Raw genomic sequence first — 42,165 nt, 5'->3', positions numbered from 1 at the left:
CTTTGTGGTTAATGAATAATCGACCTAGGAAATGCTTAGATTACCAAACACCTTTGGAAGTATTTTTACACGAACTCTTATTAATTGAGTAAATAAAAAATTGTCGCATTAATTATTGCAATTCAACATAGAAAAAAGAAGCATGAATAATTCGTAAATTATCCGTGCTTCTTAATATTTCTATTTTTGTGAACTAGAATTGAAATCCTATCAGATATCGAATTTATGGCAGTAAATTCGGTATCTTTTATTTTACTTTAGTTACTGAATACTTGTGTTGAATAGATAATGATGTTGTCTCCATTTTCGTACGTATCAAGTTGAATTGCATGATCTAAATACGAACCATCCATCATGTTTTCATAGTGTCCTGGACTCTTCTTCCAATTATCAAATAATTTTTGAGCAATTTCTTCAGGTGTTGCATTGCGTGAAATGTATGTTTGTTGTAGGTTCTCTCCGACAATCGTTCCACCTTGATCAAAGCCAGGTGCGGTGAAGAATGATAATCCATTCGGTCTTGTATGTGAGAAATGCTCTGTAATTTCTGTTGTTCTATTTACGGCTGCAGTTTGTAAATGATCACCATAATTCAATTGACTCTGACCATTATTTAAGCGTTCTTGATTAACTAAATTATGGAATTCTTGAGTAACTGCATCTAAATTGACATTATTGGAATCAGTTACTGTTGTATCAACGGGAGGTAATTCATCTAATGTAGTTTCAGCTACTTGATCATTTCCTGTTTGATCTGGCGATTGTGTTGTTTCTACTTCTCTCTCCTGAGCTATCGTTGTAGGGATATCACCTTCGGTTTTCGGAGTGTGTCCTGGAATGTTATTTGGATCGTTATAGAATCTTTCTAACCAATAATTGTCGTCATCGTCCCAATCATCGTCGTCCCAGTCATCGTCATCCCAATCATCGTCGTCCCAGTCATCGTCATCCCAATCATCGTCGTCCCAGTCATCGTCATCCCAATCATCGTCGTCACAGTCATCGTCATCCCAATCATCGTCGTCCCAGTAGTCATCAACCCAGTCATCGTCATCCCAATCATCGTCATCCCTGTCATCATCGTCCCAGTCGTCATCATCCCAGTCATCATCATCCCGGTCATCGTCATATGCACCAGCGACGTGAATACCTTGGTTATCTATGAGACCGATTAAGACATCTGAAGTATTGATATGATAATCCGAACTTAGACCATTTAAGTCTAATAATTCATTAACAGTCAATCCTGCAGCGGAAGCAATATTAGGAAGTGTGTCTCCCCATTGAACGACATAAGCAATTGAGCCTGCTTCTTCTTGACGAAGTAACTCCTCTTTTATTTCTTCAGGAGACTTTTCTTGCCAACGATTAATCAATGCATTTAAAGCAGCATTTTGTTCTTTTTGCACTATCGGATGGCTTAATACATTATTTGTTTGAGTTTTTTCTACATTTTCAGTTGCAGAATTAGCCAAAGCACTTTCTAAGATCTCAGTCGAATGACTAAAAGCTAATCCAATGGAAGCAACAACACCAATTGATAATAGAGCCTTTTTAACACTAAAACCTTTTCTTCTTAATAGATATTTCTTGTTTCGCATTTTCGTACCTTCTTTCTTATTTTTGACTTTGCTTTGCCAGTCGATACATAATACGAAAGCTATATCAATTTTAGGGACCTTTTTGGAGGATAATTAGATTAAATCAATAAATATTTGTGCTATGATTTAACCAACTACAGAAAAAGGTCCCTAAATTGTTAAAAAGTTACGTATTATATATTGAGCAGATAGGAGGCATTTCAAATCGAAAAACAAATTGAGCAACTAATTGAAGAACATTACGGCTTCATAATAAAAGTAGTTAGTGAGACTACCAATAGATATGTTAATGTTCAAAATGATGATGCTTTTTCAATTGCTTTGTTAGCTTTTAAGGAAGCCGTTGAAAAATATGACGAGTCAAAAGGATCCTTATTGAATTTTGTAAAAGTGGTTATTCGAAGTCGCGTGATTGATTATCTAAGGAAAGAAAAAAAGAATGAAGAGATGGCATCCTTAGATTCGATGGCAGAATCAGGCGTACAATTTCAAGACGAATCGAGACAAAGTGAAAATGTATTAGCGATTGAAATTGAAGAGTGGAAAAGTACGATTGAAGACTTTGATATTAGTTTGGAGCAGTTAATAGAAGAATCTCCAAAACATAAAGATAGTCGCGAAAGAGCTATTCATATCTCGGAGAAATCAAGTAAACATAAGCCGATAACAATTCCCTTATTTGAAAAGAAGCGTCTCCCTATAAAACTAACCGCAACATATAATAATGTCTCAGTGAAGGTTATAAAAGGAAACAAAGTGTTTATCACATCGACTATTATTATATTTAAAAATGGGTTAGCAAGCTTAATAGATTGGATAAAGAGGGGATAAGATGAGTAAATATGATGTAAAAGAAACGATTGTCATAGAAATCAAAGAAGATTACGTCATCGTCATGGACCCGAGTGGTGAAATTCATCGGTTGAAAAGAAAAGATTCTTTAGCCGTAGGTGATCAAATTTTTTACTTTGATTCTGATCGATATCAAGCGAAAGAAAAAGTTCGTCATGTGAATTTTAGGCCACTAATAAGTCTCGTAGCGGTTGCAGCAGTGTTGTTCTTATTCTTTAATCTTTCTCAAAATATTTTTGGTCCATCAGAACCTGCATATGCAGCCATTTCAATCGGAACTCAAGAAGGTGTTCAAGTTGAACTGAATGATGATTATGAAGTCGTTAGAGTCATCAATCGACTGGGTGAAATGGAGAATGAAAGTATAACTGAAGGAGAAAAACTAAGTGAAATTACGCCTTCACTGGTAAGTCTCATTGATGAATCAGATTCCTTAGATGTACTTATTGCTATCTCAGCCGCCAATGCGGATGATACGAATGCGATTGAGGATCTAGTAATAGATGAGTTAAGGAATGCAATGGCGAATAATAATATTGTCGTCATTAAAGGGTCAATGGAAGATTACGAAAATGCAACTCAACAAGAAGTCTTATTGGGTGATTATCAATTGGCTAATGCAAATATTTCATTGTGGACAGATGAAGAGAGTCGCGTATTATCAGCTAAAGAAAAACGTGACCGCTTATCAGGAAACGCGGAGTATTATAATTTTAACCAAAGTAGTGAACGTTTTAGAGAATTATTAGAAAGTATCTATAATCGCTCAGAAGTTCAAGAACTACAAAGCTTCTTCAAAGGATTAGTTACACCAAAACCAACAGATAATAGTGAATTTAATTCAGATGATGATTGGTTCGAATCGTTTTATGATGAAGATTCGTATAGTACTGATGACAATGTCAATAGTTCAGTGAATTCTTATATAGAAGGTGATGATGACTGGGATGACGATGACTGGGATGATGACGATTGGGACGACGATGATTGGGATGATGACGATTGGGATGATGATTTTGACGATGATGATGATTAATTTTTAAAAAAGGTACCTAAAAACAAATCGACATTCGTATTATTTAATAAGCCGAGCAAACGGTAAAAAAATAAGGGAGAGATAGAAAATGAAGATGAAAAAATTCCTTCTACTCAGTGCATCAATGCTTGCTCTAAGTGGCATTACGCCTGTAGTAAGTATTAATGCGCAAAATAATGATGTTGGTACTGTTGCGATTTCTCAAGAACAAACAAGTGAGTTACAAAATGCTTTTGATGAGGCAGTTTCACTTTATCAATCATACTATCCAAATGCCGAATTAACAGATATTGATATTCACATGCATCAAGAAACAGGGCAGTTTATTACAAGAGTTCTTGGTCGTGGTGAGACAGAAGCATATCAATTAATTAGATATAACGGGGAAAACTTTTTTGCAAGTAAATCTAGAGATGATGACGATGATAATTTAGCTATAAATGTTGATGAGCTGGCTTCCATCGAAGAAATCACTCAATCAGTCATGGATCACACTCAAAATAATAATATCGTTAATTGGAGTTTAGATAGTGATGATGATGATGATATCAGTGATGACGATAAACTAGAGTGGGAGATTACACTCATTGATGGTAATCGGGAAATCGAAGTCGAGATTGATGCCTTAACAGGGGATATTCTTGACCAAGATGATGATGATAGAAATGACATTAATGACGATGTAAATGATGACGATAACGACGATGATGATGATCGCCATTACTACCGTCAATTCTATAATGATTATAGTGGAAGCCGCCCAACAGTTTATGATAATAATTATTACTATGGACGTGATGATGATCGCTACGATGACGATGATAGGGATGACGACGACCGTTATGACGATGACTGGGACGACGATGATAGGGATGACGACGACCGTTATGATGATGACTGGGACGACGATGACTGGGACGACGATGACTGGGACGATGATGACTGGGACGATGACGACTGGGATGACGATGACTGGGACGATGATGACTGGGATGACGATGACTGGGACGACGATGACTGGGATGACGATGACTGGGACGACGATGACTGGGATGATGACGACTGGGATGACGACGATTGAGACGACTAACGAGACGCATCGTTTAAATTAAGACGATTCAAACTAAGTTGAATAATTATTTTTAACAAGAAAAAAACGTAATGAAAGTGGATTTGCTTCCCCTCTTCACTACGTTTTTATTTGTTTATCTTTTGAAGCTAGTCGCAGATCCAAGTTCCATTTTCAACGCGACACGATGCGCCAGTATTATCACCTAATACTTGAAACTGAGGTGTCGTAGGTTTAGTGATATTAATATTTGCTTCTTGTGCTGCTTGCTCTAAAGCTTGTTCAATCAGCTCTTGAGGTTGGGCACCACTAATGAGGTATTTTTTATCAATCACTAAAGCAGGGGCTCCTTGAATACCGTAAGCATTAACAAGCGCTAAGTCATTTAAGACTGCTTGTTTAGTTTCATCATTAGTTGCTTGTTTTTTCCATGAATCAAAGTCGATGGACGTTTCTTTTACTAAGTCATCAATGACATTTTGATCTGCTATATTTAAATTGCGTACAAACAAGCCTTCTTGAAGTTTATCAAAGACTTCCCAGTACATTGAATCGCCACCAATTAAACCTGCAGCTTTAGCTGCAATTAGACCAGGTTGCGAATGAGGGAAGTTGAAGTCAGTCTGTCTCATACCTTCGATATTAAAGCGGTGCTCATCATCGTTTTGATTTGCGGCATCCCAGTGATTTAAAACTTCGGGTTTAACTGCTTCATGACTGCCAAACATTTGCTCAAAGTGTTCTACTTCCCAACCTAGGGCAAATGAACGGTGTTGTATATCTAAATTCTGATATTTATCCATGACTTTTCGCATGCGATTTGCATCGGAAAGCAAAAAGAACAGATAACATCGTGAAAAAATTCGATTTCTAGCATAATAGCCTCCTTTATTCCGTAGTGTTAGTATAGCATCCACACCTATCATTACAATGGATATTTGATTGTGTAAGCGCTAAGCTAAATTATATTTTTTTTGCCAGACTAATTTACGTTCAGGGTGTTCAATATTTGATAAGTATAAGAGGTCACCTTCAATATTAACTGAACGTTTTTGTTTTGATCCTCGATATGCAGGGATAAGGCTTAATTATACAGAAGTAGTCATCACAGCTTTTTCTTCATCCAAACTAAAATGCCCTGAATATGCATGATACCCATGCATTCCCATTGCTTTCTCAACATCCGTTCTATAGTGAGCGACGGCATCTTTAGATAAAGCTTCTTTAGCCATTAATTGAACAGAGAATAAGCCAGTATGATCAAAGACTATAAAACCTTTAGCATCCTCACCTAAAGGGTAATAAATATGGTCATTTTGATCGACTGATTCGAATGATTTAAGTGACCAAGTGGTTCCGATTAATTGTTCTTCTAAGTTTTTCATATTTACCTCCAGATAATTGTAGTTGATAATTATAGAATACTATAGTTGTCTAAGATTGGCTGTATTCATGCTTGCGTACATTTTATTAAAAGTTTTATCGAATTAAAAAAGGGAATTATGTTATAGTAAATTAATTGACATATGAAGAAAAAAGAAGCAAAATATAATTAGTTTTTAACTATCCTGTAAGGAGGATTTAATTATGATAAATATTGGAATTGTGGGTTACGGTAACTTAGGGCGCGGTGTAGAGGCTAACTTAAAGAATGCACCAGACATGAACTTAGTGGGGATTTTCTCTCGTCGTAATCCAGATACTTTAGATACAGAAGCAACAGCATATCACATGGATGATATCTTAAACTTCAAAGATAAGATTGATGTTTTAATTTTATGCGGGGGGTCACGTTCGGATATTCCAGAACAAGGACCCGCTTTGGCAGAACATTTTAACACTGTAGATAGCTATGACAATCATAGTCAGATTCCAAACTATTTTGAAAGTATGGACAGTGTGGCAAAAGCACATAAATATGTGTCAATTATTGCGACGGGATGGGATCCAGGATTGTTTTCTTTAAATCGTTTAATTGGAGAGGCTATCTTACCTAAAGGAGATACATATACTTTCTGGGGTGAAGGCTTGAGCCAAGGGCACGGAGATGCGGTTAGACGTGTTGAAGGGGTTAAAGATGGCGTTCAATATACAATTCCAAATACAGAATTAATTGATCAAATCCATGCAGGAGAAACCGTCGAATATACATCTAAATCCGCTCATAATCGTGATGTTTATGTGGTGTTGGAAGGGGGTGCAGATGCAGAAAAAGTAAAAAATGACATTGTAACGATGCCAGATTACTTTGAAGGGTATCAAACCGAAGTCACTTTCATTACGGAGGAAGAATTACATGCAATTCATGCTGGTTTACCACACGGTGGACGAGTGATTCGCTCAGGAGAAACCTCCCCTGACATGCAGCAAGTCTATGAATTTGGTTTAAATTTAGGCAGTAACCCTGAGTTTACAGCTGCAGTCAATGTGGCATATGCACGTGCCGCTTATAAATTGCATCAAGAAGGGCTTTCTGGAGCTCAGACAGTTTTTGATATTGCACCAAAATATTTATCACCTAAGAGTGCTGCAGATTTACGAAAAGAATTATTATAATGAGAAACCCCCGAAAGAAATGCGGTGACATTCCTTTCGGGGGTTATTGTTATCCTAATTTGATACTAGCATCTTCAAGTGCTTTCTCTGCCACTTCCATGACGATTTTACTATGTGTGAGTTTCTCACGAACAGTATCCATATCATGTTCATTAATGATGCGGTTGAAGGCGATAAATTCCTCATACATACGATGCGGGTGTACTTTTAAATCAATGACTTCTTCCGTGAGTTTGCCAATAATTTTAGTATAACTTTCTAACGTGTTTGTTGGACCATTAATAATGAGCGAGCCATCGGTTCCTTGAATCGTACTTTTAATCGGTGCGCTCGTGTCTTTAGATCCAATACAGACAACTTTTGTTTGATCATATTCCATGACTAATATTCCGGATGTATCAATTTCTCGTTCGATATTGGCATAATATTCAACCCGGTTTGGTTTACCTAATAAGCCAACAACGAGGTGGATGTTATAAATATTAATATCCATTAGCGATCCGCCACCCATTTTTGGGTTAAAAGCCGGCAGAATAGTTCCTTCTTTGAAAGCGTCATAACGTGAAGAATACTGTGAATAATTACATTCAATGATTTTTAAATCACCAACATCATTTAAATCCTCTTTAAGTTGGGCAAAATTAGCAAAGTATTGATTGGTAATTGCTTCAATTAAAACTAAATCTTTCTCTAAAGCGATGGCTTCTAACTCTTCTAATTCTTTTAACGTTAAGGTGAAAGGCTTCTCGCAAATCACATGTTTGCCTGCTTCAAGAGCTTTTTTACTAAATTCATAGTGCAGATGGTTCGGTAAGGCAACGTAGACAGTATCTACATCAGTGCGCTTAAGAATCTCATCTTCATTAGTATAAACCCCATCAATATTATGAGTGACGATTAAATCTTTGTTTTTTTCTATGCTCCGCTCAGAAGATAATAGAGCAGTTAGATTAATTTCTGGAATGTCTTTTACCATTTCTAAGAATTCTTGAACGATTTTTCCAGCGCCAAAGATTGCTAAATTCATAAAACTTCCTCCATTCAATGGTTTAACTTAAGTGTTTTGTTCCTTCTTCAAGTAATTTAATTTGTAGTAAAGTTTGGTCGTCTTTAACAACTTTATCTTGCTTGTTAATAAGTGTTTGATAGACATCTTCATAGAAGCGACTATAGTCGCCCACTTCAGAGATGACTTTTTCTTGATGATAGTGATTGTCATCATCCATATATGTTAATGTGCCGTAATGTTGGGGTAAGTCAACGCCAAAGTCAGGTTCAGTTGGCATATAAAATTGTTTCAAATGCTCTTCCTGACGGTCTTTAGTCTCTTTAATAAATGAGCCTTTTTTACCATAAACAATAAAGCTAGGACGCGGTGTCAAACGGAAGTAACTAGATTTTACGGATACCTTTAATTTGCCGTAGTAAAGGTCTAAATCAAAGTAATCGTTCATTCGACCTTTACCTAATAACTGGCGCACGTCTGAATAAACTTCGTCAGGCTCTCCAAAGTATGAGATAACTTGATCTAAAGTATGGCAAGCATGTCCATACAAAAAGCTGTCAATTCGAGAATACGTACTATTCTCTGGTACTTCGGGTCGGAAGTAATCAAAATGCATCTCAAGTTCTAATAAATCGCCTAACTTATTTGATTCAATCACTTTTTGAACCGTTAAGAAATCTGAATCGTAACGTCTATTTTGATAACTTTGAACAAATAAATTCTTTTCATTAGCGAGCGTGAATAATTCTTGAGCTTGTTCAACTGTTTCAGTGAAAGGTTTCTCGACCAACATATTTTTCCCACGCAATAAACCTTCTTTAGCTAAGGGATAATGACTTGAACTTGGTGTTGTTACTACTACAAGTTGGATTTCTGGGTCATTATAAATATCGTCGATATTCGTTGTATACTGCACTCCTTCAATCGGAGTCCAGTCACTTTTTCCACTGCGAGAATAAATGGTTTTGATTTTTATTTTGTCAGATAATTGGGTTGAAAAAGGCAAATGGTAGCGATTAGTACTTTTACCATTGCCAATGTATGCAATTGTAAGCATGAAAATCCTCCCTTTATATTGTTATTACTAACTATATGCTAAAAATGAGAAAATTAATAGAGATAACTATTCGTAAGATATTATGAATCGAGAAAAAAATAAGGTACAATTTACATAATGAAAACTCTTTTATAAAAAATACATTTAAAAAAAAGGGGTAACGTATGATTAAATGGGGAATTATTGGCGCGGGAAATATTGCACATCGCTTTGCGACGAGTTTAGAACAAGTGAAGGGTGCACGTTTATATGCCGTAGCACGACGGACGATGGAGAAAGCAGAAGCTTTTAGAGCAGAACATCCATGTGATGTCAGTTATGATAATTATCAAACTTTATTAGATGATTCAGAAATTGATGCGGTCTACATTGCTTTACCACACCAATTTCACCTAGAATGGGTTAAGAAATCATTGCGAGCTGGAAAGGCTGTTCTGTGTGAAAAGCCGGCGACGCTGTCACTTCAAGAAATGGAAGAGATTACTGAGACGGTGAAAGAAACGAATGTATTCTTCATGGAAGCAATGAAAAGTCGCTTTGTCCCGGCTTATCGTGAGATTAAAGAGCGCATCGAAAAAGGAGGTATTGGTGAAGTGTTAAGTGTTTCAACGTCTCTGTGCCGTGTATTTACTGAAACGGATGCAAGTTATCACTTTGAGCCTGTTCAAGGGGGCTGTTTACTGGATATGGGAGTGTATAATATTTCATTGATTGAAGATTTCATGACATCACCGGTTCAAGTGAAAGCCGTAGATTATGAAGTGACAGATAATGGGGTTGAAGTCTATGTCGATGCGAAATTAGAATCGAATGGTGTGATTGGACGAGTGGAATCAGCTTTTGACCGTGAAACGGAGACAGTCGCAATTATTACGGGAACGATTGGAGAAATACGTATTCCAAACTTTCATCGACCAGCTTCATACACACTCACTTTAGCTGACAGCAATGAATCACAATTACATGAAGTGCCATATGATCATGATGATTTCTATAGTGAAATCGTTCATGTCGTTGAATGCATTCAAGAACACAAAACAGAAAGTCCGATCATGTCATTAAAGCATTCAGAGAATGTAGCTCAAATCATGGACCAAATTAAAGATGAGATTGTGTTATAATAGAAGGTTGTTATAAAAGATCTAAAGGAGGAATACAAATGAAAAATGGAACTAAACGTGCCGATATTCAAATCGGGACAAAAGTAAAGGTTGTTCAAAAACAAGATCAACGTTCAGGAAAATTGACTGAAGGAGTTGTCAAACGTCTCTTAACTAATTCACCTAATCACCATCACGGAATTAAAGTGATGTTAGAAAGTGGCATTGTAGGTCGAGTTAAAGAAATTATTGAATAATTTTTCAAAGGATGTATAATAGGTGACTTGAAAAAACTGAGAGGAGGAATGTAATGAATCTAACGTTTGATTTATATGAATTAAATACAATAACGATTCTTGTTCGAATTTTACTGGCTGTTCTCATTGGCGGATTAATTGGGATGGAACGTGGGATGAAGAATCACACGGCAGGGCTGCGAACTTATATTCTCGTCTGTCTTGGTTCTACCATGGTCATGATGACAAACCAATACGCTACTGAGAATATTGGGGGAGGAGACCCAACTCGTTTAGGTGCCCAAGTAATAAGTGGGATTGGCTTTTTAGGAGCTGGAACCATTCTTGTTACCAATCGAAATCGAGTGAAAGGCTTAACAACTGCTGCTGGTTTATGGGCGGCTGCCTGTATTGGTCTTGCGATAGGTATTGGCTTCTATGAAGGAGCGATTGCTGGTGGTATTGCCATTTTACTGATTATGACCTTACTTAGACCTTTAAAGAAAGTCATCCAAGGTAAGTCGAGTAAGATTGATTGTTATATTATTGCAGATTCTTTAGATAGCTTTAATCACTTTTTAGAATTTTGTGCGGATTTACGGGTGAATATCATTGATATGCAGATTGAGAGTGAGCATGTCATTGAGAGTGACTACGAAACGGACTCCAATGAAATTGTTTACTTTGTAGCTATCGATTTATATAACCGAATTCAGAAGCAAGACTTTATATTGCGTGTCAAAAACTTAAAAGGGATCAATTATTTTGAAGAATTAGAAGGAGAGTAGTCATACCCTCCTTTTTTTATTTCCAAATTTGTGCGTATTTCTTTTGATACTTGGAGTCATCGACAAAGGTGATAAGTTCAAGTGCTTGAGTTTTAATGACTTCGTCATGCGTTTCGTCATATAAATTGCGCATACCTTGTAAGAAGTCATTACGAATGAGTGTATAATTTTTTTCTTTGTCGCCATCATTGAAACGGTCTATCACGTGTGCTAAGAATAGATTCTTAGCCGCGTCGCTTCCAAGCCCGACTCGCCATAGAGTTTGAATAGTGTGGCGTGCAGTGACAAATTTTTCATCGAAAGTGACTTGCCATAAAGCATCAAAATCTTTTAAAATTCGGTCTTCAGGGTCGCTATAGGCAGCTAAGCGAGATAAATATTGGGCAGCTCGTGATCTTTGATGACCATCTTTATCTGATAATAATTCAATTAAATCATCCCAAACGTCATACGCCCAATCCACCGGTTGTTCTAAAGTCGAATTTAGTTCAATTAAAGCATTATAACGTTCTTCTTTGGTTCCATTTTTAGATAGTTCAAATAAGTCTTGGATTTTTTGATCCATAACGCACCACTTTCTATTGTTTTATTTCTAGCCATTGTTGATAGGCGATATTGAATACTTTTTCTAAAGTTGGTAAATCAATATCATCAAATTGTTTGAAACTAATGCTACTGCTACCAACCTTTACTTTCCCCAGTTGATCTTGATATTTCTTAGCCAAGTATGTCTTATCCTCAACTGCATTCACATACAGACTGAAGTAAGCTTTTTGCCGGGCTAAACCTACCATAAACCATGTTTCATCGGTCTTACCTTTTATTGGGATTTCTCCGTAACCGATGATTTGTTGTTGGGGCCCGCCCAAAAATTTACCTTCCCAAATATTGCGACTATCTCTGCCAAATTGTTTCGTTAACATTTGATCTAATCGAATGATAGTATCTTGATCCTTTTCGTCTAATTCATTTAAATATACATCAAACGTTGTGTCTGTTTTAACTGTCGCCATAATAAGACTTCCTTTTCTTAATCAATATATCATATTATTTATAAAAACACTGCGAAATTAACTTTAACTAAGTTGAATGATTTTGTTGATAGATTGTGTGGTATTAAAATATAGATATAAGAAAAGGAGAGGTTTAAATGGAATTCTATAATGTAAATGACGGAAATAATTTTCCTAAGATTGCTTTAGGGACAGTTGGCCTCAAAGGAGCAAAAGGCGTTCAGTCGATTAAGACAGCACTCAGAAATGGTTATGAGTTAATCGACACATCGACGAATTACAATAATGAAGGGGCTGTTGGGAAAGCCATTCGTGAATTAAATATTCCTAGAGAGCACATTCAAGTCTCATCTAAACTACCAGGAGCTAATCATGAATATGATAAAGCGATTGATGCGATACAAGAATCATTGTATCGGATAGGCATTGATTATTTTGATAAATATTTAATACATTGGCCACTACCAAAACGTGATAATTATGTTGAAGCTTGGCAGGCATTAGTTGATGCTCAGAAATTTGGTTTAATTAAGACCATAGGTGTGTCTAACTTCTTACCAGAACACTTAGACCGTATTATTGAAGCCACTGGTGTGACATCAGTAACGAACCAAATTGAACGCCATCCCTATTTCAATAATTTAGATTTACATCAAGCGAATAAAGATCGAGGGATACTTACGGAAGCATGGAGTCCACTTGGACGTGAGTTAAATGACTTATTAGAGAATAAAGTATTAGCTGAGATTGCTAGAGAACACGACAAATCAATCGCACAAGTAATTATTCGCTGGAATATTCAAACAGGTATCTTAGTCAATGTAAAATCAGGGCAACTGGAACATCAGATTGAGAATATTGATGTTTTTGACTTTGAATTAACCCAAGAAGAGATGGAATTAATTAATCAATTAGACAAAGGAAAAGAAGGTTTAGTTGAAGGGCAAGATCCTAGAGAATACGAAGAGTTTGACTAAGAAAAATAAAAAAATAAGAAGGCGAAAAAGATGAAGTTTTTACAAGGTCTGCATGCAGTTTTGGCTTTAATCATTGAAATTGTTGCTTTAATTAGTTTCGGCTATTTTGGTGCAAGCTTCTTCTCACAAAGGTGGTTACAAATACTTGGAGCTATCGTAACTGTAGGTGTCATCATTATTATTTGGGGAGCCTTTTTCGCACCGAAAGCAACGTACCCACGGCCAATTGCTTGGATGATCATCGGTAAATTCCTTATCTTAATGCTGCCAAGTTATATGTGGTTTCAAAAGGGGAATACTGTGTATGCCGGCAGTTGGTTTGTACTTATTCTTTTTCACCAGTTTTTTCTTTATAACTTTCGAGAAAAATCAATCGTATAAGTATTTAAACTGAGTGAAAAAACTCAGTCTTTTTTTTATAGATATTATTGGCGAATGATGAAAGTATTGCTATACTTATTTGTAAACGCTTAAATAAAAAGGAGACACATATGAAATTACAATTCAAAGCTGCTCTAGCACTCAGTTTACTTAGTTTAATGTATCAACCAGTCACAGTTAGTAACACTCAATATGTCATGGCAGAGGCCGTCGAAACGAGTGTCGAATCGGATGTCGTCACAGCCAATGTGAGCCAGCCTTTTCATTATAACCAACATGCCATACTCGAATTGGATGTCGAAGAGGGAGTACAAATTGAACAAATTGTTGCGGATGTCTCACAATTAGGAGGCTCTAGCCAATTAACCATCTCACCTGAATTATTAAAAGTGACCTTATCAGTCACACATGATGTGGAACCGGGTGACTATTCGATTCCGATTACTTGGTGGGATTCAGAAGAACAAGAATATCAAACTGAAACAACCGTGACGATTCTTCCGAGAGAGAAAGAAGAAGGAGAACTGGATTGGGATGAAGAAATTATTTACTTTATGCTGACAGATCGCTTTAAAGATGGCGATGAGTCCAATAATAATCCATGGAATTTAGCATACGAAGAAGCAGATAATCAACGAGGTGTTTATCAGGGTGGGGATTTTAAAGGGATTACTGAACAGATTGATTATTTAGATGAGTTAGGTATTACGACGATTTGGATATCACCGATTGTATCGAATATCGCTTATGATGTATCTTCAGGGACGAATGATGGGGCATTTTATGGCTACCATGGTTATTGGGCACAAAACTTTGAAGAATTGAATCCGCATTTTGGTACGTTGGAAGAGTTTCATGAATTAATTGATACAGCAGCTGAAAAAGATATAAAAATTATGGTCGATGTTGTCTTAAATCATGCAGGTTATGGCATGCACAGTAAAGATAGTGATGTCGATAATGCGCCCGAAGGCTACCCAACAGAGGAAGATCGAGAAGTGTTTGAGGGGATGTTGCGTGATTCCCCAGGTATGGATTCACTGACTCAAGAATTATCTGGTTTGCCTGACTTTACGACAAAAGAACAAGACGTCTATGAACAACTAGTTGATTGGCAGACAGCTTGGCTAGATTTATCAACCACACCTGCTGGTAACTCGATTTCTAGCTTTAGAGTAGACACAGTGATTCATGTTGATAATAAGGCTTGGCAACACTTTAGAAATGAACTCACAGCAATTGATCCAGACTTCCAATTAATCGGTGAAGTATGGGGAGCAAGTGCAACAAGTCCGAAAGGGTATTTGAATTCCGGAATGATGGATAGTGTCTTAGATTTCGAATTTAAAAACTACGCTAGAGATTTCATTAATGGTGACTTTAGAGGTGTAAACTCTCGTCTAGAACGCCAAAATGGTGCAATGACAAGTGCGAGTCCGACTGGGCAATTTCTAAGTAGTCATGATGAGACCGGTTTTTTATATATGATAAACGGCAATGAAGATAAATATAAAGTGGCAGTCACATTACAAATGACTGCTAAAGGGCAACCAGTCATTTACTACGGGGAAGAATTAGGTCAGACGGGAGCCAATAATTGGCCGGTGTATGACAATCGGTATGATTTAGCATGGGACCAAACGGAAGACAATGATATCTTAACGCACTATAAGAAATTACTTCAATTCCGTCGTGCAAATTCTGAATTGTTAGCTCGTGGTTCTAGAGAAGTTTATGGTCAGTCATTAGAAGATCAATGGACAATCGTGACTAGAGAGCTTGAAGGGGAACAAGTTTATATTATCTTTAACTTATCTGAAGATTCACACACAATAAACTTACCCGTATCATCAGAAGATGCAGCAATAACTGATTATTATAGTGACCTCACCTATACTGCGGAGGCAATTGAATCGGGAGAAGCAAGCATTGAATTGATGATTCCATCAATTTCAGAAGGCGGCACAATGTTGTTAGTAGTAGAAGACGGCGAACTGACTCCAATGACTGAGGAGTGATATTCAGTGACTGTGATGCAAATTTCTTTATACTGAAATAAGTCACACTGTACAAATTATGAAAGGAGTTTGATATGTTTAATTTATTAAAGAGGGTATCTCAATTATGTAAATATTTATTAGTTGTAATCCTCGCTGTATCAACGATGACACCGGGATTAGTCTCGGCATCTGAACAAGTGGAAGGAGATTTTGAAGGAAACTTAGCCCAACAAATTCAAGACTTTTCCCAGGAACTTAGACCCTTAGTATCAGAGGAAGTGGAAGAGAATGCGCTTTACTCACCCTTATCGTATTACTTAGCCTTACTCACCTTAGAACCAGGTTTAACCGGATCAGAAAAAGAACGACTCAGTGAAGTTCTAATTCCAGAGGGGATGGACCGAGATGAGTATGTTGCCTCGATGGCAAGTTTTATAAAGGAAGCGACCGAAGGTGATGAACCAATCTTTGATACGAAAACGTATCTTTTAGGTCGGGAAGATTTAAAATGGAATTCGACTTATTTGGAAGATACAAAAGATTTAGCGACTGAAGCGAGTCGAGTTGATTTTCAAGATTCATCAACCTACGAGTCATTGAATGAAGATATTGCTGAATTAACGGAAGGTCTGATTGATCCGTATTATAGTGAAGCACGTATCGCTGAGATGACATCCAATGATTATTTACAAATAGTCATGATGAATTTACTGTATTTCAAGAGCAATTGGTTAAATGTGTTTAACGAAGAATTAAATACAGACGAAACTTTTTACGGTCGCGATGATGAAACAGTTGTTCCAATGATGCATTTGGAAGAAAGTATTCCTTACTTAGAAGGAGACGGCTTCCAAGCTATCTTACTTCCGTATCGTAACCAAGCTAACTTATTAATCGTCATTCCTGATGAAGCGGCAGATGATGAAAGCATGTGGGAAGCGTATCAATCGGTATTAGAACAAGAGGAAGAAATTAATAACAAGACAATCGCTTTAACTTTACCGAAATTTGAAAGCAGTGGTTCCTTTGATTTAACGAACTCGTTAGATGCTTTCGACTTAAGTAATTTTAAAGAAGACTTGGGTGAGACCGACTTTTTCACTACTCAAGAAGAAACTGCTTTGAGTCAAATTCTTCAACGCATTGAACTTGTTCTGGATGAAGAAGGAACAAGTGCAGCGGCAGTCACAGAAATAAATATTGAAACAACGATGGCGCCGGTTGAAGAAGAACCGATTGAATTAAAAGTGGACCGCCCCTTTGCTTACGGGATCATCTATAAAGATATTCCTTTATTTGAAGGATTGATCCATAATATTTCTGAATAAATATACTTAATAAATAAATGAATTAGTCATGCAATTTTCAATGTTTTTTTCTGAGTAGACTGCTATAATAATCTTGTTGTCTATAGAAAGGAAATAACAGATGAAAATGAAAAACAAACTAAATATAATTTTGTGGATGATGTGTGCATTATTAATGACACAAATCACTTTACCTGTAATTCAAGCTGAAGAGGCTTCGAGTTCAGACTTATCTGAATCAGAAGCTACAGAAGAAAAAGATGAATCTGAAGAGAGCGACATTTATGATTATGAAGCGATGGAAAATTTAGATATGGAGCCGCTTGCGTATTCTGAATATGAATCTTTAGAGGATATTGTGTATGAATTATTAGCCAAATATGGTTTAGATGCGTCACAAATTGGTTTAGCTTATACAAATTTACAAACGGATGATGCGTATTATTTAAATGAAGATGAGCAATTTATTGTCGCAAGTATGTATAAAGTACCGATGGTTGCGATGTTTATTGACTTAATTAACCAAGGCTACTTAACTTGGGATTCAGAATTACCATATAGTGAAGAATATTACCAAGATGGGGCAGGCGAGATTACCGCAAATCCTAAACAAGCCTATTACCGTTTAGATGATCTGGCATATCAAGCTATTGTTTACTCTGATAATACAGCTTCGCTCATTCTTTATTATTATTACGTAAATAACTTTGGAAGTTTCCGAACAGGACTTTTAGACTTTGTTGATTTTTATGAAGTACCAGAAGTTTATTACTATGATAATTACGGTTCAGCTTACATGATGAACTTGTCTCTACAAAAGATTGCGACTGACGATACTTACGCTCATGTTCGTGATTTAATGATGCAGACATCACCAAAACAATTATTTTCATTATTTGTTAATGACATGGCGACAAAGTATGGTCGTTATGAGAACATGTTAAATGATAGTGGTATTTTCTATCAAGACGATGAACCGATTTATTCTTTAGTTGTTATGGTAAGTGATGATTTATATGCAGATATGTTCATTGCGGAATTAAATCTACGTGTCAATGAATGGACACTCGCCCAAACAGAAGCATCAGAAAGTTAATCTCACAAACAAATAAAAACACCCGTGAAAGAGGCAGTGACATTCGTCCTCAGTTACGGGTGTATTTTTGGATTTTATAAACCAGTATGTCTTAACCATTGATCTGCGATAAAGGCATGACCTAGACTTGTCGGGTGAACCCCATCAGCACCAGTTATTGTCTCATAACCTAAGTTTTCTCCAGCTTGATTTAAGGCGTCGTCTAACTTCACTAACGTTGCGCCGTATTCTTCGGCTAAGTCTGCAATTACTTCTTTCATTATATCGACATAGGGACGCCAATCTAAGCGGTCCTCAGGGTATGGTAATACATAAGGTTCGACTAAAATAATTTGAACCTCTCGTTCAGTCAATGTCTTTAATAAATATCGATAATTCTCTTTATATTGTTCGAGAATTGTTTCTGTATAGGGAATACCAGCAGACAAACGGTGCCATATATCATTAATTCCAATTTGAATCGTTACTATATCTGGATTTAAATCAAGGCAGTCCACTTGCCAACGAGTGAATAAATCGGTCAATTTATCACCACCAACCCCTTGATTTAAGATATTTAATTGAAGGGGAATATATTGACGATATAACTGTCCGGCAATCATATTGACATAACCTTGCCCTAAATTCGCACCGAAGTATTCACCACGCCCAGCATCCGTAATGCTATCACCGATAAACAGTAGCGTATTTTTATGTTGTAATTGTACCATTTGTTTAACCTCCTAATAGAATTGTTAAGTATGTATTCAATTATTATTATATGATACTTGGAAGTGATTCACTAGTAATGTGAATAAACTGGTTTTTATATCAATTAGCTTGAAAATTGGTTATGATGTAAGAAATTCAATGTGGAGGTCGACTAATGATTCAAGGTATATTTTATTCATTATTTGCGGGAATCTTAATTGCTTTACAAAGTATCTTTAATACGAATATTAGCGCTAAGACGGGTTCTTGGACAATGACAACCGTTGTTCACGGAGTTGGATTTTTAGCAGGTTTGTTAATTGTTATGTTTGTTCGAGACGGTAGTGTGGAAGAGTTACTTTCAGTAAACAAGATGTATTACTTAAGTGGTATCTTTGGTGTATTAATTGTATACGTTGCTGCACAGGGAATGATGAGTTTAGGGCCCGTTTATTCCTTCATGATATTAATGGTTGCACAGTTGTTAATTGCGCTCATCATTAATACGAATGGTTGGTTTAACGTAGAAATGATTGAATTAACATCCGGCAAAGTCTTTGGTATGATAATAATGATTATCGGTATCGTTATTTTTCAAAGAGGCTAGCTTTAAAGGCAAATAAAATATCAAAAGGGGTAAAGTAGAATATGACATATTACTTTCAAGAACATCAATGGGAACCATATGTATACAACAGATTAAACCAGTTAATTGACCAATTTAAAACAAGTGAATCATCAAATTTTAAAACGAAACCCTATGTTGTTTTTGACTTTGATAATACAAGTATTATTGGCGATGTAGAAGATAATTTAATGATCTACATGCTAGATCACTTATTATATAAAATGACTCCCGAAGAGTTTGAACAAATAATTATCACTGACATATTTGATATGGATACTAACTTAGATGAGGCACTTGAACACACTACCCCAAGAAAGTTAGCGATAGATATTATTCAAAGCTACACTTGGCTGTGGGAGCACTACATTAATAAAGATAAGGGCGAACGACTTAGCTTAGAAGCTATCAAAGAAACTGGTCAATACAAAGCTTTCCAAGCAAAACTTCGCTACTATTATGTCAATGTGAATGGTAAATTTACTCGTCAAGCAGGCAAACCTTGGCTCACTTATTGGTTTAAAGGCTACACTCCTGAAGAGTTAGCAATCTTAACAAAAGATATGCTAAAAGAAGCAACGAATAAAAAAGCTGAGAAACATATTTATTCAACACCTAAAGAGTTTTTAGGTAAAGCAGGTCAAATCAGTAGTGAATTCCAAAGTGGTTTGATCTATCCAGAAGAATTAATTGCTTTATATGAAGCCTTTCAAGCGAATGGTATTGTGACTTATGTCGTGAGTGCGAGTCCGGTTGATGTTGTCAGAACAGCAGCAAGTGAATATCAATTCAAAGTGCCAAAAGAGCAAGTCATTGGAATGAATTATGATTTAGACGCTGAAGGTAAGATCAAAGCTTATATGACTGCTGGGGCGCCGATTACGAAAAAAAACGGTAAGACAGAGGCGATAATGAATTTAATTGCTCCTAAGCATGAGAACCGCCAACCTATCGCTTTATTTGGTGACAGCATGGGGGATTATCATATGATGACAGAATTAAAAGATGTATCGTTAAATGTAATCTTTAATTGTTTAAATCAAGATAAGACTAAAGACTTGAAACAGATTGCAAAGAAGCAGTATCAAAGTGATGATGCGAATTTTGTAGTCCAAGGGCGAGATGAGAATGCAGTTCGTCTGATCCCGAATACTAAGACATTAGCTCTTGGTCAAACTGAATTAGAATACTAAATTGAGTAGATAATTAGATTAAGTCTTTGAATTATTTTATAATAATTAACATAGGAGGCGTTATAAATGAAGAAAGTTGCAGTAATTTTAGCTAATGGTTTCGAAGAAGTTGAGGCAGTTGCACCGATAGATATTTTACGCCGAGCGAAATTTGAAGTTGATATTTATGGATTAACAGAAGAAGTAACGGGAGCGCATAATATTATTATTAAAGCGGATCACATTCTGGAAGAGCCTATAAAAGGTTATAATTTAATTATGCTACCAGGTGGGATGCCAGGGGCGAAAAATCTACGTGACAATGAACTTGTTATCAAGTCTCTTCAACAAGCCAATCAAGACCAACAACAGATTGCAGCAATTTGTGCGGCACCCATTGTATTAGAAAAGGCAAATCTCTTAGACGGTAAGAAATTTACCCACTTCCCAGGATTTGAAGATCAACTGACAAGTGGTTTTGATCAAAAAGAAGCTGTCGTAATTGTAGATGGCAATATTGTCACGGCACGTGGTGCGGGGGTAGCCCTTGAATTTGGTTATACTTTAGTTGATTTACTTGGCGGTGACGGTGAAGCGATACGTCAAGATATGCAATATAATTATTTATTTAGCTAAACAATAGATAGTAGGTTTAAAGCTGTAAGAATTGTTCAAAGCAATTCCTACAGCTTTTTCTAAATATCAGACCATATGCTGATGCCCGCAATTATTAGCATTGATATATTAGAAACAAATAAACCGATGGAGGTAACAATGGCAAGGAAAACGAACAGACAGGCGAAATCTTTTGGTACGGGAAAATTAGTCTTAACGTTATTTGCACTTATAATTATCATTGGAATAAGTATGTTAGCTTTTATTTTTATTACCGAAGATGCCAAAACTAATTACCAACCATACTATATAATGGCTCAAGTTAATGAAAACTATTTAATTGAAAATCAATCCCAGATTGTAGAGGATATAGAAGCAACGGATGTTGACCTACAACAATTAGGGCACGTCTTTATCCCTGAAGAGCCTGCGAATTATATTGATATTCAACATGTTGGACAGCATAATGTACCATATTTAAACCAAAATGATCCAAGATGGGCGGACAAACATTATGGTACGGATGGTTCACAAACAATTTGGGAAAATGGCTGTGCTGTGGTTGTCTTAGCAATGATAGATAGTTACTTTACTAACACAAAAGTCAGACCTGAAGAAATTACACGTTGGGCTGGAGACGAATACTATATGACAAATCAAGGAACGTCTTGGTCTATTTATTCAGCTTTTGGACAAGATTTTGGTTATGAAGTTGTGGATGTAGGTAATGATTTCTACTCAGCGGTGAATCTATTAGACAATGGTTACTTAGTTGTCGTATCAGTTGGACCAGGCACATTTACTCAAGGTGGCCATGTGATGTTAATGCGAGGTTATCAAGATGGATTAGTCTATCTGAATGATCCGAATGATGCACCAGACAAAATGTTTAGTATTCAAGGGATTGAAGCACAGACAATGATAGATGATGCGCTAAATTATTGGGCAATTGCCCCAGTTTAGTGAGTTTAGACATAACTTTAAGGAGGGATATGCATGATTCACGTATTATTTGTATGTTTAGGAAATATTTGCCGTTCACCGATGGCAGAAGCGGTCTTTAGAAAGATGATTCAAGAAGAAGGACTGACTGACAAAGTTACAGTAGACTCTGCCGGAACGAGTTCGTGGGAAGAAGGGAATGCCACACACTCGGGTACTCGAAGACGATTAGCTCAAGAAGGTATTTCAGTTGGTGGTATGTACTCACGACCACTAAACAAAGATGATACAAAACAAGCGACTTACATTATCGGTATGGACGAAAGTAATATGCAGAACATCCAAAAATTTACAAATGGCCAAGCAAAAGGGCAAACGAAGAAGTTACTTTCTTTTATTGGCAGTGATGAAGATATTGCAGACCCTTACTATACAGGGAATTTTGAGACAACCTATACTCAGGTTTATGCAGGATGTCAGGCCTTATTAGAGGAAATCAAACAAGAACTTGAATGAATTCAATAGAATGGTATTAATTCACCATGTTATTTGGTATATTTAGATGAGAATGATTAGAATAGAGGTAACGTATGAGTCGAGATTTTATGAAAAATTACAAGCGAATTGTGATTAAGATAGGAACAAATTCAATTATGCTTGAGGGAAACCAAATTGATTATAAGAAGTTGGATCGATTGGCATTTGTATGTTCAACATTAATCCAAGAAGGAAAAGAAGTTATTATTGTGACTTCGGGAGCTGTCGGAGTAGGGGCAAGTCATTTGAATTTAACTGAATATCCCCAAACGATTGAGGAACAACAAGCTTTGGCTGCCATTGGACAAAGTATTCTAATGGGGCACTATAGTCGTTTCTTCCAATATTACAACCGAGACACAGCTCAAATTCTACTGACTCGTGATGTTGTGACGTTTGAAACCTCATACTACAACGTTAAGCGAACAATGAATACATTGTTGAAGCAGAAAATTGTTCCAATCATTAACGAGAATGATGCGATTGCTGATGATGAGTTAAATCATCAAACAAAATTTGGTGATAACGACACACTTTCTGCGATCGTTGCAGGTGTCAGTGAAGCGGATTTACTCATTATAATGAGTGACGTGAATGGTTTATACGATTCAAATCCAAAAGAGAATCCAGATGCTACATTAATCGAACACGTTGCGGAAATTACTGATGAAATTGAGTTAATGGCAAGTGGTAAAGGTTCAGCCTTTGCGACAGGTGGTATGGCTACGAAACTTAAAGCAGCCAAAAAAATACTCAATCAAAACCAAGCCATGATTATAAAAAGTGGTGAAGATCCGGTATCTATCTTTAGAATACTGGAAGGAGATGTTATTGGTACTTTATTTAAGTAATACATAGAATAAGGAGAATTAATAATGACTGAACAATGGGATGCTAAATTAATTGAATTAGGTAAAAATGCAAAAGCAGCAGCAAAAACCTTGCGCCATGTTACAGAAGCAGAAAAGAATGAAGCTCTTTTAAAAATGGCAGACGCAGTAGTTGCGAATCAAGAAGCAATTATTACTGCAAATCAAAAAGACCTTGAACTCGGAAAAGAAAAAGGACTTACAGATGCTTTGCTAGAAAGATTGACACTGACAGAAAAACGAGTGGAAGCAATGGCGAATGGCCTTCGTCAAATGGCAGCGTTACCCGATCCAACCTTAGTGACTGAGAAACAATGGATAAACCGAGATGGTTTAAAAATTTCTCAAAAACGTGTTCCATTAGGTGTTATTGGTATCATTTACGAATCTCGTCCAAACGTTACGGTGGATGCGACTGGTTTATGTATTAAAGCTGGTAACGCGGTTATCTTAAGAGGTGGGAAAGAAGCCTTAGAGAGTAATCAAGCAATTGTCAACGTTCTTCAAGAAGCTTTAGAAGAAACTAAACTTTCAACAGAGTCTGTTCAACTTATTACGAACCCTTCACGTGAATTAGCGAGTCAATTCATGCGATTAAACGACTATGTAAATTGTTTAATACCTCGTGGTGGCGCAGGCTTAATCAATGCTGTCATGCGACAAGCGACTGTACCAGTGATTGAAACGGGTGTAGGGAACTGTCATCTTTATATTCATGAAACAGCTGATATTGAAAAAGCACGCAACATTTTAATTAATGGTAAGACGCAAAGAAATTCTGTATGTAATGCCTTGGAATCATTAGTGATTGACGAAGCAATAGCTAAGACAGCTTTACCGGAATTTGTTGAAGCTTTAAAAGAATATCAAGTTGAAGTTCGTGGAGATGAGAAAGCGAGAGCGATTGTTTCAACAATTGGAGCAGCAACGGAAGAAGATTATGCTACAGAGTTCCTTGATAGCATTATCGCAGTCAAAGTTGCAACGGATTATGATGAAGCCATCCAACATATTGAAACATACTCTACAGGGCATTCAGACGCTGTGATTACTGAAGATTACTCAACAGCTCAAGCTTTCTTAAAGGATATTGATTCCGCTGTTGTCTATGTCAATGCATCAACTCGATTTACAGACGGCGAAGTCTTTGGTTTTGGTGGCGAGATGGGGATTAGTACCCAAAAACTACACGCGAGAGGACCAATGGGCCTTGAAGCATTAACAAGCTATAAATACACAGTCGAAGGAAATGGGCAAGTTAGAGCATAAAAATTGAAACAGATGTAAGATGGGATAATGACGCGATCATTATCCCATTTTTATATCCACAACACTGATATTACTTGAATAATTGTTGTCTACGCATTATACTATACATATGAAAGTAAATTCATATGAAAGGTGGCTTTTATTATGAAATATCAACTCGTTGGCATTCGTAATCAAGATCACGCTAATAAATTATTTAATCAAATTAAGCAATTACCAAATAAAGAACAAATACATCTGAATGAAGAAGAACTAGAAATTGAAGTTGAAGATATTACTTGCTATGAGAACTTACAAAGATTACTCAGCTATGAAAAAGTAGGCTTAAAGTCACTTGATTATCATGAGCTTGAACATCATCATTCACAAGAACATAATCATAGCCATGACCATAGTCATGATGTAGACTTTACTAGTGGCAGTCAAGCGGTACGCAATATGATGCTTGTCTTTGGTATTAATATTGTCTTTAGTTTACTAGAAGCAATCTTTGGCTTCATATTTAATAGTGCATCTATATTAGCAGATGCTGTGCATGACTTTGGAGATGCCTTATCTATCGGGCTCGCTTGGCTTTTCCAAAAAATTTCTTTAAAAGGCTCAGACTCGACTTTTTCTTATGGGTATAAACGTTACTCGCTTTTAGGGGCTCTGATCACAAGTGTTGTCCTGATGATAGGGTCGGCAGTGATGCTCATTCACTCCGGTGAAAAACTATTGAATCCAGAACCAGTAAATTATCAAGGGATGCTCTTATTGGCGATTTTTGCAATTGCTGCGAACGGGGTTTCTGCTTGGATTATTAGTAAAGGTTCATCGCACAATGAATCAATCTTGTCGCTTCATTTACTTGAAGATGTCTTAGGATGGGTTGGAGTATTAATCGTGAGTGTGGTGTTACATTTTACCGACTGGTACTTTTTAGACCCGCTACTATCAATTGGAATTGCGCTCTTTATACTCTATAAGACCATTCCAGAATTTATGAAAGTGGTGAGACTGTTCCTACAAGCTGTGCCAGATAATATTGATAGTAAAAAACTACGGGAAGAAATTCAAAACATCGATAATATCAATGGCTTATCGCACTTCCATCTATGGTCTTTAGACGGGGAAGCGCATATGATGTCTATGACAATTAGTACAACATCTGATTCAGTCCCAACGCATGAACAAATTAAAAATGAAGTGCGTCATATTCTGTCAGAGAGTGACATCGCCCATTCAAATATCGAAATTGTTTATGATCCATATAATATTTTAAATAGTAAGTAAAAAATGAACCTGATTTTGACTGGGCAAGCCTAGCCATCATTCAGGTTCATTTTTTGTATTAATTATTTTTCAAAGTAGTTTAAGTATAGATTATTTAGAGCTTTTTTAAGGTCTTTACTTGGAATAGCGAAGAACATACTAATCTCAGAAGCACCTTGGTTAATCATACGTAAACTAATATTACTATCTGTAAAGGCAGCTGTTGCTTTGTTCGCAATACCAATCGTATCACGCATTCCTTCACCAACAATCGCAATAACGGCTAAGTCTCTCTCAACATGAATCCATTCTGGTTCGAATTGTTGTTTAATATCTTCAAGCAGTTCTTCAAGTTTATTATTATGTTCAAATTGATTTGCGCGCATAACCACTGAGATATCATCAATTCCCGTTGGAATATGTTCAACGTTTATATCATGGTCTTCAAAAATTTGTAATAGACGACGCGTATAACCAACTTCTCGGTTAAGTAAGTAGCGTTTAATAGTGACAGAGATAAATCCTTCGTCTCCACTCACTCCAATCACTGGATATTTATTAACCTCCCCGCGGTCGACAACAATTTTAGTCCCTACAATTTCGGGGGCATTAGTATTTTTAATTTGAATTGGGATGCGAACTTCATATAAAGGTGTTAGAGCTTCATCATGGAAAATACCAAAACCAGAGTAAGCAAGCTCTCGCATTTCTCGGTAAGTAATTTCATTAATCGCATGTGGATTATCAACGATACCAGGATGAGCTGAGTAAATATGTGATTGATCCGTATAGTTCTCATAAATCTCTGCTTCGACCCCACGAGCAATAATCGCACCTGTAATATCTGACCCTCCACGTGAGAAAGTGACGATATCACCTTTTTTTGATACTCCGAAGAACCCAGGAATCACAAGAACTTTATCACTGTCTTTATTTGCAGCGATTTTGCCATACGATTCTTTAAGAAGTTGGGCATTACCGGGTTCATCGGTTACAAAGATTCCCATAGCTTCTGGTGATTTATATTCTGCTTCTAAACCGATTTTGTTAAAGTATTGGCTGATTAGTTGGGCATTAAAGTCTTCACCACATGATTTTAAGGCATCGAGTAATCGTTCTGAATTCGTAATCGTTTGAAGTAAATCATGTAATTGTGCTTGGAATTCTTTAACAATCGCTACATCAATATCAAGATCTTCAGCGATTTGTTGGTATCTATCTATGATTTGATTTTCGATACTTGTCGTCGATATGCCGATCGAATGATTCGTATGAAGGGCAATGAGTAAGTCGGTTATTTTAATATCCGAATCATTACGTTTACCTGGGGCGCTGACGACGACAAAGCGAATGTTTGAATCATTTCTAATAATATTTGCTACTTTTTTAATTTGAGTTGCGGAACTTAAAGAACTTCCGCCGAACTTTGCAACTTTCATGTATTATTACTCCTCTTTTTTTAATCTGATTATAATAATACATTATTTATTGGCAAATTCATACCACCTGTTGTAAAATATGCATGAGGGAAATTTTAATGTATCTCTAATATAAATTAAGGAGAATTTAAATATGAAGATTGCAATCTTAGGTATGGGGACAGTTGGAAGTGGAGTAATAAAGGTAATTCAAGAGAATCAAATGGAAATCCAACAGTTCACCAATGAACCGATTGAAATTTCACATGTGTTTGCTAAAGCGATTAATAACCAGCATAATGCGGATTTTCAAAATGTGACAGTTACAGAGAATATCGATGATATATTGAATAGTGATGTAGAATTAGTTGTTGAAGTGATGGGTGGGATTGATTTTACCTTCAGTCTTCACCAAAAATTCTTATCACATGGGATACATGTTGTCAGTGCTAATAAAGATATGTTGGCAGTTCATATAAAAGAATTAGCTAAAATTGGCGATGAAAATAAAGCGCAATTAGGTTATGAAGCCAGCTGTGCCGGTGGAATTCCAATTATTAATGCGTTAACGTATGGTTTACAAGCGAATAAGATAAATCGCGTGATGGGGATTTTAAACGGAACGACAAATTATATTCTAACAAAGATGACACAAGACGCTTGGTCTTACGATAAAGCATTAAAAGATGCCCAAGAAAAAGGCTATGCTGAAAAGGATCCAACCAATGATGTGGAAGGTTTGGATGCAAGACGTAAGATTGCCTTACTATCTCGTATCGCTTACAAACTAAACTTAAATGTTGAAGATATTCCAGTTAGAGGGATCAGTCAAGTGAGCGTACAAGATTTAGAATACGTCCAAGCTGCCGGGCTGACTATGAAATTATTAGGTAAGAGTGAATATCACGGTGACAAAGTTCAAATCAGTGTTGAACCTGTATTACTACCAAATAATCATCAACTTGCAACAGTAAATAACGCAGCAAACGCGGTTTATGTCAACGGAAATGCTTTTGGTGAAACAATGTTCTACGGACCAGGTGCAGGAAGTTTAGAGACAGCTTCAGCCGTAGTTTCAGATGTGATGAATATTGCTAAGTTTGGCTTTGTAGGAAACTTAATTGTTGAAGAAGATGCAAATATCGACATAGCTGGAGAAGCAGCGTCATACTTTATTCGCTTTGCAAAAGGGCAAACAGAAGTTCAATTAGACGCAAATTATAAAGTTGTAGCTGAAGAAGAGGAATTAGTTATCCTTACTGAAGATATGAGTGCGAATGCTTTAGAACAATTAGAAAATAGTCATCAAGTTGAGGCAGTATACGTAGTAATTAAAGATTAGAATTGGAAGTGGATAGTGTGAACAATGTATCATTAAAGATACCAGCAACAAGTGCCAATCTTGGGCTCGGCTTCGATACAATGGGAGTGGCAGTGAATAAATATTTATCTATTAAAGCAACTGAGAGTGACAAATGGGAATTTGAATTTCTTGATGAAGAATTACGTGATTTACCTAATGGAGAAGCGAATTTCGTCGCTAGTACAGCCATTGATATTGCTAAGAAATACAATAAGGTGATACCTGATTTATTTATTGAAATGTCGAGTGAAATTCCACTCACACATGGATTGGGAAGTTCATCGAGTGCTATTGTGGCTGGAATCGAGTTAGCAGATCATTATTGTCAACTAGGATTATCAACGTATGATAAGATTTTACTCGCCTCTAAGATTGAAGGGCATCCAGATAATGTTGGACCATGTATCACTGGAGGAGCTTTCGTAGGATATTATCAAGACGGTTACTTAGCTTATCATCAATTAAACTTAGATAAGATTAGTTTGATCCTTTCAATACCTCCTTATGAGATTTCAACGAAAGTGGCCCGCGAAGCGATTCCAGATTCGTACGAAAAAGGGGCAGCCATCGAACAAAACGCTCTAAATAATGTCATGTTACTTTCAATGGTTAAAAAAGACTACAAAACAATGGGTGAGTTGATGATGCAAGATAAATTTCATGAACCATATCGCCAACCATTAATTGCAGAGTTTCCTGAGATTAAAGAAATTGCGGTGAAGAATGGGGCTTATGCTACTGTCATAAGTGGCGCAGGGCCAACCGTTTTAACACTTTGTCCAGAAGATAAAGTTGAGGGAATATTAAAAGAACTGCAACAAGTATCGACATGTAAACACGAAAGTGTTGAAGTGCATTATAATTAAGCATAAAAGGAGTCCACTTTAAAGATATTCATCTTATAAGTTGGCTCCTTTAGACTTTATAACACATATAAAAAAGGCCGTTGAGCAACGCTCAACGGCCTTTTAATTTTTGCTTACTAATTATTCAGCAATTTTCTTTTGGTATTTATCAGCTAAGCCTGTAGAACGGAAGATCCATTTTACAATCTCGACGATAATTACAATACTGAATGCAAAAGCAATAGAAATTGCCCATTCAGTAGGCCCAGGGATAGTTACCGAGAAGTATGTGTTAATTCCAGGAATTAAGATTACTCCAAGTAATAAAGCACCAGAAAGAATGAAGGCACCGTTTAAGTATTTGTTATCAAACGGATTTCCACTGAATAATGAGCCAAAGATTGATTTAACGTTATATGAGTGGAATAGTTGGATAAATCCAAGTGTAATGAATGCCATTGTTTCAGCAGTTTGATGTTCTACTTTTAGAACGTATTCACCAATATAGTAAACAGCTAAAGTAAGGAAGCCTTCAAGTACACCTTGGTAAGCAATACTTGGTAATACACCGAATGATAAGAAACTATCTTTCTTAGTACGAGGTGCTTGTTTCATCGCTTGAGGTTCAGCTTTCTCCATACCTAAAGCAATAGCAGGGAACACGTCAGTTACTAAGTTAATCCATAAGATATGAACTGGTTCTAAGATTGTCCATCCGAATAAAGTTGCAACGAATAAAGTTAAAACCTCACCTAAGTTAGCTGAAAGTAAGAATTGAACAGCTTTTTGGATGTTAGAGAATACTTTACGTCCTTCTTCAACAGCCACAACGATTGTTTCGAAGTTATCATCAGCAAGAACCATGTCTGAAGCACCTTTAGCAACTTCAGTACCAGTGATACCCATACCAACACCAATGTTTGCTTGTTTAAGAGATGGTGCATCATTAACCCCGTCACCTGTCATTGAGATAGTACGTTCATTTGCTTGCCATGCTTTAATAATACGAACTTTATGTTCAGGTGATACACGAGCATATACAGAGAAGTTAGTTACATCTTTCGCTAATTCGTCATCAGTCATATTATCTAATTCAGCACCAGTACGAACATGCTCTTCGTTGTTAGGTTCGTTAGGATCTAAGATTGATAAACGTTCAGCGATTGCTTGTGCTGTAATGGCGTGGTCACCAGTAATCATAACTGTACGGATTCCTGCTTCACGAGCACGGCGGATAGCTGCACCAGCTTCAGTACGCTCAGGATCAATCATACCAATAAGTCCAGCAAAGATTAAATCTTGCTCAACAGTTTCAGTACTCATTGTATCTGGAACTGTGTCGACAATCTTATAAGCACCAGCTAATACACGTAGTGCTTCACGAGCCATGTTTTCGTTCTCTTTAAGTATATGATCAATATTTTCTTGAGTAATATCTGTAACTTGACCATTGTTATCAATTTTAGTTGCACGTTGGATTAATTGATCTGGAGCACCTTTAACAGCTATAAAATAACGACCGTCTTCCATTTTGTGGATTGTTGACATTAATTTACGGTCTGAATCGAACGGTACTTCGTTTACACGAGGTTCAGAGCTTACTGCATTTTTAACATCGAAGCCTTGCTCAATCGCATATTTGATCATAGCCGTTTCAGTAGGGTCACCAATTAGTTCACCTTTACCATCGATTTCAGTATCGTTAGCGAATGTAATTGAACGTAATAAAGGATTAGTATGAGCAATCTCTTCTGATGCATTATGAAGCTCGCCATCATAGAATACTTTTTCAATCGTCATTTTATTAACTGTTAATGTACCAGTTTTATCCGATGCAATAACTTCTGTACTACCTAAAGTTTCAACAGCAGGTAATGTACGAACTAACGCATTACGATTTGCCATTGATTTTGTACCTTGCGAAAGGATAATTGTTGAAATCGCAGGTAAACCTTCTGGAATAGCAGCAACTGCTAATGAGATAGAAACTAATAACATATGAGTAATTTCAAAGTCTTGGAATGTAATTCCGACGATGAATGTTAATACTGCAATAACAATGATTGCGATTGTTAAGTTTTTACCTAATTGCTCTTGGTCACGTTGTAATGGTGTTAATTGGCCTTCAGTGTTTGCTAACATGTTAGCAATATGACCAACCTCAGTATCCATACCAGTACCAGTAACGATACCTAAACCACGACCATAAGTTACGTTTGTACTTGAGAAGGCCATGTTTTCACGGTCACCGATACCGACGTTTTCTTCATCGATTGTGTCAGTACTTTTAACAACTGGAACTGACTCACCAGTTAATGAAGCTTCTTCAATTTGTAATGAGTTTGCTTCAATTAAACGTACATCGGCAGGAACAACGTCCCCAGCTTCTAATGTAATAATGTCCCCAGGTACTAATTCAGTACTTTTAACTGAGTTCATTGAACCGTCACGGCGTACATGAGCTTCAGGAGAAGCCATGCTTCTTAGGGATTCAATAGCATTTTCTGCTTGCTGTTCTTGGAAAACTCCCATAATTGCATTTAAAATAACAACGATTAAAATAATGATTGAGTCGGCAATACCTTCACCTTCAGCAATCCCAACAAAACCTGCAACGACAGCTGCTACTAATAATACTATGATCATAAAGTCTTTAAACTGATCTAAGAATTTTTGTAGAAGTGTTCGATTTTCTTCTGCTTGAATTTCGTTCGCACCGTATTTTTCAATACGCGCTTGTGCCTCAGAAGAGCTCAAACCTTGTGAAACGTTACTGTCAAGTTTAGAGACAATTGAATCTGTCGATTCACGATAGGCAACAAAATCTTTCATTAACAATATTCCTCCTATTTCTTTTGTTATAAGTTAGTTTACTTGAAAAAGAGACTTATACCAACTATAAAGCGGATGCGATACAGGTGGCATAAGTCTCACTATTTAAGTACAGTACCAGTAGCTTAATTACTACTTATCGATGTTGATACTGACGAGGACAATTCCCCTAGTTACTCCCTTATGAACAATTATTATCACTATTATAAAAGATTACAAAAAAATATCAAACTAAAACAACAATGGTTATGAATTTTTTTCTAATAATGTTTGCTTTTTTATTAAATTAGCGCTTTTTTCTACAATATCATTCAAATAAGTGCTATTATAAATTCGATATATGATATATGATATGTGATTTTAAAAAAATATATAATTTTTGGAGGTAAGTAGATGAGTAGTAATAGAGAGCCCAAGACAAGACGTGAAGCGAGAAGAAGTAGAAAGAAAGAGCGTAAGCGTGGCGGTGGGTTACGGATGTTCTTTGGTATCCTTTTAATTTTAGTAGCAGTTGGATTGCTAGCCTTAGATCCAATTAAAAACTACATAATTGAACAAGGAAGTACTCAAAACGCGGTTGGTAATTTAACACGTGAACAAATTGAGACAAACCAAAGTGTAGACGTAACATATGATTGGGGAGATATTAATACCTTAAATGCTCGAGAAGTTTTAGCAAGTGGTGTGAATCCAAGTGATTTACCTACGATTGGTGGAATCGCAATGCCTGAATTAGGAATGAACTTACCAATTTATAAAGGTGTATCAAATGAAGGTATGTTCTATGGTGCAGGGACGCTCTATCCTGATCAAGAGATGGGAGTATCCAACTATTCATTAGCAAGTCACCACTCAATTAATGATGGATTGTTATTTGAACCTTTAATGCGTGCTGAAATTGGTCAAACAATTTACTTAACTGACTTAGAGAATATTTATGTTTATCAAGTAGATTATATAGATACTGTTCCAGCAACTGCAGTAGAAGTTACTTATCCTACTGAAGAAGGCCGTGTAACATTAATTACTTGTGATACGGGCTTAATAGACCGTGTTGTAGTTCAAGGTGCGCTTGTTGATACCGTTAGTGTTGATGATGCTTCGCCAGACATGTTACAAGCGTTTGATATCGCACAAACAATTACAAGTTAAGTATAATATAGTCGAACCGCATTTACTTTTTGAGTAGATGCGGTTCTTTTTTTAACCGGCATGATTATTTATGAATAATTAATGAATTAACTGAGAAAGATTGCCTTTAAATTATGATATTTTTTGTACTTTAACCTATATAAAAGTGCTTTATGGTAAACTTAATATATAGTTATTACAAATTTATTTAGGAGGTAAGAAAGATGAAGAAGATGAAGTATATAACAGCTTTATTTATGATTATGTCTTCTTTTGTGGGTCTGTTCGTAGGCTTACAACCCGTCAATGCACAGGAGAATGCGGTCACATCAGTCACTGTAGATGCTCAAGTGTACTTAGCAATGTATGGCGGTGAGCCGACGGAACAAACTCAAATCAGTTATGACATAATTCAAACTGATCCAGATACAGGTGAAGGGACACTCGTTTATAGTTATCGTTCTAATGAACCAAATACTGAACCATTGATGTTAACACCAGGTAATTATAAATTCAGATTGTATGATGCCGGTAATTTTCAACGTGACGGACAAGAATTAATTCCAGCACGCGTAGAACAAACCCATCCAACAACAACTGATCAAGATGTTCTAAAAGAATTAAGCCAAACTGGTGATCTAATACCATGGGGTGATGGTACTGTAGTATTAGATGTACCATTCGAGATAGAATTAGGAGATAACTTATTAAATGAAGCAACTAACCAATATGAGGCGGAATTAGTTGTCACGATAGCGGATCAGCAATCGATTGCAACACTTCCAGAGAATCCAGATGAACCGGACACACCAGGTGAAGAAGTACCTGAAGAAACGGGTATATTAATGGTACAAGTTATTGGTAGTGATGGCTCATTAGTAGCGAACACTGTGCTTAGTGTAAATGGTGAAGAGTTTACAACAAATGCGCAAGGTCTCCTTCAAGTTGACAATGTTCCAGCTGGAGAGGTCCAAGTAGAAGTACTTTCTGTACCCGAAGATTATTCTATTGAAGGTATCACGATGCCAGCTGAACCAATTACGGTAGTGAGTCAAGAAATGACGAACGTTAAAATATCTGTTGAACGCATTCCAGAAACTCCAGAAGCAAACACAGTAACTTTAACTGTTCTGGATGAAGAATCAGTGCCAGTTTCTAATGTTTCGATGACATTGAATGAACGTGAAATTTATACAGATGTTAACGGTCAAGCGGTATTCTCAGAAGTACCCGTAGGAGAAGCAACTTATACAATTAATAGTGTTCCTGAAGGATATAGCCTAGAACAAACGACAGGAACAGTTGTTGTTGATCCAACCACTCCCACTGAAGCAACGATTACTTTATCAGCAGATGTCAATACAAATAACATTGAATTTGTGGTAACAAATGAAGCTTTTGGACCCATTAATGGAGTGGAAATTCAAATCGCTGACAGTGTTTATACTACAACTGAAACAGGCCGAGTGGAAACTGAAGCCTTACCAGTTGGCGGTTACTCATATGATGTAATTTCAGCTCCAGAAGGATTTGAAATACCTGTAACAGGAAGTGTAAACGTAGTTGAATCTGCACCTACTGAAGAAGCAATTGCCTTACCAACATCAGTAGCTTATGGTTCATTATTAGTTAATGTTGTTGATGATGTACAGCAACCAATTATTGGTGCAGAACTTACATTAGGTGAGCAAACTGCAGTCACAGATGGTAGCGGGCAAGTCGTATTTGAAGATTTAGAAGCAAATCACTCTTACGAATACTCTGTTACGGCTTTACCAGAAGGTTATGTCTTAGATGGAGAAGCTGAAGTAAGAACGATTACAATTAATCCAGACCAACAAGTTGAAGATACACTGGTCATTGCGCAAGCAGAACAGGTTGGTAGTGCTGTATTTACAGTGGCTGATGAAGCTAGCCAACCCGTTGAAAATGTTGAAATTCAATTAGGGAATGAAACTGCCACAACAAACCCAAGTGGTGTAGCTGAACTTACTGACATTGGACCGGGTACTTATAACTATACGGTGACAAATTTACCAGAACAATATGAAACACCGGCGGAAGGTCAACTAGCAATTGTTGCCAATGAAGAAGCAACACAAGAAATTAATCTAAGTGAAGTTGAGCAATTTGGGAAAGTGACATTTAGTGTCGTGGATCAAAATAACGAACCAGTTGATGGCGCTAAAATCACACTGAATAATAATACTTATCCATCAAATTCAAACGGACAAGTGATTATCGAAGGATTAAATGCAGACCAAACATACAACTATACTTTAGCAAGCTTACCAGAAAATTATACTGGTCAAGTATCTGGGACAGTGATAATTGAAGCGGATAATAATATCGAAGAGACTGTTACTGTAGAAAGAGAACTTGCACCCGGACAATTAACGATTACAGTCATGGATCAAAGTGACCAAGCTGTGTCTGGTGCCCAAGTACAGTTAAATGAAGATCAAACAGAAACAACCAATGCCGAGGGTCAAGTTGTATTTGATGAACTGGTAGAAGGTACGTACGAATATATTATTAATGAATTACCAGAAAATTATGAACATAATATCGCTTCTCAAAGTGTTTATATCGCTGAAGGAGCAACAGAAGCTCGAACTCTACAAGTTCAACATAATGTCCAACCGGGAACAGTCATCTTTAATGTAACTGATCAAGATAATTCTCCAGTAGAAGGAGTGGTTATTTCAATCAATGACACAACGATTACAACGAATACAGAAGGAACGGCAACGATTTCGGATATTGAACCCAATACGTACACTTATTCAATCACAGAATTACCAGAAGGATATATTGGTAATGCAAGTGGAGAAGTGACAGTCAATGAATCAGAAATAACAACTGCAGCGATTAGCGTTGAAAGAGAAATTGAATTATCAACGGCTGATATTAAAGTAGTCGATCAAAACGGGGATGCTGTTGAAGGTGCTAGTCTTGCTTTTGGTGGCTTAACTGGAACAACGAACGCTGAAGGTATCGCTCATTTCGAAAGTCTAGAGCCTGGTCGTTATAATTATTCTGTAACAAGTACGCCCGATGGTTACTATAATAATTCAGAAGAACAAGCGACTGAAATTGAAGAAGGATCGGCTTTTGAAGCAGAGATAAGGATCGAAAAATTAACAGAGACTGGTTCAGTCACAATTCAAATTAGAGATAATAATAATCAACCTGTCGCAGGCGTTGAGATTAGAATCGATCACGAAACGTATACAACAGATAATAATGGAGAAGTGACAGTAGATAACTTAGAAGTTGGTTCATACCCATATGAAATTATCAATGTACCCGAAGGTTTTGAAATCGAAGAATTAACGGGTGAATTTGGGATTGTAGCGAATGAAACAATTACCGTTAGCCCAAGAGCCACTGCTCAAGAATCTTCAAGTTCTGAGGAGTCAAGCTCACAAGAATCAAGCTCTGAATCAACAAGCTCACAAGAATCAAATAGCGAGTCTTCTAGTCAGTCACAATCATCAAGTGTGATTGTTGATGAGTCGCAAAGCTTAACACCTGCTGAGCAAGCAAGTATTGATGAAGAAGCTTCACAAGCGACAAGACAATTTATTGATGCTGAAACAGGTATAGAAGTTTGGGTAAACCCACAAGACGCAATGAAAGTTTCAACCATTCACGTGGATACTTTAGATAGTGCAGCAACTTTAGAAAATGCAGATGCGGATATTTACACAATTACTTTATTGGATGAGAATAACGAAGCAGTTCAATTAACTCGAATTGCCGAGATTAAGATTCCAACACGTCCTGTTAATTCGCAATTACGAGTGGTTCGTGTAAACGATAGCAACAATTCAAACTTAACATTTGCATTACATAACCAAAGAATTACCTTTAGAACTCAACAATTAGGTACATTCGGTATTGTGTATAATGCAGAACAAGCGTCTATCTCACAAGAAGAATCTGTGGAAGTGACAGTCGAATCAAGTGTAGAAGAGAATGATGATGACTTACCAAATACCGGTGAAACGTCAACAAAAGGAATTTTATTCTTAGGCGTTTTAGTATTACTAAGTGGGGCATATTTAGTCTTTACTCGTAATAAATCAACAAATAAGCATTAAAGTGTAGACGAACATCATATATTTTGGTAGAATAATTGCGGTTTAGGAGACAGTTAACCCTTGAAAGAGAGTAGATAACTTATCTCTATACAGCAAGCTGGGATGTTGAGAGCCAGTCAGAGATACCTATCGAAGCGCACTTTCATCGTACAACTAGATACTCTAGTTCGGAGGAAACTTCGTTATCAATACAAGAGCATGAATGTTAGTGATTCATGGAACTAGAGTGGTACCGCGTATAAGTTAACGCCTCTAGAGAGACATTTAATTATGTCTTTCTTGAGGTGTTTTATTTTGAGTTTTATTATAGGAGGAATATAAACAATGGATATCAAACAAATATATGTAGATGCTTTAACACCAATTGTTGGTGAGCATTTAAGCAAAGAAGAAATTACCAAATTAATTGAAGTACCAAATAATACCGAACATGGGGATTTAGCTTTCCCTGCTTTCGCATTAGCTAGAGTATTCCGTAAAGCGCCTCAACAAATTGCGAGTGATATCGCTGAGCAAATAAGTATGGATAACTTCGAGAGCGTTGAAGCTGTAGGTCCTTATATTAATGTCTTTCTTAAACGTGAAAATGTCGCTAACGAACTGGTTACACAAGTTCTAAATGAAGGCGAAGACTATGGAGATTTAAATATTGGTCACGGCGAAGCAATGACGATTGATATGTCATCACCTAATATTGCTAAACCAATGTCTATGGGACACTTAAGATCAACAGTTATCGGTAATTCAATCGCTAACTTAGCTGAGAAAACGGGTTACAACCCAATTCGTATTAACCACTTAGGTGACTGGGGTACTCAATTTGGTAAATTAATCGTTGCTTACGAAAAATGGGGCGATGAAGAACAAGTGAGAAAAGATCCTATCAATGAACTTGTTAAACTATATGTTGAGTTCCATGAAAGAGCAGAAGAAAATCCAGAATTAGATGACGAAGCCAGAGCGGTATTCAAACGATTAGAAGATGGCGATCAAGAAATGATCGAACTTTGGACTTGGTTCAAAGACGAATCATTAAAAGAATTCCAAAAAGTATATGATATGTTAAATATCGAATTCGACTCATACAATGGGGAAGCCTTCTATAATGATAAAATGCAAGCTGTTATCGAAGAATTAGAAAGTAAAAACATAACTAAAATTGACCAAGGTGCAACCATCGTTGACCTTGAAGAAGAAAACTTACCACCTGCCTTAATTAAAAAATCAGATGGTGCCACACTTTACGTGACGCGTGACTTAGCAGCAGCCATCTACCGTTACAACACTTATAACTTTGCTAAAAATGTTTATGTAGTTGGGAATGAACAAAGTGTTCACTTTAAACAACTAAAAGCTGTTTTAGACAAATTAGGTTATGAATGGTATAAAGATATGACTCACGTACCATTTGGTTTAATTACTTTAAACGGTAAGAAACTATCAACACGTAAAGGTAAAATTGTCTTACTAGAACAAGTATTGAATGATGCGATCACTTTAGCAACTGAACAAATCAATGAGAAAAATCCTGATTTAGCGAATAAAGAAGAAGTGGCTCATCAAGTCGGTGTTGGAGCGGTAGTATTCCACGATCTTAAAACAGACCGTATGAATAACTTTGACTTTAACTTAAAAGATATTGTTCAATTTGAAGGAGAAACAGGTCCTTATGTACAATATACTTACGCACGTTCAATGAGTATGATTCGTAAATACGACAAAGAAATTTCAAAAGACACAACTGTAAATCTTAACGATGCATACAGTTGGGAAGTTATTAAGAAAATCGCTGACTACTCACGTATCGTAGAAAATGCCATTGAACGCTTTGAACCTTCTTTAGTTGCTAAATATGTTATCCAATTAGCTCAACAATTCAATAAATACTATGCAAATGTGCGTATCTTAAACGATGATGACCAATTAGAATCACGTATGGCTTTAGTTAAAGCTGTTACGATTGTGATTAAAGACGCATTAAATCTCTTAGGTGTTGAAGCACCTGAAGAAATGTAATATAGAAAAGTAATAGACCTGACTTAGCCAAAACTAAGTCAGGTCTATTTTTGTTAAAAGATACTTTGTATAAGAAACATATAAATAACGGTTCCAACTAAAATACTTAAGATTGTATTTCGTTTCCAATAATGAATAATGACAATAGATAGAGAAGCAATCACTTCAGGGATAGCATAAGGATAAGTGAGGACAGGTGTATTTCTCAACGCGAATACAATAATCAAGCCCATGGCAGCAGTGGGTAATACAGAACCTAAATAAATAATTGCCTTAGGTGGTTGAGAACCGGCCGGAAAAATAATAAAAGTTATAAAACGGGTCAGCATCGTAAGACCCGCAATTATAGCAAATGTAATCCAAAGTTGGGTTTGTGTCATTGACGAGCCACCCCATTCTTATTAAAGCGGTATAAGAAGAAGCCAACGATAAATACCATCGCAGGAATCATAAAATTGTTTGCACCAAATAGTACTAAGCAAAGCAAACCAGATAAGATTCCAACAAGGGCAGGAACTTTACTAGAACTATTTAACCATTGATCAACAAAGATAGTAATAAATAGTGCAGTTAGAACAAAATCAATCCCTTCAAGATTAATTGTAATCATACTTCCTAAGAGGACGCCAATAACGGTTCCAGAAACCCAATACATTTGATTGAGTAAAGTAATGAAGAAATACACCCAATCTCGACTGAGATTTTCAGGAACATCAATAGAAACAAGCACCGAGAAAGTCTCATCAGTTAAACCAAAGATGGTATAGTATTTTTTTGAATCTAATTTACTAAACTTTGTAAGCATTGCAATACCGTAAAAGATATGTCTAGCACCTACCATCAACGTAAGTATTATTGCATTAATTGGATTAAAAGATGCTAAAAATACATCAATGGCAGCATATTGAATTGCACCTGAGTAAATAATCACACTCATTAAAATAGCAAATAATGGCGAGAAACCTTGACTCACAGCCAATAATCCAAAGGGTATCCCTAAAAAGATATAGCCCGCCATAATTGGGATAGTATGGGGGAACGCAAATTTAAATGCTTCTTTCATTAAAGTCCTCCTAAATTAAAAAAATTAGATATAGTCTAATTATTTTCTCATAAATAGTCAAATTAGTAAACATAATCATAAGATTTATCAATAAACAAACATTTTGATACAATAATAAGACAAGAACAAAATTCAAAGGAGGAGCATGGTTGCAGGAGAAAAATTCAACACTAAAAAAAATATCGATGGCAGGACTCACTGTTGCGGGAGGAATTCTATTAGCAACTAAACTGTTTCCTAAGTATAAAAATCAATCCCTATCAAGTTGGCTAATTGAACGAGGTCTATTTGTTTACGGAATGAAAGAAGAGCAGCGAAAGCTATTCGAACATCAAAACCGCATTGATGATTTCATCAAATGGAATACCAAACCACAAATTAAACCAGATATCATGGTAGGGCATAAAGTAGAAGAAAGCTATCATGGGCCCATGCAAGTTTTTTCATGGAATAAGAAAAAGGAAAAGCAACCCATAATATTTTACTTACATGGTGGTGGCTATGCCTTTCCGCCTTATCCAACTCACTACTTCTTCTTACGTTCAGTAGTGAAGAAGACGAATGCTCAAGTAATATTCCCACAATATTTAAAAACACCGAAATACTCTTATAAAGAGTCTGTTCCATATGTCTTAACATTATACAAGCAAATGCTTAAAGAGAATGTGAATGACAATCCAATTATCTTGATGGGGGATTCTTCTGGCGGAGGTATGGCTTTAGGTCTGGCAGATGCATTAAGGGAAGAAGGTATCCAGCAACCGGATGAAATCATCGCCTTATCACCGTGGCTAGATATTGCCAACGAGAATCCAGAAATTCCAGATTTAGAGCCATTGGATCCGATGATCAGTCAAATTGGCTTGAATTTAGCAAGTGAATATTGGGTAGGAAAAGAGGGGCGTATCGATGATCCACTCGTGAGTCCAATGCTTATTAGTGGTCGTGATTTAGCACGTATTACGTTATTTGTTGGGACGCATGAAGTTTTTTATCCAGATATCCTTCAATTTGCGAACCGTTTAAAAGAAGATAATATTGAACACGATTTATATATTGCTGAGAAGATGAATCATATCTATCCCGTGTACCCGACGCCAGAAGGCGAAGAAGCACGACAAATCATTAGCGCTATCATTAATAAAACTCTAGAAAAATAAGAAGGTCAGCATTAGTTGGAAAGGTTTACAACGTTTTTGGAAGTAAATCTACGCCAATTGTAAAATTAAGCTAGACAACTAAAACAGCCATTTGTGGTACACTCAACTTGTAATTCCGACCAAAGAATACAAAGGAGTGACCACAAATGACCTACACCCATCTTACCACGGATGAACTGGTGA

The 42,165-nt window shown here is 36.6% G+C and carries 37 protein-coding genes and 1 pseudogene; 26 read left to right on the top strand and 12 right to left on the bottom strand.

Going from position 1 to position 42,165, the window contains the following annotated elements; genetic code table 11:
• Positions 1-257: 257 nt before the first annotated feature.
• Positions 258-1,601: a CAP domain-containing protein gene (locus ACEN33_RS04215; protein ID WP_407094642.1), complete on the bottom strand. Its 1,344-nt coding sequence runs from the start codon at positions 1,599-1,601 to the stop codon at positions 258-260.
• A gap of 204 nt (positions 1,602-1,805) precedes the next feature.
• Between ACEN33_RS04215 and ACEN33_RS04210 the strand changes: the two genes are divergently transcribed.
• The 3 genes from ACEN33_RS04210 (at position 1,806) to ACEN33_RS04200 (ending at position 4,570) form a co-directional block, all read left to right on the top strand.
• Positions 1,806-2,432 (top strand): sigma-70 family RNA polymerase sigma factor, encoded by a 627-nt coding sequence (locus ACEN33_RS04210; protein ID WP_407094643.1) that lies wholly within the window; start codon positions 1,806-1,808, stop codon positions 2,430-2,432.
• 1 nt (position 2,433) lies between these two features.
• On the top strand, positions 2,434-3,489 hold the full coding sequence (locus ACEN33_RS04205; RefSeq protein ID WP_407090666.1) for an anti-sigma factor domain-containing protein: 1,056 nt from the start codon (positions 2,434-2,436) through the stop codon (positions 3,487-3,489).
• 88 nt (positions 3,490-3,577) lie between these two features.
• Positions 3,578-4,570, top strand: coding sequence for a PepSY domain-containing protein (locus ACEN33_RS04200; protein ID WP_407094641.1), 993 nt, complete (start codon positions 3,578-3,580; stop codon positions 4,568-4,570).
• A gap of 137 nt (positions 4,571-4,707) precedes the next feature.
• Here ACEN33_RS04200 and ACEN33_RS04195 read toward each other — a convergent pair.
• Positions 4,708-5,435 (bottom strand): annotated as a pseudogene (locus tag ACEN33_RS04195) (DsbA family protein).
• Positions 5,436-5,646: 211 nt separating this feature from the next.
• Complete coding sequence (locus tag ACEN33_RS04190; protein ID WP_407094640.1) at positions 5,647-5,943, bottom strand: lipocalin-like domain-containing protein; 297 nt, start codon at positions 5,941-5,943, stop codon at positions 5,647-5,649.
• A gap of 202 nt (positions 5,944-6,145) precedes the next feature.
• Here ACEN33_RS04190 and ACEN33_RS04185 point away from each other — a divergent pair, with 202 nt between their 5' ends.
• On the top strand, positions 6,146-7,114 hold the full coding sequence (locus tag ACEN33_RS04185) for a diaminopimelate dehydrogenase (RefSeq protein WP_407093934.1): 969 nt from the start codon (positions 6,146-6,148) through the stop codon (positions 7,112-7,114).
• A gap of 49 nt (positions 7,115-7,163) precedes the next feature.
• Here ACEN33_RS04185 and ACEN33_RS04180 read toward each other — a convergent pair whose 3' ends face one another.
• Both ACEN33_RS04180 and ACEN33_RS04175 read right to left on the bottom strand, forming a co-directional pair.
• On the bottom strand, positions 7,164-8,141 hold the full coding sequence (locus ACEN33_RS04180) for a Gfo/Idh/MocA family protein (RefSeq protein ID WP_407093935.1): 978 nt from the start codon (positions 8,139-8,141) through the stop codon (positions 7,164-7,166).
• Positions 8,142-8,163: 22 nt separating this feature from the next.
• On the bottom strand, positions 8,164-9,177 hold the full coding sequence (locus tag ACEN33_RS04175) for a Gfo/Idh/MocA family oxidoreductase (RefSeq protein WP_407090672.1): 1,014 nt from the start codon (positions 9,175-9,177) through the stop codon (positions 8,164-8,166).
• Between the two features lie 164 nt (positions 9,178-9,341).
• On the opposite strand from ACEN33_RS04175, the gene ACEN33_RS04170 reads away from it, so the two are divergent.
• From ACEN33_RS04170 to ACEN33_RS04160, 3 genes are read left to right on the top strand one after another with little or no spacing between them, the layout of a single operon-like run.
• Entirely contained in the window at positions 9,342-10,298 is a 957-nt protein-coding gene (locus ACEN33_RS04170; RefSeq protein WP_407090673.1) for a Gfo/Idh/MocA family protein, read from the top strand.
• A 38-nt stretch (positions 10,299-10,336) separates the two neighbouring features.
• On the top strand, positions 10,337-10,534 hold the full coding sequence (locus ACEN33_RS04165; RefSeq protein ID WP_407090674.1) for a YwbE family protein: 198 nt from the start codon (positions 10,337-10,339) through the stop codon (positions 10,532-10,534).
• Positions 10,535-10,587: 53 nt separating this feature from the next.
• Positions 10,588-11,301: an MgtC/SapB family protein gene (locus ACEN33_RS04160; protein ID WP_407090675.1), complete on the top strand. Its 714-nt coding sequence runs from the start codon at positions 10,588-10,590 to the stop codon at positions 11,299-11,301.
• A 16-nt stretch (positions 11,302-11,317) separates the two neighbouring features.
• Here ACEN33_RS04160 and ACEN33_RS04155 read toward each other — a convergent pair whose 3' ends face one another.
• Both ACEN33_RS04155 and ACEN33_RS04150 read right to left on the bottom strand, forming a co-directional pair.
• Positions 11,318-11,866, bottom strand: a complete 549-nt coding sequence (locus tag ACEN33_RS04155) for a hypothetical protein (RefSeq protein ID WP_407090676.1) — start codon at positions 11,864-11,866, stop codon at positions 11,318-11,320.
• Positions 11,867-11,879: 13 nt separating this feature from the next.
• Positions 11,880-12,314 (bottom strand): hypothetical protein, encoded by a 435-nt coding sequence (locus ACEN33_RS04150; protein WP_407090677.1) that lies wholly within the window; start codon positions 12,312-12,314, stop codon positions 11,880-11,882.
• 137 nt (positions 12,315-12,451) lie between these two features.
• On the opposite strand from ACEN33_RS04150, the gene ACEN33_RS04145 reads away from it, so the two are divergent.
• From ACEN33_RS04145 to ACEN33_RS04125, 5 genes are all read left to right on the top strand, one after another.
• Entirely contained in the window at positions 12,452-13,291 is an 840-nt protein-coding gene (locus ACEN33_RS04145; RefSeq protein ID WP_138405313.1) for an aldo/keto reductase, read from the top strand.
• A 30-nt stretch (positions 13,292-13,321) separates the two neighbouring features.
• Positions 13,322-13,672, top strand: a complete 351-nt coding sequence (locus ACEN33_RS04140) for a DUF2568 domain-containing protein (RefSeq protein ID WP_407094639.1) — start codon at positions 13,322-13,324, stop codon at positions 13,670-13,672.
• 110 nt (positions 13,673-13,782) lie between these two features.
• Positions 13,783-15,690: an alpha-amylase family glycosyl hydrolase gene (locus ACEN33_RS04135; RefSeq protein ID WP_407094638.1), complete on the top strand. Its 1,908-nt coding sequence runs from the start codon at positions 13,783-13,785 to the stop codon at positions 15,688-15,690.
• Positions 15,691-15,764: 74 nt separating this feature from the next.
• Positions 15,765-17,000, top strand: a complete 1,236-nt coding sequence (locus ACEN33_RS04130) for a serpin family protein (protein WP_407094636.1) — start codon at positions 15,765-15,767, stop codon at positions 16,998-17,000.
• 100 nt (positions 17,001-17,100) lie between these two features.
• Entirely contained in the window at positions 17,101-18,075 is a 975-nt protein-coding gene (locus ACEN33_RS04125; protein ID WP_138405317.1) for a serine hydrolase, read from the top strand.
• Between the two features lie 74 nt (positions 18,076-18,149).
• On the opposite strand, the gene ACEN33_RS04120 is transcribed toward ACEN33_RS04125, so the two are convergent.
• Positions 18,150-18,785 (bottom strand): SGNH/GDSL hydrolase family protein, encoded by a 636-nt coding sequence (locus tag ACEN33_RS04120; protein ID WP_138405318.1) that lies wholly within the window; start codon positions 18,783-18,785, stop codon positions 18,150-18,152.
• A gap of 155 nt (positions 18,786-18,940) precedes the next feature.
• Between ACEN33_RS04120 and ACEN33_RS04115 the strand changes: the two genes are divergently transcribed.
• The 8 genes from ACEN33_RS04115 (at position 18,941) to ACEN33_RS04080 (ending at position 26,069) form a co-directional block, all read left to right on the top strand.
• Complete coding sequence (locus ACEN33_RS04115) at positions 18,941-19,372, top strand: DMT family transporter (RefSeq protein ID WP_138405319.1); 432 nt, start codon at positions 18,941-18,943, stop codon at positions 19,370-19,372.
• A gap of 41 nt (positions 19,373-19,413) precedes the next feature.
• The gene (locus tag ACEN33_RS04110; RefSeq protein WP_407094635.1) at positions 19,414-20,583 is read left to right on the top strand and encodes a haloacid dehalogenase-like hydrolase; all 1,170 of its coding nucleotides are present in this window, start codon (positions 19,414-19,416) and stop codon (positions 20,581-20,583) included.
• 66 nt (positions 20,584-20,649) lie between these two features.
• Positions 20,650-21,198, top strand: a complete 549-nt coding sequence (locus tag ACEN33_RS04105; protein ID WP_138405321.1) for a DJ-1 family glyoxalase III — start codon at positions 20,650-20,652, stop codon at positions 21,196-21,198.
• 138 nt (positions 21,199-21,336) lie between these two features.
• Positions 21,337-22,140, top strand: coding sequence for a C39 family peptidase (locus ACEN33_RS04100; protein ID WP_407089360.1), 804 nt, complete (start codon positions 21,337-21,339; stop codon positions 22,138-22,140).
• Between the two features lie 33 nt (positions 22,141-22,173).
• Positions 22,174-22,635, top strand: a complete 462-nt coding sequence (locus ACEN33_RS04095; protein ID WP_407093943.1) for a low molecular weight protein-tyrosine-phosphatase — start codon at positions 22,174-22,176, stop codon at positions 22,633-22,635.
• Between the two features lie 74 nt (positions 22,636-22,709).
• Complete coding sequence (proB, locus tag ACEN33_RS04090; protein ID WP_407093944.1) at positions 22,710-23,507, top strand: glutamate 5-kinase; 798 nt, start codon at positions 22,710-22,712, stop codon at positions 23,505-23,507.
• A 24-nt stretch (positions 23,508-23,531) separates the two neighbouring features.
• Positions 23,532-24,794, top strand: a complete 1,263-nt coding sequence (locus ACEN33_RS04085; RefSeq protein ID WP_407089363.1) for a glutamate-5-semialdehyde dehydrogenase — start codon at positions 23,532-23,534, stop codon at positions 24,792-24,794.
• A gap of 144 nt (positions 24,795-24,938) precedes the next feature.
• The gene (locus ACEN33_RS04080; RefSeq protein WP_407094634.1) at positions 24,939-26,069 is read left to right on the top strand and encodes a cation diffusion facilitator family transporter; all 1,131 of its coding nucleotides are present in this window, start codon (positions 24,939-24,941) and stop codon (positions 26,067-26,069) included.
• Positions 26,070-26,131: 62 nt separating this feature from the next.
• On the opposite strand, the gene ACEN33_RS04075 is transcribed toward ACEN33_RS04080, so the two are convergent.
• A complete protein-coding gene (locus tag ACEN33_RS04075) occupies positions 26,132-27,487 on the bottom strand; it encodes an aspartate kinase (RefSeq protein WP_407094633.1) in 1,356 nt (451 codons plus the stop codon).
• Positions 27,488-27,620: 133 nt separating this feature from the next.
• On the opposite strand from ACEN33_RS04075, the gene ACEN33_RS04070 reads away from it, so the two are divergent.
• Positions 27,621-28,808 carry a homoserine dehydrogenase gene (locus ACEN33_RS04070; RefSeq protein ID WP_407094632.1) on the top strand — a complete coding sequence of 396 codons (1,188 nt, stop codon included), beginning with the start codon at positions 27,621-27,623 and terminating at the stop codon, positions 28,806-28,808.
• A 17-nt stretch (positions 28,809-28,825) separates the two neighbouring features.
• Positions 28,826-29,695: a homoserine kinase gene (gene thrB / locus ACEN33_RS04065; RefSeq protein WP_407093948.1), complete on the top strand. Its 870-nt coding sequence runs from the start codon at positions 28,826-28,828 to the stop codon at positions 29,693-29,695.
• Between the two features lie 120 nt (positions 29,696-29,815).
• Here the strand turns inward: thrB and ACEN33_RS04060 are convergent, their stop codons facing one another.
• Positions 29,816-32,506, bottom strand: coding sequence for a cation-translocating P-type ATPase (locus ACEN33_RS04060; RefSeq protein WP_407093949.1), 2,691 nt, complete (start codon positions 32,504-32,506; stop codon positions 29,816-29,818).
• A 393-nt stretch (positions 32,507-32,899) separates the two neighbouring features.
• Between ACEN33_RS04060 and ACEN33_RS04055 the strand changes: the two genes are divergently transcribed.
• The 3 genes from ACEN33_RS04055 (at position 32,900) to argS (ending at position 39,759) form a co-directional block, all read left to right on the top strand.
• Positions 32,900-33,658 (top strand): class A sortase, encoded by a 759-nt coding sequence (locus ACEN33_RS04055; RefSeq protein ID WP_138404345.1) that lies wholly within the window; start codon positions 32,900-32,902, stop codon positions 33,656-33,658.
• A 203-nt stretch (positions 33,659-33,861) separates the two neighbouring features.
• Complete coding sequence (locus tag ACEN33_RS04050; protein WP_407094631.1) at positions 33,862-37,743, top strand: SpaA isopeptide-forming pilin-related protein; 3,882 nt, start codon at positions 33,862-33,864, stop codon at positions 37,741-37,743.
• A gap of 324 nt (positions 37,744-38,067) precedes the next feature.
• Positions 38,068-39,759, top strand: coding sequence for an arginine--tRNA ligase (argS, locus tag ACEN33_RS04045; protein WP_197104133.1), 1,692 nt, complete (start codon positions 38,068-38,070; stop codon positions 39,757-39,759).
• A gap of 53 nt (positions 39,760-39,812) precedes the next feature.
• Here argS and ACEN33_RS04040 read toward each other — a convergent pair whose 3' ends face one another.
• A complete protein-coding gene (locus ACEN33_RS04040; protein ID WP_197104132.1) occupies positions 39,813-40,139 on the bottom strand; it encodes a branched-chain amino acid transporter permease in 327 nt (108 codons plus the stop codon).
• A complete protein-coding gene (locus ACEN33_RS04035; RefSeq protein WP_407093578.1) occupies positions 40,136-40,822 on the bottom strand; it encodes an AzlC family ABC transporter permease in 687 nt (228 codons plus the stop codon). The genes ACEN33_RS04040 and ACEN33_RS04035 overlap by 4 nt, the downstream gene beginning before the upstream one ends.
• A 149-nt stretch (positions 40,823-40,971) precedes the next feature.
• Between ACEN33_RS04035 and ACEN33_RS04030 the strand changes: the two genes are divergently transcribed.
• A complete protein-coding gene (locus tag ACEN33_RS04030; RefSeq protein WP_407089373.1) occupies positions 40,972-41,982 on the top strand; it encodes an alpha/beta hydrolase in 1,011 nt (336 codons plus the stop codon).
• The last annotated feature ends 183 nt before the right edge of the window (positions 41,983-42,165 follow it).

Origin of the sequence: Ruoffia sp. FAM 24228 (genome assembly GCF_045528575.1) — a bacterium.
Taxonomy (GTDB): Bacteria; Bacillota; Bacilli; order Lactobacillales; family Aerococcaceae; genus Ruoffia; species Ruoffia halotolerans.
The sequence above is the reverse complement of the archived record's forward strand: the minus strand, read 5'-3'. Positions and strand labels throughout refer to the sequence as shown.

Coding starts and splice junctions, on each gene's coding strand:
- ACEN33_RS04180 (WP_407093935.1), bottom strand. CDS start 8,141: ATGAATTTAGCAATCTTTGGCGCTGGAAAAATCGTTCAAGAATTCTTA.
- ACEN33_RS04145 (WP_138405313.1), top strand. CDS start 12,452: ATGGAATTCTATAATGTAAATGACGGAAATAATTTTCCTAAGATTGCT.
- ACEN33_RS04050 (WP_407094631.1), top strand. CDS start 33,862: ATGAAGAAGATGAAGTATATAACAGCTTTATTTATGATTATGTCTTCT.
- ACEN33_RS04075 (WP_407094633.1), bottom strand. CDS start 27,487: ATGAAAGTTGCAAAGTTCGGCGGAAGTTCTTTAAGTTCCGCAACTCAA.
- ACEN33_RS04105 (WP_138405321.1), top strand. CDS start 20,650: ATGAAGAAAGTTGCAGTAATTTTAGCTAATGGTTTCGAAGAAGTTGAG.
- ACEN33_RS04125 (WP_138405317.1), top strand. CDS start 17,101: ATGAAAATGAAAAACAAACTAAATATAATTTTGTGGATGATGTGTGCA.
- ACEN33_RS04130 (WP_407094636.1), top strand. CDS start 15,765: ATGTTTAATTTATTAAAGAGGGTATCTCAATTATGTAAATATTTATTA.
- ACEN33_RS04100 (WP_407089360.1), top strand. CDS start 21,337: ATGGCAAGGAAAACGAACAGACAGGCGAAATCTTTTGGTACGGGAAAA.
- ACEN33_RS04095 (WP_407093943.1), top strand. CDS start 22,174: ATGATTCACGTATTATTTGTATGTTTAGGAAATATTTGCCGTTCACCG.
- ACEN33_RS04215 (WP_407094642.1), bottom strand. CDS start 1,601: ATGCGAAACAAGAAATATCTATTAAGAAGAAAAGGTTTTAGTGTTAAA.
- ACEN33_RS04055 (WP_138404345.1), top strand. CDS start 32,900: ATGAGTAGTAATAGAGAGCCCAAGACAAGACGTGAAGCGAGAAGAAGT.
- ACEN33_RS04155 (WP_407090676.1), bottom strand. CDS start 11,866: ATGGATCAAAAAATCCAAGACTTATTTGAACTATCTAAAAATGGAACC.
- ACEN33_RS04190 (WP_407094640.1), bottom strand. CDS start 5,943: ATGAAAAACTTAGAAGAACAATTAATCGGAACCACTTGGTCACTTAAA.
- ACEN33_RS04080 (WP_407094634.1), top strand. CDS start 24,939: ATGAAATATCAACTCGTTGGCATTCGTAATCAAGATCACGCTAATAAA.
- ACEN33_RS04115 (WP_138405319.1), top strand. CDS start 18,941: ATGATTCAAGGTATATTTTATTCATTATTTGCGGGAATCTTAATTGCT.
- ACEN33_RS04085 (WP_407089363.1), top strand. CDS start 23,532: ATGACTGAACAATGGGATGCTAAATTAATTGAATTAGGTAAAAATGCA.
- ACEN33_RS04185 (WP_407093934.1), top strand. CDS start 6,146: ATGATAAATATTGGAATTGTGGGTTACGGTAACTTAGGGCGCGGTGTA.
- ACEN33_RS04170 (WP_407090673.1), top strand. CDS start 9,342: ATGATTAAATGGGGAATTATTGGCGCGGGAAATATTGCACATCGCTTT.
- ACEN33_RS04135 (WP_407094638.1), top strand. CDS start 13,783: ATGAAATTACAATTCAAAGCTGCTCTAGCACTCAGTTTACTTAGTTTA.
- ACEN33_RS04110 (WP_407094635.1), top strand. CDS start 19,414: ATGACATATTACTTTCAAGAACATCAATGGGAACCATATGTATACAAC.
- ACEN33_RS04150 (WP_407090677.1), bottom strand. CDS start 12,314: ATGGCGACAGTTAAAACAGACACAACGTTTGATGTATATTTAAATGAA.
- ACEN33_RS04070 (WP_407094632.1), top strand. CDS start 27,621: ATGAAGATTGCAATCTTAGGTATGGGGACAGTTGGAAGTGGAGTAATA.
- ACEN33_RS04175 (WP_407090672.1), bottom strand. CDS start 9,177: ATGCTTACAATTGCATACATTGGCAATGGTAAAAGTACTAATCGCTAC.
- ACEN33_RS04205 (WP_407090666.1), top strand. CDS start 2,434: ATGAGTAAATATGATGTAAAAGAAACGATTGTCATAGAAATCAAAGAA.
- argS (WP_197104133.1), top strand. CDS start 38,068: ATGGATATCAAACAAATATATGTAGATGCTTTAACACCAATTGTTGGT.
- ACEN33_RS04165 (WP_407090674.1), top strand. CDS start 10,337: ATGAAAAATGGAACTAAACGTGCCGATATTCAAATCGGGACAAAAGTA.
- ACEN33_RS04060 (WP_407093949.1), bottom strand. CDS start 32,506: ATGAAAGATTTTGTTGCCTATCGTGAATCGACAGATTCAATTGTCTCT.
- ACEN33_RS04120 (WP_138405318.1), bottom strand. CDS start 18,785: ATGGTACAATTACAACATAAAAATACGCTACTGTTTATCGGTGATAGC.
- ACEN33_RS04140 (WP_407094639.1), top strand. CDS start 13,322: ATGAAGTTTTTACAAGGTCTGCATGCAGTTTTGGCTTTAATCATTGAA.
- ACEN33_RS04200 (WP_407094641.1), top strand. CDS start 3,578: ATGAAGATGAAAAAATTCCTTCTACTCAGTGCATCAATGCTTGCTCTA.
- proB (WP_407093944.1), top strand. CDS start 22,710: ATGAGTCGAGATTTTATGAAAAATTACAAGCGAATTGTGATTAAGATA.
- ACEN33_RS04040 (WP_197104132.1), bottom strand. CDS start 40,139: ATGACACAAACCCAACTTTGGATTACATTTGCTATAATTGCGGGTCTT.
- ACEN33_RS04035 (WP_407093578.1), bottom strand. CDS start 40,822: ATGAAAGAAGCATTTAAATTTGCGTTCCCCCATACTATCCCAATTATG.
- ACEN33_RS04160 (WP_407090675.1), top strand. CDS start 10,588: ATGAATCTAACGTTTGATTTATATGAATTAAATACAATAACGATTCTT.